Origin of the sequence: Cohnella faecalis, assembly GCF_003570905.1 — a bacterium.
Lineage (GTDB): Bacteria > Bacillota > Bacilli > Paenibacillales > Paenibacillaceae > Cohnella > Cohnella faecalis.
In genome coordinates this window covers 1-55008 of record NZ_QXJM01000016.1, presented here as the reverse complement: position 1 = coordinate 55008, position 55008 = coordinate 1, and the positions used below count along the sequence as shown (strand labels likewise).

At 54.3% G+C, this 55008-nt stretch carries 62 protein-coding genes, 9 tRNA genes, 4 rRNA genes and 2 pseudogenes (1 of these 77 only partly in view); 4 read left to right on the top strand and 73 right to left on the bottom strand.

What is annotated here, in order from left to right:
- The 10 genes in view from D3H35_RS31925 to D3H35_RS02525 are tightly spaced (at most 34 nt apart) and all read right to left on the bottom strand, a layout consistent with a single transcriptional unit that may run on beyond the window.
- A protein-coding gene (locus D3H35_RS31925) for an acyl-CoA dehydrogenase family protein (protein ID WP_233567714.1) crosses the window boundary here: on the bottom strand, nucleotides 1-392 show its 5' portion. Its footprint begins 250 nt before the window's first position; only the first 392 of its 642 coding nucleotides appear in the window; the start codon lies at nucleotides 390-392; its stop codon lies off the left edge, out of view.
- The gene (locus D3H35_RS02565; protein ID WP_119147635.1) at nucleotides 326-787 is read right to left on the bottom strand and encodes an acyl-CoA dehydrogenase family protein; all 462 of its coding nucleotides are present in this window, start codon (nucleotides 785-787) and stop codon (nucleotides 326-328) included. Before D3H35_RS02565 ends, D3H35_RS31925 begins: the two co-directional genes overlap by 67 nt.
- A gap of 2 nt (nucleotides 788-789) precedes the next feature.
- Nucleotides 790-2208 carry an LLM class flavin-dependent oxidoreductase gene (locus D3H35_RS02560; protein WP_119147634.1) on the bottom strand — a complete coding sequence of 473 codons (1419 nt, stop codon included), beginning with the start codon at nucleotides 2206-2208 and terminating at the stop codon, nucleotides 790-792.
- Nucleotides 2209-2230: 22 nt separating this feature from the next.
- Nucleotides 2231-3319 (bottom strand): ABC transporter ATP-binding protein, encoded by a 1089-nt coding sequence (locus D3H35_RS02555; RefSeq protein WP_119147633.1) that lies wholly within the window; start codon nucleotides 3317-3319, stop codon nucleotides 2231-2233.
- The gene (locus D3H35_RS02550) at nucleotides 3303-4328 is read right to left on the bottom strand and encodes an ABC transporter ATP-binding protein (RefSeq protein WP_378125568.1); all 1026 of its coding nucleotides are present in this window, start codon (nucleotides 4326-4328) and stop codon (nucleotides 3303-3305) included. The genes D3H35_RS02555 and D3H35_RS02550 overlap by 17 nt, the downstream gene beginning before the upstream one ends.
- 3 nt (nucleotides 4329-4331) lie before the next feature.
- A complete protein-coding gene (locus D3H35_RS02545) occupies nucleotides 4332-5252 on the bottom strand; it encodes an ABC transporter permease (RefSeq protein ID WP_119147632.1) in 921 nt (306 codons plus the stop codon).
- A gap of 24 nt (nucleotides 5253-5276) precedes the next feature.
- The gene (locus tag D3H35_RS02540) at nucleotides 5277-6224 is read right to left on the bottom strand and encodes an ABC transporter permease (RefSeq protein ID WP_119147631.1); all 948 of its coding nucleotides are present in this window, start codon (nucleotides 6222-6224) and stop codon (nucleotides 5277-5279) included.
- Between the two features lie 34 nt (nucleotides 6225-6258).
- Nucleotides 6259-7881 carry an ABC transporter substrate-binding protein gene (locus tag D3H35_RS02535; RefSeq protein WP_158593907.1) on the bottom strand — a complete coding sequence of 541 codons (1623 nt, stop codon included), beginning with the start codon at nucleotides 7879-7881 and terminating at the stop codon, nucleotides 6259-6261.
- 34 nt (nucleotides 7882-7915) lie between these two features.
- Entirely contained in the window at nucleotides 7916-9106 is a 1191-nt protein-coding gene (locus D3H35_RS02530) for an amidohydrolase (protein WP_119147629.1), read from the bottom strand.
- Nucleotides 9103-9774: a carboxymuconolactone decarboxylase family protein gene (locus tag D3H35_RS02525; RefSeq protein WP_119147628.1), complete on the bottom strand. Its 672-nt coding sequence runs from the start codon at nucleotides 9772-9774 to the stop codon at nucleotides 9103-9105. The genes D3H35_RS02530 and D3H35_RS02525 overlap by 4 nt, the downstream gene beginning before the upstream one ends.
- Before the next feature lie 149 nt (nucleotides 9775-9923).
- On the opposite strand from D3H35_RS02525, the gene D3H35_RS02520 reads away from it, so the two are divergent.
- Nucleotides 9924-10856 (top strand): LysR family transcriptional regulator, encoded by a 933-nt coding sequence (locus D3H35_RS02520; RefSeq protein ID WP_119147627.1) that lies wholly within the window; start codon nucleotides 9924-9926, stop codon nucleotides 10854-10856.
- Nucleotides 10857-11008: 152 nt separating this feature from the next.
- On the opposite strand, the gene D3H35_RS02515 is transcribed toward D3H35_RS02520, so the two are convergent.
- From D3H35_RS02515 to D3H35_RS02445, 15 genes are all read right to left on the bottom strand, one after another.
- Nucleotides 11009-11091, bottom strand: a tRNA-Leu gene (locus D3H35_RS02515).
- A gap of 18 nt (nucleotides 11092-11109) precedes the next feature.
- Nucleotides 11110-11185, bottom strand: a tRNA-Lys gene (locus D3H35_RS02510).
- Between the two features lie 7 nt (nucleotides 11186-11192).
- Nucleotides 11193-11267 (bottom strand) — tRNA-Gln (locus D3H35_RS02505).
- Nucleotides 11268-11289: 22 nt separating this feature from the next.
- Nucleotides 11290-11365 (bottom strand) — tRNA-Val (locus tag D3H35_RS02500).
- Nucleotides 11366-11373: 8 nt separating this feature from the next.
- Nucleotides 11374-11448: transfer RNA gene (locus D3H35_RS02495), tRNA-Glu, on the bottom strand.
- 15 nt (nucleotides 11449-11463) lie between these two features.
- Nucleotides 11464-11539 (bottom strand) — tRNA-Thr (locus D3H35_RS02490).
- A gap of 1 nt (nucleotide 11540) precedes the next feature.
- A tRNA-Asn gene (locus D3H35_RS02485) sits at nucleotides 11541-11616 on the bottom strand.
- 55 nt (nucleotides 11617-11671) lie between these two features.
- Nucleotides 11672-11788: ribosomal RNA gene (rrf, locus tag D3H35_RS02480) — 5S ribosomal RNA — on the bottom strand.
- An 88-nt stretch (nucleotides 11789-11876) separates the two neighbouring features.
- A 23S ribosomal RNA gene (locus D3H35_RS02475) occupies nucleotides 11877-14804 on the bottom strand.
- Nucleotides 14805-14968: 164 nt separating this feature from the next.
- Nucleotides 14969-15044: transfer RNA gene (locus D3H35_RS02470), tRNA-Ala, on the bottom strand.
- Between the two features lie 16 nt (nucleotides 15045-15060).
- Nucleotides 15061-15137: transfer RNA gene (locus D3H35_RS02465), tRNA-Ile, on the bottom strand.
- A 64-nt stretch (nucleotides 15138-15201) separates the two neighbouring features.
- Nucleotides 15202-15318, bottom strand: a 5S ribosomal RNA gene (gene rrf, locus D3H35_RS02460).
- Nucleotides 15319-15459: 141 nt separating this feature from the next.
- A 16S ribosomal RNA gene (locus D3H35_RS02455) occupies nucleotides 15460-17013 on the bottom strand.
- Together the 16S, 23S and 5S rRNA genes with 9 tRNA genes alongside form the textbook arrangement of a ribosomal RNA operon.
- A gap of 345 nt (nucleotides 17014-17358) precedes the next feature.
- Nucleotides 17359-17580, bottom strand: a complete 222-nt coding sequence (locus tag D3H35_RS02450; protein WP_119147626.1) for a hypothetical protein — start codon at nucleotides 17578-17580, stop codon at nucleotides 17359-17361.
- A gap of 167 nt (nucleotides 17581-17747) precedes the next feature.
- Nucleotides 17748-18356 carry a stage II sporulation protein M gene (locus tag D3H35_RS02445; protein ID WP_158593906.1) on the bottom strand — a complete coding sequence of 203 codons (609 nt, stop codon included), beginning with the start codon at nucleotides 18354-18356 and terminating at the stop codon, nucleotides 17748-17750.
- 111 nt (nucleotides 18357-18467) lie between these two features.
- Here D3H35_RS02445 and pdaB point away from each other — a divergent pair, with 111 nt between their 5' ends.
- Complete coding sequence (pdaB, locus tag D3H35_RS02440) at nucleotides 18468-19259, top strand: polysaccharide deacetylase family sporulation protein PdaB (protein ID WP_119147624.1); 792 nt, start codon at nucleotides 18468-18470, stop codon at nucleotides 19257-19259.
- Here pdaB and D3H35_RS02435 read toward each other — a convergent pair whose 3' ends face one another.
- The gene (locus D3H35_RS02435; RefSeq protein ID WP_119147623.1) at nucleotides 19260-19871 is read right to left on the bottom strand and encodes a KinB-signaling pathway activation protein; all 612 of its coding nucleotides are present in this window, start codon (nucleotides 19869-19871) and stop codon (nucleotides 19260-19262) included.
- Between the two features lie 136 nt (nucleotides 19872-20007).
- Between D3H35_RS02435 and gerD the strand changes: the two genes are divergently transcribed.
- The gene (gene gerD, locus D3H35_RS02430; RefSeq protein ID WP_119147622.1) at nucleotides 20008-20676 is read left to right on the top strand and encodes a spore germination lipoprotein GerD; all 669 of its coding nucleotides are present in this window, start codon (nucleotides 20008-20010) and stop codon (nucleotides 20674-20676) included.
- A 51-nt stretch (nucleotides 20677-20727) separates the two neighbouring features.
- Here the strand turns inward: gerD and D3H35_RS02425 are convergent, their stop codons facing one another.
- The 38 genes from D3H35_RS02425 to rpsJ all read right to left on the bottom strand — a co-directional run bounded on the left by D3H35_RS02425 (nucleotide 20728) and on the right by rpsJ (nucleotide 42186).
- A complete protein-coding gene (locus D3H35_RS02425) occupies nucleotides 20728-21858 on the bottom strand; it encodes a P-loop NTPase (RefSeq protein WP_119147621.1) in 1131 nt (376 codons plus the stop codon).
- A 62-nt stretch (nucleotides 21859-21920) separates the two neighbouring features.
- On the bottom strand, nucleotides 21921-22679 hold the full coding sequence (gene cwlD / locus D3H35_RS02420) for an N-acetylmuramoyl-L-alanine amidase CwlD (protein WP_119147727.1): 759 nt from the start codon (nucleotides 22677-22679) through the stop codon (nucleotides 21921-21923).
- A 100-nt stretch (nucleotides 22680-22779) separates the two neighbouring features.
- Nucleotides 22780-23958, bottom strand: a complete 1179-nt coding sequence (gene sat, locus D3H35_RS02415) for a sulfate adenylyltransferase (protein WP_119147620.1) — start codon at nucleotides 23956-23958, stop codon at nucleotides 22780-22782.
- 42 nt (nucleotides 23959-24000) lie between these two features.
- On the bottom strand, nucleotides 24001-24693 hold the full coding sequence (locus tag D3H35_RS02410; RefSeq protein ID WP_119147619.1) for a phosphoadenylyl-sulfate reductase: 693 nt from the start codon (nucleotides 24691-24693) through the stop codon (nucleotides 24001-24003).
- Between the two features lie 218 nt (nucleotides 24694-24911).
- Nucleotides 24912-25304: a 30S ribosomal protein S9 gene (rpsI, locus tag D3H35_RS02405; RefSeq protein WP_119147618.1), complete on the bottom strand. Its 393-nt coding sequence runs from the start codon at nucleotides 25302-25304 to the stop codon at nucleotides 24912-24914.
- A gap of 20 nt (nucleotides 25305-25324) precedes the next feature.
- Nucleotides 25325-25762, bottom strand: a complete 438-nt coding sequence (rplM, locus tag D3H35_RS02400; RefSeq protein ID WP_119147617.1) for a 50S ribosomal protein L13 — start codon at nucleotides 25760-25762, stop codon at nucleotides 25325-25327.
- Nucleotides 25763-26009: 247 nt separating this feature from the next.
- A complete protein-coding gene (gene truA / locus D3H35_RS02395; RefSeq protein ID WP_119147616.1) occupies nucleotides 26010-26837 on the bottom strand; it encodes a tRNA pseudouridine(38-40) synthase TruA in 828 nt (275 codons plus the stop codon).
- A gap of 88 nt (nucleotides 26838-26925) precedes the next feature.
- The gene (gene rplQ / locus D3H35_RS02390) at nucleotides 26926-27291 is read right to left on the bottom strand and encodes a 50S ribosomal protein L17 (RefSeq protein WP_119147615.1); all 366 of its coding nucleotides are present in this window, start codon (nucleotides 27289-27291) and stop codon (nucleotides 26926-26928) included.
- A 21-nt stretch (nucleotides 27292-27312) separates the two neighbouring features.
- Complete coding sequence (locus D3H35_RS02385; RefSeq protein WP_119147726.1) at nucleotides 27313-28257, bottom strand: DNA-directed RNA polymerase subunit alpha; 945 nt, start codon at nucleotides 28255-28257, stop codon at nucleotides 27313-27315.
- A gap of 170 nt (nucleotides 28258-28427) precedes the next feature.
- Nucleotides 28428-28826 (bottom strand): 30S ribosomal protein S11, encoded by a 399-nt coding sequence (gene rpsK, locus D3H35_RS02380; protein WP_119147614.1) that lies wholly within the window; start codon nucleotides 28824-28826, stop codon nucleotides 28428-28430.
- An 18-nt stretch (nucleotides 28827-28844) separates the two neighbouring features.
- Entirely contained in the window at nucleotides 28845-29213 is a 369-nt protein-coding gene (gene rpsM, locus D3H35_RS02375) for a 30S ribosomal protein S13 (RefSeq protein WP_119147613.1), read from the bottom strand.
- Between the two features lie 18 nt (nucleotides 29214-29231).
- Nucleotides 29232-29345 carry a 50S ribosomal protein L36 gene (rpmJ, locus tag D3H35_RS02370; RefSeq protein ID WP_003333770.1) on the bottom strand — a complete coding sequence of 38 codons (114 nt, stop codon included), beginning with the start codon at nucleotides 29343-29345 and terminating at the stop codon, nucleotides 29232-29234.
- A gap of 39 nt (nucleotides 29346-29384) precedes the next feature.
- On the bottom strand, nucleotides 29385-29600 hold the full coding sequence (infA, locus tag D3H35_RS02365; protein WP_035121186.1) for a translation initiation factor IF-1: 216 nt from the start codon (nucleotides 29598-29600) through the stop codon (nucleotides 29385-29387).
- Between the two features lie 2 nt (nucleotides 29601-29602).
- A complete protein-coding gene (locus D3H35_RS02360) occupies nucleotides 29603-29833 on the bottom strand; it encodes a KOW domain-containing RNA-binding protein (protein ID WP_325049988.1) in 231 nt (76 codons plus the stop codon).
- A gap of 83 nt (nucleotides 29834-29916) precedes the next feature.
- On the bottom strand, nucleotides 29917-30672 hold the full coding sequence (gene map / locus D3H35_RS02355) for a type I methionyl aminopeptidase (RefSeq protein ID WP_119147612.1): 756 nt from the start codon (nucleotides 30670-30672) through the stop codon (nucleotides 29917-29919).
- A 6-nt stretch (nucleotides 30673-30678) separates the two neighbouring features.
- Nucleotides 30679-31323 carry an adenylate kinase gene (locus D3H35_RS02350; protein WP_119147611.1) on the bottom strand — a complete coding sequence of 215 codons (645 nt, stop codon included), beginning with the start codon at nucleotides 31321-31323 and terminating at the stop codon, nucleotides 30679-30681.
- 22 nt (nucleotides 31324-31345) lie between these two features.
- Complete coding sequence (gene secY / locus D3H35_RS02345) at nucleotides 31346-32644, bottom strand: preprotein translocase subunit SecY (protein WP_119147610.1); 1299 nt, start codon at nucleotides 32642-32644, stop codon at nucleotides 31346-31348.
- A complete protein-coding gene (gene rplO / locus D3H35_RS02340) occupies nucleotides 32644-33087 on the bottom strand; it encodes a 50S ribosomal protein L15 (RefSeq protein WP_119147609.1) in 444 nt (147 codons plus the stop codon). Before rplO ends, secY begins: the two co-directional genes overlap by 1 nt.
- 77 nt (nucleotides 33088-33164) lie before the next feature.
- Nucleotides 33165-33344 (bottom strand): 50S ribosomal protein L30, encoded by a 180-nt coding sequence (gene rpmD, locus D3H35_RS02335; protein WP_119147608.1) that lies wholly within the window; start codon nucleotides 33342-33344, stop codon nucleotides 33165-33167.
- 13 nt (nucleotides 33345-33357) lie between these two features.
- The gene (gene rpsE, locus D3H35_RS02330) at nucleotides 33358-33855 is read right to left on the bottom strand and encodes a 30S ribosomal protein S5 (RefSeq protein WP_119147607.1); all 498 of its coding nucleotides are present in this window, start codon (nucleotides 33853-33855) and stop codon (nucleotides 33358-33360) included.
- 29 nt (nucleotides 33856-33884) lie between these two features.
- Nucleotides 33885-34253, bottom strand: a complete 369-nt coding sequence (gene rplR / locus D3H35_RS02325; protein WP_119147606.1) for a 50S ribosomal protein L18 — start codon at nucleotides 34251-34253, stop codon at nucleotides 33885-33887.
- 99 nt (nucleotides 34254-34352) lie between these two features.
- A complete protein-coding gene (gene rplF / locus D3H35_RS02320) occupies nucleotides 34353-34895 on the bottom strand; it encodes a 50S ribosomal protein L6 (protein WP_119147605.1) in 543 nt (180 codons plus the stop codon).
- 30 nt (nucleotides 34896-34925) lie between these two features.
- On the bottom strand, nucleotides 34926-35324 hold the full coding sequence (rpsH, locus tag D3H35_RS02315) for a 30S ribosomal protein S8 (protein ID WP_119147604.1): 399 nt from the start codon (nucleotides 35322-35324) through the stop codon (nucleotides 34926-34928).
- Nucleotides 35325-35354: 30 nt separating this feature from the next.
- Entirely contained in the window at nucleotides 35355-35540 is a 186-nt protein-coding gene (locus tag D3H35_RS02310) for a type Z 30S ribosomal protein S14 (RefSeq protein WP_119147603.1), read from the bottom strand.
- A 38-nt stretch (nucleotides 35541-35578) separates the two neighbouring features.
- Nucleotides 35579-36121, bottom strand: a complete 543-nt coding sequence (gene rplE / locus D3H35_RS02305; protein ID WP_119147602.1) for a 50S ribosomal protein L5 — start codon at nucleotides 36119-36121, stop codon at nucleotides 35579-35581.
- Between the two features lie 36 nt (nucleotides 36122-36157).
- A complete protein-coding gene (gene rplX, locus D3H35_RS02300) occupies nucleotides 36158-36511 on the bottom strand; it encodes a 50S ribosomal protein L24 (protein ID WP_119147601.1) in 354 nt (117 codons plus the stop codon).
- Between the two features lie 37 nt (nucleotides 36512-36548).
- The gene (rplN, locus tag D3H35_RS02295) at nucleotides 36549-36917 is read right to left on the bottom strand and encodes a 50S ribosomal protein L14 (protein WP_119147600.1); all 369 of its coding nucleotides are present in this window, start codon (nucleotides 36915-36917) and stop codon (nucleotides 36549-36551) included.
- A gap of 80 nt (nucleotides 36918-36997) precedes the next feature.
- Nucleotides 36998-37264 carry a 30S ribosomal protein S17 gene (gene rpsQ / locus D3H35_RS02290; protein WP_119147599.1) on the bottom strand — a complete coding sequence of 89 codons (267 nt, stop codon included), beginning with the start codon at nucleotides 37262-37264 and terminating at the stop codon, nucleotides 36998-37000.
- Nucleotides 37265-37306: 42 nt separating this feature from the next.
- Nucleotides 37307-37504: a 50S ribosomal protein L29 gene (gene rpmC / locus D3H35_RS02285; RefSeq protein ID WP_119147598.1), complete on the bottom strand. Its 198-nt coding sequence runs from the start codon at nucleotides 37502-37504 to the stop codon at nucleotides 37307-37309.
- The gene (rplP, locus tag D3H35_RS02280) at nucleotides 37491-37928 is read right to left on the bottom strand and encodes a 50S ribosomal protein L16 (protein WP_119147597.1); all 438 of its coding nucleotides are present in this window, start codon (nucleotides 37926-37928) and stop codon (nucleotides 37491-37493) included. Before rplP ends, rpmC begins: the two co-directional genes overlap by 14 nt.
- A 2-nt stretch (nucleotides 37929-37930) precedes the next feature.
- Nucleotides 37931-38593 carry a 30S ribosomal protein S3 gene (rpsC, locus tag D3H35_RS02275; RefSeq protein ID WP_119147596.1) on the bottom strand — a complete coding sequence of 221 codons (663 nt, stop codon included), beginning with the start codon at nucleotides 38591-38593 and terminating at the stop codon, nucleotides 37931-37933.
- Nucleotides 38594-38606: 13 nt separating this feature from the next.
- Entirely contained in the window at nucleotides 38607-38945 is a 339-nt protein-coding gene (gene rplV / locus D3H35_RS02270) for a 50S ribosomal protein L22 (protein ID WP_119147595.1), read from the bottom strand.
- A 102-nt stretch (nucleotides 38946-39047) separates the two neighbouring features.
- The gene (gene rpsS, locus D3H35_RS02265) at nucleotides 39048-39329 is read right to left on the bottom strand and encodes a 30S ribosomal protein S19 (RefSeq protein WP_119147594.1); all 282 of its coding nucleotides are present in this window, start codon (nucleotides 39327-39329) and stop codon (nucleotides 39048-39050) included.
- 63 nt (nucleotides 39330-39392) lie between these two features.
- Nucleotides 39393-40223: a 50S ribosomal protein L2 gene (gene rplB / locus D3H35_RS02260; protein ID WP_119147593.1), complete on the bottom strand. Its 831-nt coding sequence runs from the start codon at nucleotides 40221-40223 to the stop codon at nucleotides 39393-39395.
- 29 nt (nucleotides 40224-40252) lie between these two features.
- Nucleotides 40253-40546, bottom strand: a complete 294-nt coding sequence (gene rplW, locus D3H35_RS02255; RefSeq protein WP_119147592.1) for a 50S ribosomal protein L23 — start codon at nucleotides 40544-40546, stop codon at nucleotides 40253-40255.
- A complete protein-coding gene (rplD, locus tag D3H35_RS02250) occupies nucleotides 40546-41169 on the bottom strand; it encodes a 50S ribosomal protein L4 (RefSeq protein WP_119147591.1) in 624 nt (207 codons plus the stop codon). Before rplD ends, rplW begins: the two co-directional genes overlap by 1 nt.
- A gap of 30 nt (nucleotides 41170-41199) precedes the next feature.
- On the bottom strand, nucleotides 41200-41826 hold the full coding sequence (gene rplC, locus D3H35_RS02245) for a 50S ribosomal protein L3 (RefSeq protein WP_119147590.1): 627 nt from the start codon (nucleotides 41824-41826) through the stop codon (nucleotides 41200-41202).
- A gap of 51 nt (nucleotides 41827-41877) precedes the next feature.
- Nucleotides 41878-42186 (bottom strand): 30S ribosomal protein S10, encoded by a 309-nt coding sequence (gene rpsJ, locus D3H35_RS02240; RefSeq protein WP_116065558.1) that lies wholly within the window; start codon nucleotides 42184-42186, stop codon nucleotides 41878-41880.
- Nucleotides 42187-42269: 83 nt separating this feature from the next.
- Here rpsJ and D3H35_RS30235 point away from each other — a divergent pair, with 83 nt between their 5' ends.
- Nucleotides 42270-42518 (top strand): hypothetical protein, encoded by a 249-nt coding sequence (locus D3H35_RS30235; RefSeq protein WP_147355713.1) that lies wholly within the window; start codon nucleotides 42270-42272, stop codon nucleotides 42516-42518.
- Between the two features lie 503 nt (nucleotides 42519-43021).
- Here D3H35_RS30235 and tuf read toward each other — a convergent pair.
- From tuf to rpoB, 9 genes and pseudogenes are all read right to left on the bottom strand, one after another.
- Nucleotides 43022-44212: an elongation factor Tu gene (tuf, locus tag D3H35_RS02235; protein WP_119147589.1), complete on the bottom strand. Its 1191-nt coding sequence runs from the start codon at nucleotides 44210-44212 to the stop codon at nucleotides 43022-43024.
- A gap of 108 nt (nucleotides 44213-44320) precedes the next feature.
- A complete protein-coding gene (gene fusA / locus D3H35_RS02230) occupies nucleotides 44321-46396 on the bottom strand; it encodes an elongation factor G (protein WP_119147588.1) in 2076 nt (691 codons plus the stop codon).
- Nucleotides 46397-46413: 17 nt separating this feature from the next.
- Nucleotides 46414-46884, bottom strand: coding sequence for a 30S ribosomal protein S7 (rpsG, locus tag D3H35_RS02225; RefSeq protein ID WP_119147587.1), 471 nt, complete (start codon nucleotides 46882-46884; stop codon nucleotides 46414-46416).
- Nucleotides 46885-46941: 57 nt separating this feature from the next.
- On the bottom strand, nucleotides 46942-47364 hold the full coding sequence (rpsL, locus tag D3H35_RS02220) for a 30S ribosomal protein S12 (RefSeq protein ID WP_119147586.1): 423 nt from the start codon (nucleotides 47362-47364) through the stop codon (nucleotides 46942-46944).
- A 166-nt stretch (nucleotides 47365-47530) separates the two neighbouring features.
- Complete coding sequence (locus D3H35_RS02215) at nucleotides 47531-47785, bottom strand: ribosomal L7Ae/L30e/S12e/Gadd45 family protein (RefSeq protein WP_119147585.1); 255 nt, start codon at nucleotides 47783-47785, stop codon at nucleotides 47531-47533.
- A gap of 153 nt (nucleotides 47786-47938) precedes the next feature.
- On the bottom strand, nucleotides 47939-48388 hold the full coding sequence (locus tag D3H35_RS02210; RefSeq protein ID WP_147355712.1) for a hypothetical protein: 450 nt from the start codon (nucleotides 48386-48388) through the stop codon (nucleotides 47939-47941).
- A 250-nt stretch (nucleotides 48389-48638) separates the two neighbouring features.
- Entirely contained in the window at nucleotides 48639-49532 is an 894-nt protein-coding gene (locus tag D3H35_RS02200; RefSeq protein WP_119147582.1) for an ATP-binding cassette domain-containing protein, read from the bottom strand.
- A 133-nt stretch (nucleotides 49533-49665) separates the two neighbouring features.
- A pseudogene (gene rpoC / locus D3H35_RS33390) lies at nucleotides 49666-53289 on the bottom strand (DNA-directed RNA polymerase subunit beta').
- A gap of 123 nt (nucleotides 53290-53412) precedes the next feature.
- Nucleotides 53413-55008: pseudogene (gene rpoB / locus D3H35_RS02190) on the bottom strand (DNA-directed RNA polymerase subunit beta); the annotation flags it as partial.

The following is a 55008-nucleotide window of genomic DNA, read 5'->3' as shown; positions in this document are numbered from 1 at the left end:
GCGGCGAAGTGAATATTGAACTGCGCAGCGAAAAACTCGCCGTGCGCCGCAAAGGCGCCCGGACGACCGATCAACTGCCTGTCCGGTATGAACACTTGACGGGCGGTAACGGTGCCGCTGCCGGTGCCTCGCTGGCCGATGCCGTCCCAATCGCCGTGCACCGTAATGCCCGGCGCATCCAACGCAACGACCGGCATCGCCATCGGAGCTTGCGGATTATCCGCTTCCTCCGTCGGAACGGAATGCCAGAATGCCCATTTCGCGCCCGGGGAGCCTGTCGCAAACCGTTTGTCGCCGTCCAGCAAATAGCCGCCATCCTGCCGCTTCAGCGTGCTGCGCAGTCGGGGGCCCGGGCCGTCGGGCCGATTCTCGCTGCCGAAGCTGCCGAACATCGCGCCTTCCCGTACCTCCGTGAAGAAAAAGTCTGTCTGAGCCTCGTCCCAAGCGCGTGAATATACTGAACGCCCGAATTGTGGAGCGCCAGCACCTGCGACGCCGAAGAGCACCAGGAGGCGATCTCCATCAGCACGAGCGGCAGCGCCAGCACGTCTCCGCGAAAGCCCGCGCCGAACCCGCCGGCTGCCTGCGGCACGGCCAGCGCGGTCAGCCCCGATCGCTTCAACGCCTCGATCGCCTCGCGCGGATAATCTCCGTCCCGGTCAACGCGCTTCGCCGCCGGGCCGATAACGCTGCGGCCCAGCTCGCGGACTTGCAGCAGCAAGCCGTGCTGCCATTCGGTCAGCTCCAGCCGCTCGACCTGCCGCCGCTGCTCCTCTGTCAGCAGCATCCTTAACGGCTCCCTTCGCCGATCGGAAGCGGCGCAGCGTCATCTTCCGCAGCTGGATTCAACCGCGCCGCGTTGCGGAAAGCCGCCGCAGGATGGCTGGCCGGCAAACGCGCCGAGCCCGGCCCGAACAGCTTCTCGCGGAAAGTGCCCGGCGCGTAATCCTTCTTGAACAGGCCGCGTTCCTGAAGAATAGGAACGACGAGATCGATGAAATCCGAGTACGTGCCCGGGAGCACATAAGGCTCCAGATTGAAGCCGTCCACATCGGTTTCTTCAACCCATGCTTGAATCTGATCCGCTACCTCCTCCGGAGCCCCTACGACCGTCAAGCCGCGAAAGCCCTTCTTCAGGAAGTCGTCGATTACCTCGCGCACTTTTTTCTTGGTGGGGCTGTACTTCGTGAACCGGTCCGTATGCGTCTGCCCCATCTCCGTGTGCACGTTCTCGAAATAGGAGTCGGGATCCAGCTTCGTCAGGTCGATGCCCGTCACGCTTGAATAAGAGGCGAGCGCAGACTCTCTGCTCTGATGGCTCAAGTAAGACTCGTACTTCCGCTGCGCTTCCTCACGCGTCGGCGCCGTCACGACCGACAAGCCCGTGAACACCTTCACCGACGCCGGATCGCGGCCTATTTCCTTCGCTCTTCTGCGAATGTCGGCAACCTGCTCGCGCAAAATCGCCGTCGTCGGCGCCTTCAGGAATACGCCCTCGGCATGATTCGCCGCGAAGATGCGCCCCCGCTCCGAGCTGCCCGCCTGGAAAATAACCGGAGTGCGCTGCGGAGACGGAGACGGCGAATGATAACCTTGCAGCTTAAAATATTTGCCTTCATGCACGACCAGGTGCACCTTCGCGGGATCGGTGAAAATCCGCTTCTCCCGGTCGATCACCACAGCGTCGTCCTCCCAGCAGCCTTCCAACAGCTTATAGCTCGCTTCGAGGAAGTCGTCCGCCATATCGTAACGCTCGTCATGCGGCAGAAAATCCGTTCTTCCGAACAGATCGGCCGCCGTCGGATTGCTCGTCGTCACGACGTTCCAGCCGATTCGCCCCTTCGTCAGATGATCCAGCGTCGAGAAACGGCGGGAATTGGCGACCGGCGTCTCGTAGGTCGTCGACGTCGTCATCGTGAACGCCAAGTGCTCCGTAACCATCGCCAGAGCGGGAATGAGCAGCATCGGATCGTTGCCCGGCGCTCCTCCGGCTTCGCGGAAGGCGAGCTCCTTATTTTTCTTCGGGTAGCTGTACGTATCGGCAAAAAACATGAAGTCGAACTTGCCCCGCTCCAGCAGCCGCGCGATTTCTACCCAATAGTCGATGCTGTTGAAATGAATCCGGTTCTGCTCCGGATGCGTCCAGATGCCGGGCGTCAAATGATTGACGGCGTTAACCTCGAATACGCCCAAATGAATTTGCTTCATCTCGTTGCACTCCCTTTGTTGTTTATTCCGCTATCGTCGCGCCCGCAGGCTCCTCGAACGCCGAGCCGGACAAGTCGCGCGCATACCGCCCGTCAAGTACCGAATCGGACTCGCCAGCCGCCGCCGCAAGCGCCTCCGCATGGTGGCAAGCCGCCGTATGATTGTGCGCCAAGCTTCTTAGCGGCGGCTCTTCCTTCCGGCATATTTCCGTCGCATATGGACACCGGGTATGGAACGCGCAGCCGGAAGGAATGTCCAGCGGCGACGGCAGCTCGCCCGTCAGCTTCACCCGCTCCTTCGCCTTTCCCGGAGACGGCGTCGGGACGGCCGACAGCAGCACCTTCGTATACGGATGACGGGGCGACGCGAACAGCGCGTCCGTCTCCGCTTCCTCGACCAGCTTGCCGAGGTACATGACCCCGATGCGGTCGGAAATATAGCGCACGACGCTAATATCGTGAGCGATAAACAGATAAGTCAAATTCAGCTCGCGCTGCAGTCGCTTCATCAGATTAATGATTTGCGATTGAATAATAACGTCAAGCGCGGACACCGGCTCGTCGCATACGACAATTTGCGGATTGAGGATAAGTGCGCGCGCAAGCCCGATCCGTTGGCGCTGGCCGCCGGAAAGCTCGTGCGGATACCGTCCGCCGTGCTCCGGCCGCAGACCGATCCGCTCCAGCATGTCGGACACCCGGCGTTCCCGCTCCTCGCGGGAGCGGACGCCGTGGATAATGAGCGCTTCTTCGAGCGTCTTGCCGATTTTGCGCCGAGGGTTGAGCGAGGTGTACGGATCCTGAAAAACCATCTGCAGCTGCTTGCGGACTCCGCGCATCTGCTTGACAGACAGCTGGAGCAAATCCCGGCCCCGGTAGACGACTTCGCCGTCCGTCGCTTCCTGCAGCCTCAGAATCGTCTTGCCGAGCGTGCTTTTGCCGCAGCCCGATTCGCCGACCAGTCCGTAGGTCTCCCCTTCATATAGTTGAAAGGAGACGCCGTTGACCGCTTTGACAACCGGAGCGTTGCGGCTGAACGCCGAGCCGCCGCGATAATGCTTCGTAAGGTTGCGCACTTCCAGCAGCGGCTTGCTCTTAGGCGCAGTCGTCATCCCGAGCACCTCCTTCCATCAATGATTCGGCGTGCCAGCAGCGGGCGGAATGCCCTTCGCCGACCTGCACGACGGGCGGCTGCTCGGGTCCCGTGCAGCGCTCGTCCGCATATGGACAGCGAGGGGCAAACCGGCAGCCGGGCGGAATATGGTACAGCGTCGGAACGCTGCCGTCAATAGCCGGAAGCTCTTGGCTGCGGTCGCTGTCCAACGTCGGAACGGCTCTCATCAGACTTTTCGTGTAAGGGTGCCGAGGCCGGGCGAACAGCTCGTGCACCGGCGCCTCCTCGACAATCTGACCCAAATACATAACCAACACGCGGGAGCACACTTCGGCCACAACGCCGAGATCGTGCGTAATGAGCAAGACGCTCATGCCGTAGCTGCGATTAAGCTCGCCGAGCAAGTCGAGAATTTGCGCCTGGATCGTGACATCCAGCGCCGTGGTCGGCTCGTCCGCTATGAGCAGCGCCGGGCGGCAAGCAAGAGCGATCGCGATCATGATCCGCTGTCTCATTCCGCCTGACAGCTGGTGCGGATATTCGCCCATGCGCCGCTCGGGGGCTGGAATGCCGGTCAGCCGGAGCAGCTCGATCGCCCGTTCCCGCGCGGCGCGGCGCGATACGCGTTCGTGCAGCGTGATCGCCTCCGTCAGCTGCTTGCCGATAGTGAACACCGGGTTGAGCGAGCTCATCGGGTCCTGGAAAATCATCGAGATTTCGTTGCCGCGAATCGATCTCATGCGCGAAGGCGGTAATTGCAGCAAATTTTCGCCGCGATAATTAACCTCGCCCTCGTATCGAACCCGTCGCTTCTCGTCCAATAGCCGCATAATCGATTGCGAGGTGACGCTTTTCCCGCAGCCCGACTCCCCTACGATGCCTATAAACTCGCCCTCCCGCACATGGAAGGAAACGCCGTCGACCGCGGCGACGCTGCCCTTCTCCGTCCGAAACCACGTTTTTAACTTTTGCACGTCCAGCAGATGATTATCGCCAGCCATCGTCATGCCTCACTTCCTCCCCGATTTGCCGCCGGCGGAATCGGCATGCGGATCGAGATAATCGCGCAGCCCGTCGCCGAGCAGGTTAAAGACGAGCGCTACTGTAAACAGCGCCGCCCCGGGAAAAACAGTCATCCACCAAGAATTGAAAATATACATTTTGCCGTCCAGCAATAAGTTGCCTAGACTCGGTGTCGGCGAAGGAATGCCCGCGCCCAGAAAGCTGAGCGCCGCTTCCACGATAATGACCTCGACGAAGATGAACGTCGTCTGCACGATCAGCACCGACATCGTATTGGGGGCAATGTGCCGCCATAATATGCGGGTTCCGGAGGCGCCAAGCGCGTGCATCGCCTCCACATACGTCTGCTCGCGGATGACAAGCACGCCGGAACGGACGACGCGGGCAACATTCGGCGTAATGACAGCCGTCAGACACAGCATCAGATTGCCGATGCTCGGTCCGAGCATCGACATGATCGCCAGCGCCAGCAAAATGCTCGGAAAAGCGATCAAGCCGTCGGAGATGCGCATGAACAGCTGATCCAGCACGCGGTAAAAGCCTGCATACAAACCGATCAGCAGACCGAGCAGACCGGACAGGATCGCCACGCCCAAGCCGACGAGAACGGAAATTTGCAGTCCGTAAACCGTTCGGCTGAAGATGTCTCTCCCGAAGTTGTCGGTGCCGAAGAGATGGGCCGGACCGGGCTTCTGAAATCGGCTCGCCACGTCAAGCCCGTAAGGATCGTGCGTAGCGAACAACCCCGGAAGCAGTGCGACAATGCCGATGATCGCCACTGCGATGCCGCTAAACAGCAGCTCCTTATTCGAGGCCAGCTTGCGGAGCGGCGTTTTTCGGTCCGCCGCCTCGTTCGACACCGGCTTTCGTTTCGCGGTTTCGAACCGCGCCGACTTTTCAGCGGCCATTGTGCCCTTCCTCCCTTCTTCTCTTTACCGATTCAGTCTGACGCGGGGATCGATGACCGCATAGAGCAGATCGACGAGCAAATTAAGCAGCACCGTCAACGTTGCGACGAACAACACAACGCCTTGAATGACGGCATAATCTCTTCGCTGCACCGAATTGACAAGCAGCTGTCCCAGTCCCGGAATGTTGAAGATCGACTCGACCACGGCCGCTCCGGCGATCAGCGCGCCGAACGACTGGCCGATGACCGTCACGATCGGCATCAACGCGTTGCGCAAGCCGTGCCAGTAGACGATGCGGCTCTCGCGAACGCCCTTCGCTCTCGCGGTTCGGATGTAGCTCTCGCCCAGCACCTCCAGCATCGCAGAGCGCGTAATGCGCGACAGCAGAGCGGAATGAATGATGCCAAGCGCTACCGACGGCATAATGAGATGCTTCAAATATAAACCGAAGCCCGCGCTGACCGGCTTGTAGCCCGATACCGGCAGCCACTTCAGCTGAACGGCAAACAGCAGCATCATGAACAAGCCGAGCAGGAAGCTGGGAACCGTCATCCCGAGCAGCGTAAAGCCTCGAACCGTCCGATCGGCGGCTGTTCCCGGCCGCGATGCGGCGAATAGCCCGAGAGGGATCGCAATGACAATCGCAATCCCCTGCGCCAGCACGGCGATGGACAAAGTGGGAGACAGCCGCTCGATAATCGCATCCCATACCGGCTGCTTCAACGCGTACGACTGGCCGAGGTCGCCTTGCAGCAATTGGACGATCCATAGCCCGTACTGCTCGACGACCGAACGATGAAGGCCCATGTCCGACCGCAGCGCCTCCAGCATTTCCGGGGTCGCCGTATCTCCGAGCAGCGCCAGAGCGGGATCGCCGGGTATGAGATAGATAATCGAGAAGACAACCACCGACAGGATGAACAGCACGATGAGCAGATAGAAGCACCGTTTTCCTACAAAGGCCAGCATGGTTCATCCCTCCCCCCACAAGCGCCTCTATCGCTTATTTCTTCAATACCTTCGTATTCCATAGAATCGGTCCTTCAAAAAACTGGTAGCCGACGACATTGTTGCGATTCGCGTAATAAGTGCCGGTATCTCCGATTTTCACAGCGCCAAGGTAGTTCCAATGGTAGGCGTGCAGCGCGTCGGATGCCGCTTTCTTCGCTTCCGGCGTCAGCGCCGTCGTCGTATTGCGGATCAGCTGCTGCAATTGCTCGTCTTCGGGCCATCCGTACGACTTGCCAAGGAACAATACCTGCGACGGGCTCGCCTGATTGGAGAACGAGCCGACGTAGATATCCCATGCGGCCGGATCGCCGCGACGGGCGATCATCGTCGTGAAGTCGTATGTGTCGATTTTTGCCTTGATGCCGATCTTCTGCAGTTGATCCACGACAAGAACGGTTGCGTTATAGAAAGCTCCCGCGGAATCGCGAGTCGTCAGGAAGACGAGCTCTTCTCCGTTATAGCCAGCCTCCTTCAACAATTGCTTCGCCAGCTCAGGGTTTTTCTGGTTATACTTTTCAGATCCGGCTTTACTGTACCATTCCGCGTTGTCCGGCGTTACCAAGCTCGAATTGAGGCGGTACAGCTCCGGATCGGACGTATATCCCTCCAGCACCTGCTCGGCGTCCAGCGCGGCGGCGATCGCTTCGCGGAACTTCAAATTCGACGGGAACGGCGCCTTCTTGTTGAACACGATGTTGAGCTCTCCCGCAAACACCTTGTTCAGCTTCACGTCGGACAAGCTCTGCACTTGCGGCAAGTTGTCGACGGACACGCTGGCGAAATCGTAATCCCCGGCAAGGAATGCGTTAAACGCCGTCGAGCCGTCGGGAATCAGGTCGAAGTAAATATCCTTAACCAGCGCTTCCTTCTTGCCGATTACACCGTCCTGCGGTCCTTCGGGAGAGACGTAATCGTCGAAACGGGTCAGGTGGACATATTGATCCTGCTTGTACTCCACATATTTGTAAGGGCCGGTGCCGATAATTTCCGTCAAGCCGTCCGGTCCGGCCGACTCGATCGCTTCCTTCGTCGTTATCGCGGAAAACTGCAAGTAGCTCGCAAGCTGCAGCGGCACGTCGTTGCTCGGCTGAGCGAGCGTAATCGCCACTGTATACTCGTCCACCGCCTTGAAGAGGGAATCGCCGAACGAAGTTTGGACGCGTGCCGTCTTTTCTTTCCAGCGGTTGAGCGAAGCGACGACGTCCTCGGCCTTCAATTCCTTGCCGTTGTGGAACTTGACGCCTTTGCGGAGCGGGAACGTATACGTCTTGCCGTCTTCGCTCACTTGAATTTCCGTGGCGAGAACCGGCTTCGGCTCGTATTTGGTATTGAACGCCACCAGTTGCTCATAGATATGGCGGTCTATGTTCGCTACGCCGCCCGTCGGCACCAGATGCGGATCGAGCGAGGCAAACGTAAGTGTCAGCGGGTAACGCAGCGTGTCCACCGTCTTCTCTCCGCCGTCCGTATTCGAAGCGGACGGCGCTCCCGAAGACGCGGCAGGCGACGAAGCAGCGTTATTGCCGTTGTTCGAGCTGCATCCGCTGACGATCACCGCAAAAGCCAGCATCGCAGTCAGAAGGTAACCGAACGATTTTTTTGAATTTCTGTTCATATGAATCTCCCTCTCCATAGGTTATAGGTTGGATTTACGGCTCCCATTCGAGCAGCCGTTCTGCGACTTGGAGGAACAACTCCGTGCCGATCGGCAGAGCGTCCTCGTCGAAATCGAACTTCGGATGATGATGCGGATGAATGATGCCTCGGCTCGGATTGCCCGCGCCGATCATAACGAACGTGCCCGGCACCTTCCGCTGATAGGCCGAGAAGTCCTCGGCTCCCATCCCCGGCGGCAGTATCGACACCTGCCCGGCGCCTGCGACCTCGCCGGCAACTTCCTCGATAATGCGCGTCAGCTTGTCGTCGTTCACGACCGGATCGTAGCCGAACAGGTAATCGATCTCGTAGGAAGCTCCGTGTGCCGACGTTATTCCTGCGACTAGCCGCTCGATCTGCCGCGAAACTTCCCGGCGCAGGTTGTCGTCGAAGCAGCGTACAGTGCCGCGCAGCAAGGCCGTGTCGGGAATGACGTTATTCGATGCGCCCGCGGTGAACTGCGTAACCGACACGACCAGCCGTTCCAGTGGATCGGTATTGCGTGAGACGATATGCTGCAAATTCGTCACGACCTGCGCGCCTATAGCGATAGAATCGACAGATCGGTGCGGCGAGCCGGCATGGCCTCCGCTGCCCTTAATAACAATGGAGAAATTGTCCGGCGAAGCAGCCGTCGCCCCGTATCCGAGCCCGATCTGCCCGAGCGGCAGCAGCGAGGACAAGTGCTCGCCGAGTATCCAGTCCACGCCGTCGACCGCTCCGGCCTCCACCAGCTCGCGCGCGCCACCAGGCGGCAATTCCTCCGCATGCTGGAATATAAAGCGAATTTCGCCGTGCAGCTTGTCCTTTCTTGCTGCAAGCAGCTTCGCCGCCGCCAGCAGCATCGAGGTGTGTCCGTCATGTCCGCAAGCATGCATGACGCCCGGCGCTTGCGATACGAATTCGTGTCCGTTCTCCTCTTGAATCGGCAATGCGTCCATATCGGCGCGCAACGCCAGCGTCTTGCCCGGATACGCCCCGATCAACCGGGCGATGACGCTTGTCGGCGTCAGCCGCTTAATCTCAAGCCCGCCGAAGCCGCGCAGCCGCTCCTCGACGAAATCCGCCGTGTTGTGTTCCTGGAAGGAAAGCTCGGGATGCCGATGAAGGTGTCTCCTCCAGGCAACTAGCTGCTCCTTCAGATCATCCGTTCCGCCGCGGAGCCGTGCATTAGCCGTCGTCATAGGCTCACCCGCTCGTAAGCATGCAGCGCGTTCACTCGATGCCCCACAACGGCGCCGGCATTGAGCACGGCGGCTACCAGCAGCGCCTCGGCGATTTCCTGCAGCGTAACGCCGGCTGCTTTGGCCTGCGCGGTGAAGATTTCGATGCTGTATGCTCCTCCGGTAACGAATGCGGCCCCTACAGCGATCAGAAGCTTTTCCTTCTCGGTCAGCTTGCCGGGTTTGAGCGCCTGATCTACATAACGTTCGAAGGATGTCGCTCCATGCGGGTTAAGCTCGGCCAATTTTTCCACGCGAGCCAGATTGCCCAGCGGATACAAATCGCTTCCCTCCGGGTGCCCGCCTTCGTAAGCAGCCAGCAGGTTTACCCCGTGATAGTAGGAAGCGTGCGCATTGACTGCGGCAGCCACCGCAATCACTTCGGCCAGCTCGCTGAGCGATGCTTGCTCCGCCTTCGCCTTGCCCGTGTGCGCTTCTATACAATAAGGGCAGCCGGTAATGTGCGTGATTCCGACCGCGATTAATTCCTTTACTCTGACGGTCAACGCGCCCTCGGCCAGCGCTTGCTTGTTAAATTCTCCGAATGCAGTGAACGCCTCCGGGGCTAGACCGAACAGCTTGGAAGAAAAACTAGGCGCGCGGCGCACGTACAAACTTTCCTGTGACATGAAAACATCCTCCTATTTAATTCTTAGTATTCCGCTTGGTTTATTATTTCTATGTCTGTTATAATAGACGATAGGTTCGATTATGTATAATTGAAAAAAATAAAGAAGCAGTTTATAAAAATTAAACTAAGTAAGGAGAGCGGACAACAGTGGAAATTAGACTCATCAAGACGTTCCTTACGATCGTAAAGCTCGGAAGCTTCCATGAAGCGGCGAAGGCGCTGCAGTATTCGCAGCCGACGATTACTGTGCAGGTGAAGAAGCTGGAGGATGAATTGGGCATTAAGCTGTTCGAGCGGGGCAAGACGACGGAATTGACTAGCGCGGGGAGGTTTTTTCTCCAGAAAGCGGAGAAGCTGCTGAACCAATACGACGAATTTGAAAATGAGCTGCGCGATTACAGAGACGGAGATGCGGGCATTATCCGGATCGGCATCTCTGAGCCTTCCGCAAGCAACCGATTCCCTGCGATCTTGTCGTCTTTTGCGCTAAAGAGACCGAAAGTCCAAATTAAAGTTTCCATCGGCTCCAACAAAGGGCTGGTCGATATGCTGCTGAACGAAGAGATTGACCTCGCGTTCTGCAATCGCCCCGAACCGCATATCGAGCTTTCGTTCGAGCATCTGCTGACAGAGACGTTCGGCCTGCTGCTGCCCGCCGATCATCCGCTGGCCGATCTGGACAAGCTCCATATTTTGGATCTGAAGGATGAGAAATTTATTATGACGCCCGGCACTTGCCCGTTCCGTATACGCGTCGAGGAAGCAATCGCCGAAAAAATCGGCATGCTGCGCCAAAGCAGCATCGAGATTACCGGCATTAACTCGCTCAAATATTTCGTGCAGGCGAAGCTCGGCATCGCGCTCGCCCCGCTCGTCTCCATCTCGCCGCCCATTACCGGGACGGTCGTCAAAGCCGTCTCCGACATGATAGCAGGCCCCGATCTGGGCATTTTAACGAAGAAGGAAGCCAAAGGGCGAAGCCTCGTCTTGACTTATCTGACGGATGAAATCAGGCGCGTAAGCGGCGAAGTCGATCTGGAATCGACGCCTCCGTTATTGTTGGTCGCAAATCCTTACTAGTTCTCGAATGCTGCATTCGTTTTAAAAAAATAAAAACCCTTCCTAAGAAGAGTTTAATGATAAGTATAGTGCAGGCCACACGGCCGCATAACAAAGATAATAAAAAAGCTTTCATGTCAGTAATGACCATGAAAGCTTTTGTCTGTTGAAGTTGGTGCGCGTAGAGGGACTTGAACCCCCACGGTCGCCCGCCAGATCCTAAGTCTGGTGCGTCTGCCAATTCCGCCATACGCGCACGTAAGAAAAATGAAGGTGGTGAGCCATGAAGGACTCGAACCTTCGACACCCTGATTAAAAGTCAGGTGCTCTACCAACTGAGCTAATGGCTCTAAAAAATGGCTGGGGATCTAGGGATCGAACCTAGGAATGACGGAGTCAAAGTCCGTTGCCTTACCGCTTGGCTAATCCCCAACGATTAGCGCGGATTAATAAATGGTGGAGGCTGAGGGGATCGAACCCCCGACCCTCTGCTTGTAAGGCAGATGCTCTCCCGGCTGAGCTAAGCCTCCATATGGGTTGGTGACCCGTGGGGGAATCGAACCCCCGTTACCTCCGTGAAAGGGAGGTGTCTTAACCTCTTGACCAACGGGCCGTGTGAATAGAAAAGTGGAGCTCTCAACCGGGATCGAACCGGTGACCTCATCCTTACCATGGATGCACTCTACCTACTGAGCTATGAGAGCGTGGCTCCCCGAACAGGACTCGAACCTGTGACAACTCGATTAACAGTCGAGTGCTCTACCAGCTGAGCTATCAGGGAATGTCTGAGGCCTTATGAATAAGGCGACTAAATCATTATAAAACAAAGCTTCCCGGCCTGGCAACGTCCTACTCTCCCAGGACCCTGCGGTCCAAGTACCATTGGCGCTGGAGGGCTTAACGGTCGTGTTCGGGATGGGTACGCGTGGAACCCCTCCGCAATCATCACCAGACCGGTAATGCGCTTGTTTCAGAGCTTGCGCCCTGAAAACCGGATGCGAAAACGAAATGAGCGAGAAAACATCTCTTACCTGTGTTTGTTAGGATAAGCCCTCGACCGATTAGTACTCGTCAGCTGCACACGTTGCCGCGCTTCCACCCCGAGCCTATCAACCTGGTGTTCTTCCAGGGGTCTTACATACTGGGAAATCTCATCTTGAGGCGGGCTTCGCGCTTAGATGCTTTCAGCGCTTATCCCTCCCGCGCTTGGCTACCCAGCGATGCTCCTGGCGGAACAACTGGTACACCAGCGGCGCGTCCATCCCGGTCCTCTCGTACTAAGGACAGCCCCTCTCAAATTTCCTACGCCCGCGACAGATAGGGACCGAACTGTCTCACGACGTTCTGAACCCAGCTCGCGTACCGCTTTAATGGGCGAACAGCCCAACCCTTGGGACCTACTTCAGCCCCAGGATGCGATGAGCCGACATCGAGGTGCCAAACCTCCCCGTCGATGTGGACTCTTGGGGGAGATAAGCCTGTTATCCCCAGGGTAGCTTTTATCCGTTGAGCGATGGCCCTTCCATTCGGTACCACCGGATCACTAAGCCCGACTTTCGTCCCTGCTCGACTTGTAGGTCTCGCAGTCAAGCTCCCTTATGCCTTTGCACTCTTCGCGCGATTTCCAACCGCGCTGAGGGAACCTTGGGGCGCCTCCGTTACTCTTTAGGAGGCGACCGCCCCAGTCAAACTGGCCGCCTGACACGGTCCCTCCACCCGATAAGGGTGGCAGGTTAGAACTCCGATACGATCAGGGTGGTATCCCAACGGCGCCTCCACCTAAGCTGGCGCTCAGGCTTCCAAGGCTCCCACCTATCCTGTACAGACCGTACCAAAGTTCAATATCAAGCTCCAGTAAAGCTCCATGGGGTCTTTCCGTCACGTCGCGGGTAACCTGCATCTTCACAGGTACTAAAATTTCACCGGATCTCTCGTTGAGACAGCGCCCAAGATCGTTACGCCATTCGTGCGGGTCAGAATTTACCTGACAAGGAATTTCGCTACCTTAGGACCGTTATAGTTACGGCCGCCGTTTACTGGGGCTTCGGTTCACAGCTTCGGGTTGCCCCTAACCGCTCCCCTTAACCTTCCAGCACCGGGCAGGCGTCAGCCCGTATACTTCGCCTTACGGCTTCGCACAGACCTGTGTTTTTGCTAAACAGTCGCTTGGGCCTCTTCACTGCGGCCCCCTCGTGCTATTCACACTACCGGGGCACCCCTTCTCCCGAAGTTACGGGGTCATTTTGCCGAGTTCCTTAACGAGAGTTCTTCCGCGCGCCTTAGACTATTCATCTCACCCACCTGTGTCGGTTTACGGTACGGGCACCTTCATCTGGCTAGAGGCTTTTCTTGGCAGCGTGAGCACGGGACCTTCGGTACTGCAATTTTCCCTCCCCATCACAGTTTGAGGTTACGTAGCACGGATTTGCCTATGCTACCCTCTTGCTGCTTGGACGAGCTCTTCCATCCGCTCGCGTCCTTGCCCTCCTGCGTCCCCCATCGCTCGTAACGATTTACGGTGGTACAGGAATTTCAACCTGTTGTCCTTCGACTACGCCTTTCGGCCTCGCCTTAGGTCCCGACTTACCCTGGGCGGACGAACCTTCCCCAGGAACCCTTAGGTTTTCGGCGGATCAGATTCTCACTGATCTTTTCGTTACTCATACCGGCATTCTCACTTCTATGCAGTCCACCAGTCCTTACGGTCTGACTTCAATCCGCATACAACGCTCCCCTACCCAAGTACATTGCTGTACATGCCATAGCTTCGGTGGTGTGTTTAGCCCCGTTACATTTTCGGCGCAGAGTCACTCGACCAGTGAGCTATTACGCACTCTTTAAATGGTGGCTGCTTCTAAGCCAACATCCTGGTTGTCTTCGCAACTCCACATCCTTTCCCACTTAACACACACTTGGGGACCTTAGCTGATGATCTGGGCTCTTTCCCTCTTGACGACGGATCTTAGCACTCGCCGTCTGACTCCCGAGTATACATACATGGCATTCGGAGTTTGACTGGACTTGGTAACCCTTGGCGGGCCCCGCACCCAATCAGTGCTCTACCTCCATGATGCTTAACCTCGAGGCTAGCCCTAAAGCTATTTCGGGGAGAACCAGCTATCTCCGAGTTCGATTGGAATTTCTCCCCTACCCCCACGTCATCCCAGAGCTTTTCAACGCTCACGAGTTCGGGCCTCCAGTGCGTGTTACCGCACCTTCACCCTGCACAGGGGTAGATCACACGGTTTCGGGTCTACGACCACGTACTTATTCGCCCTATTCAGACTTGGTTTCCCTTCGGCTCCGCCTCTTCAGCTTAACCTTGCACGTGAACGTAACTCGCCGGTTCATTCTACAAAAGGCACGCCATCACCCCTAGATCGGGCTCTGACTTCTTGTAAGCGCACGGTTTCAGGTTCTTTTTCACTCCGCTCCCGCGGTGCTTTTCACCTTTCCCTCACGGTACTGGTTCACTATCGGTCGCCAGGGAGTATTTAGCCTTGGCAGATGGTCCTGCCGGATTCCCACGGGGTTTCTCGTGTCCCGCGGTACTCGGGATCCGTCTCGGAGGGAGCAGACTTTCGACTACAGGGTTGTTACCTTCTACGACGGGACTTTCCAGTCCTCTTCGTCTACCCTGCTCCTTTGTAACTCCATGTGAGACGTCCCACAACCCCTGAGAGCAAGCTCTCAGGTTTGGGCTAATCCGCTTTCGCTCGCCGCTACTGACGGAATCACTCTTGTTTTCTTCTCCTCCGGGTACTTAGATGTTTCAGTTCCCCGGGTGTGCCTCCAATGACCTATGTATTCAGTCAAGGGTAACTGCGCATTACCGCAGCTGGGTTTCCCCATTCGGAAATCCCCGGATCAAAGCCCACTTACGGCTCCCCGAGGCATATCGCTGTTCGTCGCGTCCTTCTTCGGCTCCTGGCGCCTAGGCATCCTCCGTGCGCCCTTATTAGCTTAACCTGTTGCAACTGCTAGCGTTAGCCAAAGGCTAATGCTCCGTTGTCAACTTCTTGATTCACAACTTCCGTTGCAAACCAACAGCAAGTAAGGCGAATGATGTCTTTCGCGCATTTCGTTTTCGCTATCCGGTTTTCAAGGTACAAACCAATCCGTAAAAGTGGATCTGGTGGAGACTAGCGGGATCGAACCGCTGACCCCCTGCGTGCAAGGCAGGTGCTCTCCCAGCTGAGCTAAGTCCCCATGGGAAGTATGAAGATGGTTGGCCTTAGTGGACTCGAACCACCGACCTCACCCTTATCAGGGGTGCGCTCTAACCAGCTGAGCTAAAGGCCAATATGGCAGCCAGCATAACCGGCTAGGCATTTTCCAATCGCCAAAAAAGCGAAAACAAAAGCCTGCCTGGCAACGTCCTACTCTCCCAGGACCCTGCGGTCCAAGTACCATTGGCGCTGGAGGGCTTAACGGTCGTGTTCGGGATGGGTACGCGTGGAACCCCTCCGCAATCATCACCAGACAGGTTGCGCATGTCGCCAAACAATGCGCGGTATTTCTTTCGAGAAGGACTCGCCCCCTCAAAACTGAACTCGAGCGCAATACGGATTGCCACCTCGCTGACGCGAGCTGTGGACTTTGTTAGCCCTTGCGGGCTCCTTAGAAAGGAGGTGATCCAGCCGCACCTTCCGATACGGCTACCTTGTTACGACTTCACCCCAATCATCTACCCCACCTTCGGCGGCTGGCTCCCTTGCGGGTTACCCCACCGACTTCGGGTGTTGTAAACTCTCGTGGTGTGACGGGCGGTGTGTACAAGACCCGGGAACGTATTCACCGCGGCATGCTGATCCGCGATTACTAGCAATTCCGACTTCATGCAGGCGAGTTGCAGCCTACAATCCGAACTGAGACCGGCTTTGCTGGGATTGGCTCCGGATCGCTCCTTCGCAGCCCGTTGTACCGGCCATTGTAGTACGTGTGTAGCCCAGGTCATAAGGGGCATGATGATTTGACGTCATCCCCGCCTTCCTCCGGTTTGTCACCGGCAGTCAACCTAGAGTGCCCACCTTAACGTGCTGGCAACTAAGTTCAAGGGTTGCGCTCGTTGCGGGACTTAACCCAACATCTCACGACACGAGCTGACGACAACCATGCACCACCTGTCTCCTCTGTCCCGAAGGAAAGGTACATCTCTGTACCGGTCAGAGGGATGTCAAGACCTGGTAAGGTTCTTCGCGTTGCTTCGAATTAAACCACATACTCCACTGCTTGTGCGGGTCCCCGTCAATTCCTTTGAGTTTCAGTCTTGCGACCGTACTCCCCAGGCGGAGTGCTTAATGTGTTAACTTCGGCACCGAGGGGTGGACCCCCCCAACACCTAGCACTCATCGTTTACGGCGTGGACTACCAGGGTATCTAATCCTGTTTGCTCCCCACGCTTTCGCGCCTCAGCGTCAGTTACAGTCCAGAGAGCCGCCTTCGCCACTGGTGTTCCTCCACATCTCTACGCATTTCACCGCTACACGTGGAATTCCGCTCTCCTCTTCTGCACTCAAGTCTCCCAGTTTCCAGTGCATCACGGGGTTGAGCCCCGCACTTAGACACCAGACTTAAAAGACCGCCTGCGCGCGCTTTACGCCCAATAATTCCGGACAACGCTTGCCCCCTACGTATTACCGCGGCTGCTGGCACGTAGTTAGCCGGGGCTTTCTTCTCAGGTACCGTCATCGAATGTGCAGTTAACACACCCTTATTCTTCCCTGGCAACAGAGCTTTACGACCCGAAAGCCTTCCTCACTCACGCGGCGTTGCTCCATCAGGCTTGCGCCCATTGTGGAAGATTCCCTACTGCTGCCTCCCGTAGGAGTCTGGGCCGTGTCTCAGTCCCAGTGTGGCCGTTCACCCTCTCAGGTCGGCTACGCATCGTCGCCTTGGTGAGCCGTTACCCCACCAACTAGCTAATGCGCCGCAGGCCCATCCCTAAACCACAGATTGCTCCGTGTTTCCCAAGCCCGTCATGCGACAGGCTTGCGTATCCGGTCTTAGCATTCGTTTCCGAATGTTATCCCAGTCTTAGGGGCAGGTTGCCTACGTGTTACTCACCCGTCCGCCGCTAACCTTATCGGGAGCAAGCTCCCTCAAAGATCCGCTCGACTTGCATGTATTAGGCACGCCGCCAGCGTTCGTCCTGAGCCAGGATCAAACTCTCCATTAAAGTGTTACACTTTATTGAAGAACCTCGATGGCTCTTTCAAAGCTGGTCTTACTTTTTGGTCCTTCCGACTCGGCCTAAGCCTTGTCTTCAGGGATCCGTATTACGCTCGATGTTCAGTTTTCAAGGAGCAATCGCTTGGCATCTCAGCCTCGCTTTTTGTTGCCGGCCGCCGTAACAGCGACTTGATTAATATATCACATCTTGCTAGGCGATTGCAACAGGTATTTTTTTTCATTTCTTGCCGACCTGTTCGTTCGCTTCGTTCGACGGCGTCCTCGGTAAGAGGCGCGAGTAATAATCTATCATATCGAGCAAGCATGCGTCAACCCTCTATCGACATTTTTTTTATCGCTGCGAACGAAGCCCCAGCGCATACCGGGACAGCTCCCGTGGCGCCGCGAACCGAGCATACATGCGAAATATCACTTTATAGCGTTTCGATATCGCTTCCTTCACCGGTCCGTCCAGCCGTCGATCGCTCATATCCAGCAGCATCTCGTCCATCTCTTTGCGCAGCAAGTAATCGAGTTCTTTGCATTCTTTGTCTGTTAGCATCATTCCGAGCATCGACTATAACGGCCTCCTGTCATCCTTTGCGAATAAACCGCCCGAACGAGATGATTGGATCCCGCTTCGGCGCGTTTTACTGTTATTCACCAAATCCTCCCTTTTTATGATCCGCTTTCTTCCTTTCTCCGAAACAAAAAAGGAGCCCTAAGGCTCCTGACCGCTCATTATTTCATTAACCAAAAAGTAAAAGTGCTCTCAATCAACGCGGCCGCAATAAGCGTGCCTGTTACGAAGACCAGAGCAGGCACCGACCCGGCGGCGGTATTAACAAAAGGCTGCCACGGCCGTTCCTTTCCGATCGCGCTTCTGCCGATCCCTCTCGCGAAAGTCAAGCCGAACCGTATCCCGAAAGCGCAAGCCAAAAAAATCGCAGGCAGCTCCAAAATTCCATGTGGAAGTATTCCCTTCACGATAATAAGGAACATGTTATACCCGCGTTCGGATTGATCGACGAGCAGGTAGCCCATAATCATCCCGTTTGCCACAAGCATAATGACAGGCAGTATACCGCCGAATATGCCCACACACATGACAATGATCGCTTTTATAACATTGTTGAAAGCAATTAACAAAAAGAGCGCGAGCCGGGGATTATCAGATTTTGCCGCCGTTTCGGCAATGACAGAAATGCCGTTCAATTGCGCTTCCAGCCATCCGCTGGCCGCATTAGGCGATCCGCCGGCCACCGTTCCCGCAAAAAACAAAATAATGGAGAAAATAAAATACGGCCGAATTTCCTTCCATGATCGAAGAAGCGCCACGCGAGAAAACATCCCAATCTCTCCTGTTCCATTCATGAATAACTGCCTCGGTCAAGCATACATTGGTTAGTAGCCAAGCCTTGGGCGCGTCCCACATGACCGGAAAGGAGCCTTTCGATACCCATGAACTTTTTTATCGTATGGAATGCACGTCACATTCGCAGGCTGTTTTTTTTAACCGCAGCCGTCTTGCTGTCAGCCGGAATTATCTGGGTGGAAAAAGAAAACATCAGCGTATTCGCTCCTCATCCGCCTGCCGCTGTATACAGCGTGCCGACGGAACGAAAAGTCGTTGCCATTACGTTCGACATCAGCTGGGGTGAAAAACGAGCAGACCCGATTTTGGACATTCTGAAAAACAAAGGCGTGCAAAATGTAACCTTCTTCCTCTCGTCTCCATGGAGCAAGACGCATCCCGATATTGTCAAAAGAATCGCCGATTCCGGCTATGAAATCGGCAGTCACGGCCATAAGCACGTCAATTACAGCCAGCTTGGCGACGACGAAATTCGCAATCAGATCTCGACGGCCCACGGCGTGCTCACGGAAATGACGGGCAAAGGCCCCAATCTAATCCGGATGCCGAACGGAGACTTCGACAAACGGGTGCTGCGGATCGCCGAAGGTCTCAATTACAAAGTCATTCAATGGGATACCGACTCGCTCGATTGGAAAAATCCCGGCGTAGACAATATTGTCCAACGAGTCGTCACGCGAGCTCACCCGGGCGATATCATCCTTCTGCACGCCAGCGACTCCTGCAAGCAAACGCATGAAGCGCTTCCGATCATTATCGACCAATTGCGGGCCAAAGGCTACGAATTCGTAACGGTATCGCAGCTGCTCGGTCAAGCGGAGACGAAGGGAAACACGGTGCAGGACCGTACGACATGGAACGAGCTCCCTACGACTTGATCAATTGGCTTGCAGGGTCCGCTCCTTCTCGGCGGGTGTTCCCAGCAACCGGTGCAGCTGCATGATTTGGTAAGTGTTGCATATGAACAACGGAAGAAGCATGTAGACCAGCGAAGAGAGACTTCCCGACTTGAAGCCCGGATTCGCCTCGAGCACCGTGATCGTGACCATGAAGAAAAACGAGGGAATCCAGGCTCCGCGGGAAGTTTCCCTCACTTTAAACCATCCCACGATCGCGGCCAGCGCGACGAGTACGAGCGGCAGCAACCAGAAGGTCGCTTGCGGAAAATTCGTGTCGTACAAATTGATCATGATCTCGACAAGTACAAAGACCGTTACGAATCCTTGGAACGTTACCCATAAATAAGGCCGTTTGAAAATGCTTCGAGCTATGTAGTTCAGCGTCAAATACGCGAAAAAGCCCATATGCGCGAAAGCTCCTAGAGCCAAACCGCTCAATGCCATCATGACAATGTTAAACAACCAGCCATCCGCCTCAATATTGCGGAATTCCGGATCCATGAGCACCATAATGACGCCAGCCACGGTCGTCACCAAGCCTCCGGTCAAAATCGTCAAACCGAATAACCTCATCCATTTTCGCAAATTCAAGTCTTGACGCCTCCTCTGTCATTTCCTCTCCATTTTACCAACGATACAGCCAAAAAGCCATGAATCGCCCCCTTATATTCCGCCCTGTCGCGTCGCATACTACATCCATCATCCCCATAGAAGGGAGAAGGTCGGTATGCGTCGTTATCGGTTGCCTGCGCTCGGCGCCGTCATCGGGTTAACCTTCACGCTTGTGTCCTGCGGTCCCGAATCGTCAGGAAGCGGCGACAATCAGATGAGCTACAAAGAAGTCAAATCCATGGTTATCGATATTCTCGGCTCTCAGGAAGCTCAGCAAGCGCTCGAAAAAGCGCAATCCGCGCAGTACGGAGAAAGCACGCTGCATATGAAAGGTCTGACCGTCCAAGATCAAGAACAGGTCCGAATCGCCGTCAAAGACATTCTAACGTCGCCCGATTACAGCAAGGTGCTCGAGACTATTATGAAAAATCCGAAATTCGCCGGCGAATTCGCCAAAGCGGTCAGCAGCGACAACAAGCAGATCCATAAGGATTTGATGAAGGATCCGACTTACCAAAGCGAGCTCGTCTCAACGTTCAAGACCCCGGAAATGCAACGCATCCTGTTCGACGCGATGAAATCGACCGAATACCGCAAGCAGATTCAAGCTTCCGTATCCGAGTCGATCCAGAACCCTCTGTTCAAGCTTGAGATTATGAAGCTGCTGCAAACCGTTGTGAAAGAAGAATTAACTCCAACCGCGAAGGAATCGGGTAAAAAAGAAGGCGGGCAAGAAGGCGAAGGCGGAAAATCCAACGATAGCGGCGGAAGCAGCGGCGGTTGAGCCGCAATGTACAAACGAAAGCGGAACCCGCAAAGGTTCCGCTTTCGTTCGTTATTTCCCGCACTTGCGGATAACTGCATCCGCCAGCGCCAAATATTCGCGTCCCGTCTGCGAGTCCGCTTTGTAGACGGATGGAGAGTAGTCTGGCTCGGAAGGATGATTGTTCGGCGCTCCTAGCGCGAACTGCGCGAGCAGATCCGTGTTCAGCGTCTCCGCCAGCTTCCCTCCGCCTCCGCGGCCGAAGACGTAATCCTTCTCGCCGTCTTTGTTCTCGTAATACGACATATTCTCCACGACGCCCAGTATTTCATGCTCCGTGCGAATAGCCATCGAGCCTGCTCTGGCCGCTACGAATGCAGCTGTCGCATGCGGGGTAGTGACGATGATTTCCTTGCTTTGCGGAATCATCTGATGAACGTCCAGCGCGACGTCTCCCGTTCCCGGCGGCAAATCCAGCAGCAAATAATCCAGCTCGCCCCACTCGATCTCCGCGAAGAAGTTGCGAAGCATCTTGCCTAGCATGGGACCGCGCCATACGACCGGGCTGTTGCCTTCTACGAAGAAGCCCATCGACATGACCTTGACGCCGTATCGCTCGATGGGGATGATCTTCTCCCCCGCCTGCTCGGGACGTTCTTCGATGCCCATCATGTCCGGAACGCTAAAGCCGTAAATATCCGCATCGATCAAGCCTACCCTCTTGCCGCGCCGCGCGAGCGCTACGGCGAGATTGACGGTGACCGTCGACTTGCCGACGCCGCCCTTGCCGCTGGCGATTGCAATGAACTCGACTCCGCTCTCCTTGCTAAGCAGCGTCCCGCGCTCCAAGCCCGCCCCATGCCCCTTAATCGGCGCTGCCTTCTCAGCAGGCTCAGAGGGCTGTACAGTCGGCTCAGCAGCCGTCTCGAGCTTGATTGCCGCTTCCGAGCGTTCATGCTCGGTCATAATGCGGTATCGGATATGAGGTGTACCGGAAGATTCGATTCGGGCCAGCGAGTCGGTTACTTCCTTCTCTATGGCGGATCGAGCCGCTTCGCTATCCGGATGAATAACGATAGTCAAAGATACGGAACCATCCCTCACGACGATATCGCGGACTAGACCGAGTTCGGTTAACGGTCGGCGAAGCGTTGGCTCCGATATCGTCTGCAAGCTTTCCAACACGATTTCTCTAGTCAGCATCTGATTGACCTCCACTGTAGCCTTTGCCAATATCCTGTCCATCCGTATTATAGCACAGCTCGTTACTTTGCCCTTTCTCCGCTGCCGGAGTTAAACCTCAGAATGCCTCGGTAGATGGAAGCCGCCACCTTCCTCTGGTACTCTTCGTCGGCAAGCAGCCTTGACTCTTCCGGATGGGACAAAAATCCGACCTCCACTAGAGCGGTCGGCATCTCCAGCGTCTTCAGCAAGTAAACCGTCTTGTCGGCTTGCTTCGCTACCCGGTCGGTGTTGCCGAGCGCTTCCCGAATTTCCGCTTGAATATCGGCGGCAAGACGTTTGCTCTCCGGGTTCCTTGGATGGTAGAACGTCTGGGCTCCCGACCATTTTGGCGATGGAATACTGTTCATATGTACGCTTATTGTCAAATCCGCTCTTTGTTCTTGCACTTTTTCCGCCCGCTCGATCAAATCCTCGGTTTTGCGCCTTGAATGGCCCTTCGTGTCCGGCAAAGCCAGATCGTGATCGCCTTCGCGCGTGAGCAGCACGAGAGCGCCAGCTTGCTGCAAGTAGTCCCTCAGATGAAGAACGATGGCCATGTTGATGTCCTTTTCGATAATTCCGTCCTTGCTTACCGCGCCTCCGTCCGCCCCGCCGTGACCGGCATCGAGCGCGATGACGATGCCCGACATCGGATGCGTCCAGTGCGTCCAAGTTCGGGCTGTAGGAATTTCCGTGAAAAAGACGACCGTCGTCAACAGCATCAATCCAGCGGCCACGGTCAGACGGATCCAACCCCGCCGGGTCATCCATACCACGAACCGCCGATGTACGCTCAGCATGCCGATTCGCTTTCTCGCTCTTTGTCCAAACAATAAAATCCACCCCGTCCCAGGGAAAGTTCCCTACATCATATGGGACAAGGTGGACATTTATGCCAGCTTATATAGCGTACGTCTTGCTTGCTTCAGCCATGCCATCGATCAGAATTTCAGCAACTTCCGGACGAGAAAATTCCGGCGGCGGGCAAGTTCCTTCGCGCAGAAGCGCGCGAACCTTCGTACCCGACAATGTCAGGTGATGCTCCTTGCCATGCGGGCAAGTTTTGCTCGAAGCCATATTGCCGCATTTCGTGCAGAAGAAGCTGTGTTCAAAGTACAATGGCGTGATGCCGAGCTCTTCAACCGGGAAGGAACGAAGCAGATCCTGCGCCTCGTAGGTGCCGTAGTAATCGCCTACGCCCGCATGGTCTCGGCCCACGATAAAGTGGGTACAGCCGTAATTTTTGCGAACCATCGCATGGAAGATCGCTTCACGAGGCCCTGCATAGCGCATCGCTGCCGGGAACACTCCGAGGAATACTCTGTCTTCCGGATAATAGTTCTTAAGCAGAGCGACGTAGCTTTTCATTCGTACGTTGGCAGGAACATCGTCCGATTTCGTCTCGCCGACGAGCGGATTCAAGAAGAGAGCGTCTACGATCTCCATAGCGGCCTTCTGAATATACTCGTGAGCCCGGTGAACCGGATTGCGGGTCTGGAAGCCAACGACCGTTCTCCAGCCTTTCTCGGCGAAGATTTGGCGGGTTTGCTCCGGCGTAAAATAGTACTCGTTGAACTTCTCCGGTACGGGACGGTTCAGCACGCGGATCGAGCCGCCTACGTAAGTATCCGGACGATCGAACAGCTTCACGACGCCTGGATGCTCTATATCGTTGGTTTTGAACACTTGCACCGCTTCGTGCTTCTTGTCGACCTTATAGATGCTGTCGATATCGATCGTGCCGTACACGATTCCGTCTTTTTCACCGACCAGCGCGGCGCGCTGACCGACAGACAGCTGCGAGGCCTGATCGGAAGTGATCGCCAGCGTAATCGGAATGCTCCATACGAGACCGTTCGAAAGACGCATGTCGTTCACGACCGAATCGTAATCCTGCTTGTTCATGAAGCCGGTCAACGGGCTGAAAGCGCCTACGCCGATCAGATCCAGATCCGATATCGTCCACGCATTAACGGGAATGGCTGTCAGTGCCGCAGCTTCGGACAGAAGCTTCTCTCGTTCCGCGCCTTCGGCAACTCGGTTAATCAATGTTCCGCCATGCGGCAAAATTGCGCTCATTATTTGAGTAGCTCCTTTAAACTTTGCTGGTGTGTGAAATCTTTATTTGTGCAATCCGCACTCGGTTTTTTCGTTGCCCGACCAACGTCCCGCGCGAGGATCCTCGCCAGGCATAACCTGGCGCGTGCAATGCTCGCAGCCAATGCTCGGATAGTAATTGTCGTGCAGCGGGTTGTAGATGATATTGTTCTCGCGGATATACTCCCATACGCGCTCGGATGTCCAGTCTGCGATAGGGTTGAATTTAACCAAACCAAACTTCGTATCGTATTCGACTTTCTTCGCGTTAGCGCGGGTCGGCGCTTGATCGCGGCGAATACCGGTGATCCATGCCTCGTACTGCGACAGAATACGCGTAAGCGGCTCGACTTTGCGGATGTTGCAGCAGCCGTTAGGATCGCTTTTCCACATCTCTTCGCCATGCTCGGCCGCTTGCTCCTCCGGAGTAATCTTCGGCTTCACTTGCACGAACTCCAGCCCGTAATGAGCGACCATACGGTCACGGGTTTCGTACGTTTCTTTGAAGTGGAAGTCCGTATCCAGATAGAAGATGTCCGTCTTCGGACTGATCTTCTGCAGCATGTCTACCAAAACCACGTCTTCGGCTCCGAAGCTGCATGCAAATGTAATGTTCGGGAATGTTTGAACCGCCCACTCGATAATCGTCTCGGGAGACGCGTTCTCGAATTCCTCAGCCTTCTGCCGAATGATTGCTTCTTTCTCCAACAAGTTCATCGTAAGACCCTCCAGTTATCCAGTTGAATCTGCGAAAACCAAGTAAGCTCGTAAGAAATTAGTACTATTATACGCTTTACAGGTAGGTTGTTCAATCGTTGTTCCGAAGTTTTACCGGACATTCGCCCCATAAAAGACTGCCAAATCCAGTGTATTCCCCGAAAAAGAAAATGCCTCCTCCGCCAGCGATTGCGGCGAAGAAGACATGTTCGGCGAGATTAACGTTTCGAGAATTGAGGCGCGCGACGAGCCGCTTTGAGACCGTATTTCTTACGCTCTTTCATACGCGGATCGCGAGTCAGGAAGCCTGCGCGTTTCAACGACGGACGCAATTCAGGGTCCGCTTTGAGCAATGCGCGGGAAATTCCGTGACGGATTGCGCCGGCTTGACCGGACATTCCGCCGCCGTGCGTCAATACGAGGATGTCGTATTTGCTGCCCGTCTCAGTCAAGACAAGCGGTTGCTTGACGATTAGTTTCAGCGTATCAAGGCCGAAATATTCGTCGATTTCACGTTGGTTGATAACGATGCGGCCTTCACCCGGCACGAGACGAACTCGTGCGACGGAGTGCTTGCGGCGGCCCGTTCCGATATATTGAACTTGTGCCATTCGTAAGTCCTCCCTTATTCTTATCCGCGAAGTTCGTAAACTTCAGGTTGTTGGGCTTGATGAGGATGCTCTGCTCCGGCGTACACTTTCAACTTCGTTTTGAGTTGGTGGCCGAGCTTGTTCTTCGGCAACATGCCGTGTACGGCGAACTCGATCAGACGCTCAGGGAACTTGTTCAGCAAGTCGCCTGCTGTCGTCGTTTTCAGACCGCCCGGATAGTGGGAGTGCGTGTAGTATTTCTTTTGTTGAAGCTTTTTGCCGGTCAGGACGATCTTCTCGGCGTTGATTACAACGACGAAATCTCCCGTGTCGACGTGTGGAGTGAACTCCGCTTTGTGTTTGCCGCGGATCAACGATGCCGCTTCGCTTGCCAGACGTCCGAGCGTTTTGCCTTCGGCGTCGATCACATACCATTTGCGTTCGACTTCGTTCGCTTTGGCCATGTAAGTAGTGCGCATGAAACATCCTCCTTCAAAATTTATGCCGTTTAAGCTATTGTTCGCAATTGTATATGTTCCGTCATTACTTATCTTCTTGCGGGCGTCTCTATTTTAAGTAGAATCCGTATGTCGCACGTCCCGAGACAAGAGTGCGTTTGGAAGCATACGAAAGCGGTGTGACATTTCTTCACTGGGGCCGTGGGAAGCCGTGAAGAAGGCACAAAAATTATTGTACAGCAAATCGCCTCTTTAAGCAAGCGATATTTTAGGCTTCATCGGGCGTTTCAGGCTTGTCTCCGAAGACTTCGCCATAATCGAGCGCCCATAAGGACAGTGCGTGAGGCGCTGCCGTCGGAGCCGCCTGCGACCGGTCTTTGGCGACCAGAATTCTCGCCATATCGGACGGGCTCAGCTTGCCTTCGCCAATCAGAATAACGGTAGCCGCGATTATGCGAACCATGTTGTACAAGAACCCGTTACCCTTCACGTACAAATGAATTCGTCCCCGTTGCTTGCCCGGATAACGCCATGCATCGGTATCCTCGAATGGGAGGAGCGTCTCGACCTCCAGCCTGCACTCATAGATCGTCCTCACATGGGAAGATTTCGTCGACTTCGGAGAAGCGAAGGACGAGAAATCATGCTCTCCGATCAAATGTTCAAGCCCTTTGGCCATCGCGGCGAAATCAAGCGGCGTTGGATGGTGCAGCTCGTACTTTCTCCGGAATACGTCGGCAAAGCGGCTGCAAAGGATCGAATATCGATACGTCTTGGATTTAGGATCATGACGAGCATGGAACTCTTGAGGCGCCTCGTAAACGGATTGAACGACGATATCGCCCGGCAGACGAGCATTGATCGCAAGCGCGAAGCGTTCGACCGGTATGCCGCAGTCGGTACGGAAATTAATGACCTGACCTTTGGCATGAACGCCGGCGTCCGTTCTGCCCGAGCCATTGACGCGAATGTGCTGTCCCGTCAGAACGAACAAAGCCTTTTCCAGCTCGCCTTGAATTGTAAGGCACCCCGGCTGGCTCTGAAAGCCGCTGTAATTCGTACCGTCATAGCTGACGATCATAGCAATGTTCCGCATGCTGACCCTCCGTTACGTCTATCCCGGAGCCCACAAAAAAAGGATGATCCGAATGCTCGATTCGGTCCATCCTTCTTTGCTCCGTATCTTACGCGCGGTCAACCAGTTCCAGGTATACCATTGGAGCGGAGTCGCCACGACGGGGTCCCAGCTTCAAGATGCGGGTATAGCCGCCTGGACGTTCCGCATAGCGCGGCGCCAACTCGGAGAACAGTTTTTGGATGGCGTCCTGATTGCCGTCGATCGTCTCCCGACGCACGAATGCCGCCACCTGACGACGAGCGTGCAGGTCGCCGCGTTTGGCGAGGGTGATCAGTTTTTCGGCGATAGAGCGAACTTCCTTCGCTTTCGCTTGGGTCGTTTGGATACGCTCGTAAAGGAAAAGGTCGGTTACCAAGTCACGGAAAAGAGCTTTCCGCGAGCTGGAATCGCGACTAAGTTTCTGATAAGCCATCTGTATTCCCTCCTTTGCTGCTTATTCTTCGAGGCGCAAGCCCAATCCGAGCTCTTCGAGCTTCTCTTGAACTTCCTCCAAGGACTTGCGGCCCAAATTGCGAACCTTCATCATGTCCTCTTCGGTTTTCGTGATCAGCTCTTGAACCGTATTGATGCCGGCGCGTTTCAAGCAATTGTAGGAGCGGACGGAAAGATCGAGCTCTTCGATAGTCATCTCAAGCACTTTCTCTTTCTTGTCCTCTTCCTTCTCTTTCATTGTTTCGGTATCTTTGGCTTCGTCCGTAAGACCGACGAACAGCGACAAGTGATCCGTCAAGATCTTAGCGCCCAAGCTGACCGCTTCTTCCGGTCGAATACTTCCGTCAGTCCAAACTTCGAGCGTGAGCTTGTCGTAGTTGGTCACTTGGCCTACACGGGTGTTTTCGACTTGATAGTTGACGCGGGTAATAGGCGTGTAGATCGAATCGATCGGAATAACGCCGATCGGCTGATCTTCCTTCTTGTTGCGATCCGCCGGGACGTAGCCGCGACCTTGTCTGGCAAAGATGCGCATATGGAGACGCGCGCCTGAAGCCAGAGTTGCAATGTGCAGATCCGGATTCAAAATCTCCACATCGCTGTCGGCTCTAATATCGCCGGCCGTCACGATGCCTTCGCCTTCTGCGTCGATCTCCAAAACTTTCTCCTCATCGGAGTGAATCTTGAGCGACAAACGCTTCAGGTTGAGGATAATTTCGGTTACATCCTCAATGACGCCCGGGATCGTGGAGAACTCATGAAGAACTCCGTCAATCTGTACCGATATGACGGCTGCGCCCGGCAAGGACGACAGAAGAATACGGCGAAGGGAGTTACCCAACGTCATCCCGTAGCCGCGTTCCAGCGGCTCGACGACGAACTTACCGTATTTTTTGTCTTCATGAATATCCACTGACTCGATTTTCGGCTTTTCGATCACAATCACAACCATAACCCTCCTTCAAAACGTCGCTGACGTTGCCGTTTGTTTACCGTGCCGCTATCGTTCAACCTCATCGTGAGGAGAATCATTCAGGGGGTAAACCATGTAGTATGCCTAACCAATACAACCATTATTCACAAGTTGTTCTTGTTTGATACCACATTGCGGCGCGATTATACGCGACGGCGTTTCGGAGGACGGCAGCCGTTGTGCGGGATCGGCGTTACGTCTTTGATCATGCTGACTTCAAGGCCTGCAGCTTGCAACGAACGAATCGCCGCTTCGCGTCCAGCGCCCGGGCCTTTAACCATGACTTCGACTACGCGCATGCCGTGCTCCATTGCTGCGCGAGCTGCAGTCTCAGCTGCCATTTGCGCTGCGAACGGAGTGCTTTTACGCGAGCCTTTGAAACCAAGGTTTCCGGAGCTCGCCCAAGAAATCGCGTTGCCGTGAGGATCAGTGATCGTCACGATCGTGTTGTTGAACGTCGAACGGATGTGTGCTACGCCCGTATCGATATTCTTCCGGTCACGACGCTTTGTGCGGACGACTTTCTTCCCTTTTTGTGCCATGCAGGTTATCCTCCTTTCTTACTTCTTCTTATTAGCTACCGTACGACGCGGACCTTTGCGCGTGCGGGCGTTTGTCTTCGTGCGTTGACCGCGAACCGGGAGTCCACGGCGATGACGTACACCGCGATAGCAGCCGATTTCAACGAGACGTTTGATGTTCAAAGCGATTTCGCGGCGAAGATCGCCTTCTACTTTGAGCGATTTGTCGATTGCTTCGCGCAGACGAGCCAGCTCGTCTTCCGTCAGGTCGCGAACGCGCGTGTTCGGGTTAACTTCTGTCGAAGCGATCAGCTTCTGGGAAGTCGTTTTGCCGATGCCGTAGATGTACGTCAGGGCGATTTCCACGCGCTTGTCGCGGGGAAGGTCAACACCAGCTATACGTGCCATGCGTTAGAGCACCTCCTCTTAGCCTTGTTTTTGTTTGTGTTTCGGATTTTCGCAAATAACCATCACATTGCCTTTGCGGCGAATGACTTTGCATTTTTCGCAAATCGGCTTGACCGAAGGTCTAACCTTCATGTTAATTACCTCCTTGTGGTTCGGTAGACCGGACGAACTTTATTTGCGGTAGGTGATACGGCCCCGCGTCAGATCATATGGCGAAAGTTGAATAACCACTTTATCCCCCGTCAAAATCCGGATGAAATGCATCCGAAGCTTGCCGGATACGTGCGCCAGAATCTGGTGTCCGTTCTCGAGTTCCACTTTGAACATCGCATTCGGCAGCGGTTCGATAACCGTTCCTTCTACCTCGATGACGTCCTCTTTGGCCACCGTCATTCTCCTTTCTCTTCAGCATGCGCTTCGAGTCGTCGCTCGGCAGCTTCGATCGCATACCGGAGCTTCGCGTTGGTCACGCGGCCGGTATCCTGAAGACTGCTTGCCACTTCGTCGCTTCGAAATCCGAGCGGTTCGAGATGCAGCACGTTTTTACGTTTGGGCCGATCGAATCGGCGATGATCGCCGTCGGCCACGAGCGCGGATCGCTCGTCTACCAGGGCGATCACAACGGAAAGCTGCCCTTCATCTCTGCCGCGCCGACTCCTTACGAGATCCCGGGCTCAAGCTTCGCATTAACCGTCATTGCTTTTCACCTGACCTCAGCACGAGTAAGTATTTCATACCCGTCCTCGGTTACGGCAACCGTATGCTCGAAATGCGCGCACAGCGATCCGTCCACCGTGACGACCGTCCATTTGTCCGCGAGAGTTTTCACTTTCCGATCTCCGACGATAACCATCGGTTCGATCGCCAGCGTCATTCCCGCTTTAAGCCTTGGGCCGCGGTCGGGAACGCCGTAGTTCGGAATTTGCGGTTCCTCGTGCAAGTTAGAGCCGATGCCGTGACCGACATATTCTCTGACGACGGAGAAGCCCGCCTCTTCGATGACTTTTTGGATGCCGTGCGATACGGTGAACAGCCGGACGTCGGGGCGGACAAGCTCGAGGCCCGCATATAGCGATGCTTCGGTCACGTCCAAAAGACGCTGCGCTTCTTCCGATATCGTCCCGACACCGTAGGTCCAGGCCGAATCGCCATGATAACCTTTGTACTGCGCGCCGATGTCGATGCTGATGATGTCGCCTTCCATGAGCTTCCGCGGTCCAGGGAACCCGTGAACGAGCTCCTCGTTCGTGGAAGCGCATATGCTGGCCGGAAAACCGTTATAGCCTTTGAAGGAAGGAACGGCGCCCTGACTCCGGATGTACGCTTCCGCAATCCGGTCCAGTTCCGCGGTAGTGACGCCCGGTACGACCGCCTCTTTCATAAGACGGTGCGTCTCGGCGACTATCCGGCCGGCTTCCCGCATCAAGTTCAGTTCCGTTTCGGACTTGCATACGATCATGGCCGATTACCCTCTCAGAAGGGAACCGATCTCGGCTGTAACCGCATCGATGTCCTTCTCCCCGTCCACTTCGCGGAGCAGTCCTTTGTCGCCGTAGTATGCCAGAAGCGGCGCCGTCTTGGACGAATATTCGTCAAGCCGGGTGCCGACTTTCTCTTCCGTATCGTCCGAGCGCTGGTAAAGCTCTCCTCCGCACTTGTCGCATACGCCGTCTTGCTTCGGCGGATTGAACATGACGTGATAAGTGGAACCGCACGATTTGCAAATCCGTCGTCCCGTCAGGCGAGCGAGCAAGAAGCTGCGGTCTACCTTCAAGTTAATGACGTGATCGATCTTGCGGCCCATGTCGGCCAACATTTCATCCAGCGCCTCGGCTTGAGCGAGCGTTCGCGGAAAACCGTCGAGCAAGAACCCCTTGGAACAGTCGGGCTCCGCAAGCCGATCGCGTACGATGCCATTCGTCACTTCGTCCGGAACGAGAAGGCCTTGGTCAACGAACTCCTTCGCCTTCACTCCGAGCGGAGTGCCTTGCTTCATCGCGAGACGAAACGCATCGCCAGTGGAGATGTGCGGAACGCCGAATGTATCGACGATCCGCTCGGCTTGCGTTCCTTTGCCGGCGCCAGGAGGCCCCATAAACAAAATGTTCATTGCGTAATCCTCCCGTGCGGTCTTACTTGTTGATGAAACCTTTGTAGTGACGTTTGATCAGTTGGCTCTCGATCTGCTTCATCGTCTCCAGCGCAACGCCGATTACGATGAGGAGCGAGGTGCCTCCCAATTGAACGGTTTGAGGCAATCCGGCAATTTTCCCGAAGAATACCGGCAGAACCGATATTAGAGCGAGGAAGATAGCGCCGGACAGCGTAATTCGGGTGATCAGCTTCATCAGATAACCCTGTGTCGGCTTGCCGGGACGAATGCCCGGAATATAACCGCCGTTCTTCTTCATGTTATCCGCCATTTGCTGCGGATTGAATTGAACGAATGTGTAGAAGAAAGTGAATCCGACGATCAGCAGCACGTACAGCACCATGCCGAGCGGCTGGGTGTAGTACATGTTCTTGATGACCCAATCCGCCCAAGCTTGAGTGGACCAGAAGTTTGCAATCGTGACCGGAAACATTAACAGCGACGATGCGAAGATGACCGGAATAACGCCCGCACCATTTACCTTGAGAGGGATATGGGTCGATTGGCCGCCGTACATTTTCTGTCCGACTACCCTTTTAGCGTATTGTACCGGTATCTTGCGAACACCTTGCTGAACAAAAATGACCGCAGCGATGATCAGAATGATCACAACCAGAATGGCCACTACTTTAAGAACGTTAAAGAAGATTTGGTCGGCGTCGATGAACTCCGTTGCGTAAATCTCACGCGCGTGAGTTGGAAACGAAGCCACGATACCCGCGAAGATAAGAACGGAAATTCCGTTCCCGATCCCCTTCTCGTTGATCTGCTCGCCAAGCCACATCAGGAAAGACGTACCGGCGGTCAGAACGATGGCGATCATCGTGTAGGTCGCAAACGTTGGGTCGATTACCATCTCTTGGTTGTATAGCCGGTTGAAACCGATCGCCGTTGCGAAGGCTTGGATGAGCCCCAGGATGACCGTCCCGTAACGGGTTACCTGCGCCAGCTTGCGCTTGCCATTTTCGCCTTCTTTTTGCCACTCGGTGAATTTCGGAATGACGTCCATCGACAGCAACTGCACAATGATCGATGCCGTGATGTACGGCATGATACCTAGCGCGAAGATGGAGAATTTGAACAATGCGCCGCCGGAGAACGTGTTGAGCAAGCCGAACAGGTCACTGCCCTGTTGATTAGCCGCTTCAAGCGCGTCCTTGTTAATGTTCGGAACGGGTATAAATGCGCCGATCCGATACACCAGCAGGATGAAAAGGGTAAACAGGATCCTCTTGCGAAGGTCCTCGACTTTCCAAATGTTTGTGACGGTCCTGAACATTAGATCACCTCGGTTTTACCGCCGGCGGCCTGGATTTTTTCTACAGCGGATTGCGAAAACTTGTGTGCTTTAACCGTAAGTTGCACGTTCAGTTCGCCGTTGCCCAGGATTTTGATGCCGTCTTTAGGGTTCTTGAGGATCCCTTCGGAAAGCAGCAATTCCGGAGTTACTTCCGTGCCAGCTGAAAATCCGTTCAATTGATTCAGGTTAACAATCGCAAAAACCGTAGCGAAACGGTCGTTGTTGAAACCGCGCTTCGGAACGCGGCGGTACAGAGGGTTTTGGCCGCCCTCGAATCCGGGACGTACGCCGCCACCGGAACGGGCGTTTTGCCCTTTGTGACCGCGACCGGATGTTTTGCCGAGACCGCTGCCGGCACCGCGGCCGACACGCTTGCTGCTGAACTTGGAGCCTTCAGCAGGAGAGAGCTCATGCAATTTCATCGTACGTCGCACCTCCTTGAGTGTTGTACCCCTTTAGCGTCATGCGCTTTTCACGCATGACCGCATAAAGAGTCGGTTTATACTTCTTTAACTTCGATCAGGTGGCTAACATGGTTAACCATGCCGCGGATGGCCGCATTGTCTTCTTTAACAACAGTTTGGTTCAATTTGCTCAAACCGAGCGATTGCACGGTTTGACGTTGAACTCCCGGACGACCGATTAGGCTGCGGACGAGGGTGATTTGCAATTTTGCCATTCTATACCCCTCCTTAACCTAGCAGCTCTTGCACGGTTTTACCGCGGAGCTTAGCTACGTCTTCAGCGCGTTTCAATCGGGAAAGACCTTCCAACGTCGCATTAACCATGTTAATCGAGTTGGAGGAACCCAGCGATTTCGTCAAAATATCGCCGACTCCAGCAAGTTCGAGCACCGCGCGGACAGGACCGCCCGCGATAACGCCGGTACCTTCGGATGCCGGTTTCAACAGCACTTTGCCGGCGCCGAAGTGACCCGTAACGGCGTGCGGAATCGTCGTGCCGACCAGCGGAACGTATACGAGATTTTTCTTAGCGTCATCGACGCCTTTGCGAATCGCGTCAGGAACTTCGCCGGCTTTGCCGATTCCGGCGCCGACCCATCCCTTGCCATCGCCAACGACGACGAGCGCGCTGAAGCTGAAGCGACGTCCGCCTTTGACGACTTTCGCGACGCGATTGATTTGGACCATTTTTTCCGTCAGTTCCAACGTATTCGGATCTACACGCAAGTCGTTAACCTCCTTGTACTAAAAATGTTCTAGAACTGCAGACCGGCTTCGCGAGCCGCGTCAGCAAGAGCTTGGATCCGTCCGTGGTACAAGTAGCCGCCGCGATCGAACACGACGTTCTCGTACCCTTTGTCTTTAGCGCGCTTAGCGATAAGCTCTCCGACTTTACGAGCCGCTTCGACGCTGCCGCCGTTGCCGACTTGACCAGCCAGTTCTTTATCAACCGTAGATGCGCTGGCAAGCGTTACGCCTTGAATGTCATCGATCAGCTGCACGTAGATGTGCTTCGAGGAACGGAATACGTTGAGGCGCGGACGCTGCGTCGTTCCGCTAATTTTCTTGCGAACGCGAAGGTGGCGCTTCAGACGGGCTTTATTCTTGTCGCCTTTGGTAATCATTCCGAGATTCACTCCTTTCTAACTGTTGCAACCGTTACAAGCAACGGTAGTTGCGGACGGTTGTCAGGCTGCCTCATGCGGCTTCACGCCGCCTGGCGATTACTTCTTCTTGCCGGCTTTACCCTCTTTGCGGATAATGCGTTCGCCTTCGTATTTGATCCCTTTGCCTTTGTAAGGCTCAGGCTCGCGTACTGCGCGGACTTTTGCTGCCGTTGCGCCGACCAATTCCTTGTCGATGCCGCGGATCGTGATTCTGTTTTGAGCCGGCACTTCGAATTCGATGCCGGCTTGCGGTACGAATTCAACCGGGTGGGAGTAACCAACGTTCAGTACCAGCTTGTCGCCGGACTTGCTTGCGCGGTACCCTACGCCGACTAGCTCAAGGTTGCGAGCAAAACCGTCGGTTACGCCGCTTACCATATTAGCTACTACGCTGCGGGTCGTTCCGTGCAGCGAGCGGTGAAGTTTGTTCTCGGAAGGACGTTCGACGGTAATAACATCCGCCTCAACCGTTACCTTCATATCTTTGTGCAATTCACGGGACAAGGTGCCCTTCGGGCCTTTGACCGTGATGACGTTGTTGTCCAGGTTCACGTTCACGCCGTTAGGCACCTGGATCGGTTTACGTCCGATACGGGACATGGGTACACCTCCTATCTTGTGCGGGTTCTATTACCAAACGTAAGCGAGCACTTCGCCGCCGTTTTTGCCTTGGCGCGCTTCTTTATCAGTTACGACGCCTTTGGAAGTCGAGATGATCGCGATGCCGAGGCCACCCAGCACGCGCGGAACTTCGTTAGCTTTCGTGTACACGCGCAGGCCGGGCTTGCTGATGCGTTTGAGCCCCGTAATAACGCGCTCGTTGTTCGGGCCGTATTTCAAGAAAATACGAATCAGCCCTTGTTTGTTGTCTTCTACATATTCGGCGTCGCGGATAAAGCCTTCGCGCTTCAGGATTTCGGCAATTTGCTTCTTCACTGTGGACGCAGGCAGTTCCACCGCCTCGTGACGCACCAGATTCGCGTTGCGAATGCGCGTCAGCATATCTGCAATCGGATCAGACATAACCATGGGGTAAACCTCCTTCCCGTACTAGGCTGATTACCAGCTCGCTTTTTTGACGCCAGGAATCTGGCCTTTGTATGCCAATTCGCGGAAACAAATCCGGCAAATTTTGAACTTCTGAAAAACGGAATGCGGACGGCCGCAACGTTCGCAGCGCGTGTATGCGCGGACTTTGAATTTAGGCTCGCGCTGTTGCTTGATTTTCATTGACGTTTTTGCCACTTGCTACTACACCTCCCAATGGGTTTGGCGGGCTCTCGTCACTTCGTGAACGGCATGCCCAATTGGGTGAGCAGCTCGCGCGCTTCTTCGTCGGATTGCGCCGTCGTTACGATGACGATGTCCATCCCGCGGACTTTATCGATTTGATCGTATTCGATCTCAGGGAAAATCAGTTGTTCTTTCAATCCAAGCGTGTAGTTGCCGCGTCCGTCGAACGATTTCGAGGACACGCCGCGGAAGTCGCGAACGCGAGGCAAGGAAATGTTGAACAGCTTGTCGAGGAAGTAATACATCCGGTCGCCGCGCAGCGTTACTTTCACGCCGATTGGCAAATTCTCACGCAAGCGGAAACCTGCGATCGATTTCTTAGCACGGGTAATGACCGGCTTTTGACCAGCGATCTTTTGCATGTCCACAACTGCCGCATCCAACACCTTGGAGTTTTGAACCGCTTCGCCGACACCCATGTTGATGACGATTTTTTCTACTTTCGGCACTTGCATAACCGATTTGTAGCTAAACTTCTGCATCAGAGCAGGAGTGATTTCGTTATTGAAACGTTCTTTCAATCTTGCTGCCATGTGTCACAGTGACCTCCTTTCCGTCAAAACTTGGTATTAGTCGATCTCTTGGCCGGAACGTTTTGCTACCCGGACTTTTGTGCCGTTGTCTAGCACTTTGTATCCGATACGCGTTGGTTTGCCGCTTTTCGGGTCGATGTGCATAACGTTGGAAACGTGAATCGGAGCTTCCCGCTCGATGATGCCGCCTTGCGGGTTAGCCGGATTCGGACGAGTATGGCGCTTCACCATATTGACGCCTTCGACCAATACGCGATTTTCGCGCGGGTATGCGGCGATGATGCGTCCTTTTTTACCTTTGTCTTTACCCGTGATAACAAGAACGTTGTCGTCTTTTTTCACGTGCAGTTTATTGTTGTGCGATTCGAGCACTTTTTTAACGCGTGGCATGGGTCCACCTCCTGCCTGTTAGGTCCACGGCCGGTTATTAAAGAACTTCCGGCGCCAGGGAAATAATTTTCATGAAATCGCGTTCGCGGAGCTCACGTGCTACCGGTCCAAAGATCCGGGTGCCGCGCGGGCTTTTGTCTTCTTTTACGATTACGGCCGCATTCTCGTCGAATGCGATATAGGATCCGTCTTTACGGCGTGTAGAAAACTTCGTACGTACGATAACGCATTTTACTACGTCGCCTTTCTTGACAACGCCGCCTGGTGTTGCTTGTTTGACGGAAGCAACGATCAGATCGCCGATGTGACCGACGCGGCGTCCAGTACCACCAAGTACACGGATGCACATCAGTTCTTTCGCTCCGGAGTTGTCGGCAACTGCCAGACGCGTAAACGGTTGAATCATCGCAAGTTCCTCCTTTCAGTTATGCTGACGACCGACACGCGACGAACGCACTGAGTAACGGTCGCAGCGGCCAGTTCTCTTTACACGATGACTGCTTTTTCGGTAATTTCGACCAGACGCCACGTTTTGTCTTTCGACAATGGGCGGGTCTCCATGATTCTCACGGTATCGCCGATTTTAGCGTCGTTGTTCTCATCATGAGCCTTGAACTTTTTCGTGTATTTGATGCGTTTATGATACAGGCTGTGTTTTTTGTACGTTTCGACAGCCACCACGATCGTTTTGTCCATTTTGTCGCTCACGACTTTACCGATTTGCACTTTACGGTTGTTGTTGCGTTCGCTCAAAGGTAATCCTCCTTCCAAAACAGGGTTCAGTCCGCCTTGGTATTAACCGATGCCGAGTTCACGCTCGCGCAAAATGGTTTTGGCCCGGGCGATTTCTTTCCGCAGTTCGCCGATACGATGCGGGTTGTCCAGCTGGCCAGTAGCCAGTTGGAAACGGAGGTTGAACAGTTCTTCCTTAAAGCCGGAAACCTTCTGTTCGAGCTCAGCCGATGTGAGATTACGGAATTCACTGGCCTTCATTCGCTTCACCACCCAGTTCTTCACGTTTCACAAACTTCGTCTTAATAGGCAGCTTGTGCGCAGCAAGACGCATTGCTTCGCGTGCGATCTCCTCGGGTACTCCTGCCAGTTCGAACAAGATTTTGCCCGGTTTGACAACAGCTACCCATTTCTCAACGTTACCTTTACCGCTACCCATCCGAACCTCAAGAGGCTTTTGGGTAATCGGTTTAGAAGGGAAAATTTTGATCCATACTTTACCGCCACGTTTGATGTAACGTGTCATGGCGATACGAGCGGCTTCGATTTGACGGTTCGTCACCCACGAAGGCTCTTGTGCTTGAAGGCCGTATTCGCCGAAGTGCACTTCCGTGCCGCCTTTGGCCATGCCTTTCATTTTACCGCGGTGTTGCTTGCGGTGTTTGACGCGTTTGGGGATCAACATGATCAGTTGCCTCCTTCCTCAGCTGCTCTTTTCTTCGCCGGAAGGATTTCGCCGCGGTAAATCCATACTTTTACGCCGATGCGGCCGTAAGTCGTATGTGCTTCAGCCGTACCGTAATCGATGTCGGCGCGCAACGTATGCAGCGGAACCGTTCCTTCGCTGTATCCTTCTTGACGAGCGATCTCCGCTCCGCCCAGACGTCCGCTAACGGATGTTTTGATTCCTTTTGCGCCGGCGCGTTGCGACCGTTGGATCGCTTGCTTCATAGCGCGACGGAACGAAGTGCGGCGCTCAAGCTGTTGCGCGATGCTCTCGGCAACCAGAATGGCGTCAAGTTCCGGGTTTTTGATTTCGGAGATGTTGATGTGGACTTTCTTGCCGCCAGTCAGTTTTGCCAACTGATTGCGAAGCACTTCCACTTCAGCGCCGCCTTTACCAATAACGATACCTGGTTTAGCGGTGTGGATAGTAACGTTGACGCGGTTTGCCGCACGTTCGATTTCGAACTTGGATACAGCAGCGTCTTTAAGCTTATTTTTGAGGAATTCGCGGATTTTGACGTCTTCCATAAGAAGAGTGCCAAAGTCTTTGTCGGCATACCATTTGGATTCCCAATCACGGATGATGCCGATGCGAAGACCGACCGGATTTACTTTTTGACCCACACGTTGTCCCTCCTTATTTTTCGGATACGACCAGTGTAATATGGCTGGATCGTTTGAAGATGCTGAACGCGCGACCTTGGGAGCGCGGCTGGAACCGTTTCATCGTCGGGCCTTCGTTAACGAAAGCTTCGGTGATGACCAGCTTGTTCACGTCTAATTGGTAATTGTGATCAGCGTTGGCAACCGCGGAGTTCAAAAGCTTCTCCAGAACAGGAGATGCGGAACGCGGTGTATGGCGCAAGATCGCGATCGCTTCGCCCACTTTCTTGCCGCGGATCAGATCCACAACCAGACGGACTTTGCGAGCCGGAATGCGAATGTTATTCACATGGACTTTCGCTTGCTGAGACATCGGTGTACCTCCTTCCGTACTTTACGTACGCCTTATCGCAATGATTGACCCGCGACGCCGCAGGCGCGCTACATCAATCATTCCAGCGACGTAAGGGGTTAATTAGCGTTTGCCTGTCTTTTTATCGTCGTCACTGTGGCCTTTGTACGTACGCGTCGGCGCGAATTCACCGAGCTTGTGGCCAACCATGTCTTCCGTAACGTAAACCGGCACATGTTTGCGACCGTCATAAACGGCGAAAGTGTGGCCTACGAATTGCGGGAAAATCGTCGAACGACGGGACCAGGTTTTGATCACGGTTTTCTTGCTCGAAGCGGTTAGTTCATCCACTTTTTTCAGCAGATAACCATCCACGAAAGGTCCTTTTTTCAAGCTGCGACCCATGGAATGTTCCTCCCTTCAACACGGCTAGAGGGTAAATCGTCTGCATCGTGCAGCAAAGTACGATTACTTGCTGCGACGACGAACGATGTATTTGCTCGATGCTTTTTTCTTCTTGCGGGTTTTGTAACCGAGGGTTGGTTTGCCCCACGGAGACATTGGAGATTTGCGACCGATCGGAGCGCGGCCTTCGCCACCGCCGTGCGGGTGATCTACCGGGTTCATGACGACGCCGCGAACGACTGGGCGTTTGCCGAGCCAACGGTTGCGTCCTGCTTTACCGATGTTGATCAACTCGTGGTCTTGGTTGCCGACGGTACCGATCGTAGCGCGGCATTGTCTCAGAATGCGGCGAATTTCGCCGGATGCGAGACGAATAGTCACGTATTGACCTTCTTTACCGAGCAGCTGAGCTTCCGTACCGGCTGCGCGTACCAATTGGCCGCCTTTGCCTGGCTTCAGCTCGATGTTGTGGATAACGGAACCGACTGGAATGTTTTCCAACGGAAGTGCGTTGCCCACTTTGATGTCGGCCGTAGGACCGGACATGATTTCATCGCCGACTTTAAGGCCTTTCGGAGCGATGATGTACGTTTTTGCGCCGTCTGCATAGTTGAGCAGAGCGATGTAAGACGTACGGTTCGGATCGTACTCGATTGTAGCGACGCGGGCCGGAATTCCGTCCTTCGTGCGTTTGAAGTCGATGATCCGGTATTTGCGTTTGTGACCGCCGCCATGATGGCGAACCGTCAATTTACCTTGGTGGTTCCGTCCAGCACGTTTCGAAAGCGGCGCGAGCAAGGATTTCTCCGGAGTCGACGTCGTAATTTCTTCGAACGTGGACATCGTCATCTGACGACGGCTGGGCGTTGTCGGGTTAAACTTTTTGACTGGCACTTGGATTCCCTCCTTACTTCAAGAATTCGTTATACCGATGCTTCGAAGAACTCAAGCGGTTTGCTATCTGCACTCAACGTTACGATAGCTTTTTTCCATTCCGACGTGTAACCGCTGTGGCGGCCGTAACGCTTCGGCTTGGCAGGCACGCGCAACGTGTTAACGTTGACGACCTTCACTTTAAAGATCTGTTCGATCGCTTGTTTGATTGCCGTTTTGTTGGCTTTGAGCTCAACTTCGAACACGTATTTGCGTTGATCGATGAATTCGCTCGTGCGTTCGGTAATTACCGGGCGCTTGATAAGATCGCGAGGGTCTTTCATTACGCGAACACCTCCTCGACTTTAGCAACTGCGTCCTTCGTGATGATCAATTGATCGTGAACCATCACGTCGAGCACGCTGATTCCGTCTGCGGCGACAAATTTGACGCCCGGGATGTTGCGTGCGGACAAAGCTACATTGTTGTCAAAATCGGCGGTTACGACCAGCGCTTTGCGCGCGACTTTGAGGTTACCCAAGATTTTAGCGAATTCTTTCGTCTTTGGAGCAGCGAAGTTCAGTTGATCAAGAACGATGATCGTTCCCGCTTGCACTTTGCTGGACAAAGCCGACTTGATCGCCAGACGGCGTACTTTACGCGGCAATTTGAAGCCATAGCTGCGCGGAGTAGGTCCGAAAACGATACCGCCGCCTTTCCATTGCGGCGAACGGATCGAGCCTTGACGGGCACGGCCTGTTCCTTTTTGCTTCCACGGTTTACGGCCGCCTCCGCGTACTTCGGAACGACCTTTCGTTTTGTGCGTGCCCTGGCGAACTGCAGCTTGCTGGAGCACGACTGCGCTGTGCAGGACGTGGGTATTCGGCTGAATTCCGAATACGCCTTCCGCCAAATCGATATCTCCGACTTGACCGCCGTCCACGTTATATACAGCAACTTTCGGCATGAGTGGTCCTCCTTTCTTGTGCGATAAAGATTATTTCTTCACCGATGCTCTGATTTTAAGGTAGCTGTTGCGGGCGCCCGGTACGGATCCTTTGATCAACAGTACATTGCGCTCAAGGTCGACTCTAACGACTTCAAGGTTTTGAACCGTTACTGTCTCGGAACCAAGACGACCGTGCATTTTTTTACCTTTTGGTACGCGGTTGGCGTCGCGAATCGTTGCGAGCGAACCGTTACCGCGGTGGTATTTGGAACCGTGCGCCATCGGTCCGCGGGACATGCCCCAACGTTTGATTGCGCCTGCCGTTCCTTTACCTCTGGAAATACCCGTTACGTCAACAAATTCACCTTCTGCAAAAAGATCGACTTTCAGCTCTTGGCCGACTTCGACTTCCGCCAGGTTGACTCCGCGAATTTCACGGATGAAGCGCTTGGGTGTCGTGCCTGCTTTCTTGGCATGACCCGTTTCCGGTTTGTTCGCCAGTTTCTCGCGCTTGTCGGCGAAACCGAGTTGAATTGCTTCGTAGCCGTCGTTTGCTTCGTCTTTCTTCTGAAGCACTACGCTCGGGGTTGCTTCAATAACTGTCACCGGCACGACGCTTCCGTCTGCGGCAAAGATTTGAGTCATTCCGAGTTTACGTCCCAAGATTCCTTTCATGTTGACACCTCTTTTCTTTTCCTTATGAGAATGCTTCTACCGCTAAATCAATTAGAGCTTGATTTCGATGTCAACGCCGGACGGCAGGTCAAGGCGCATGAGCGCGTCTACCGTTTGCGGCGTAGGATTGACGATGTCAATCAAACGCTTGTGCGTGCGCATTTCGAATTGCTCACGCGAATCCTTATACTTGTGCACCGCGCGCAAGATCGTAATGATCTGCTTTTCGGTCGGCAGCGGGATCGGCCCGGAGACACCTGCACCAGTACGTTTCGCTGTTTCTACGATTTTCTCTGCGGATTGATCCAGCACGCGGTGATCGTAGGCTTTCAAGCGGATACGAATTTTTTGCTTTGCCATATGATTCCCTCCTTCATTCGTCCAATTTTGGAATCGGACATACTCCGCGAGAATAACCCGACAGTCACCATAGCATCCACTCTATGGCAAAGGGGCCGGGTGTGTCGGCAACCTCTCGCATCATCGCACAGTCACAGACCAACATTCACTATTATAGCGATCTGCCCAAACGAATGCAACCTTTTTTTATTCCTGTACCAGCCTCTACGCCCGACTCCAACGCGCAGCTTATTTATATAGAAGAAACTCGTCAGAACGGACCAAAAATCGCCCTGCTGTTTTCGCTGCATTCCGACGACTTCGGCTCATTCGGTCCATTTCTTGGATTATAAAAGTCAGCACCTCTTTCGCCTTTGCTGTCTGACCGGCAGTTGATTAACTGTAATAGATACAGCTATCAATCCGGTTGAGCCAGGCCGTTGGGATTGGACTGTAAAAGGGGCAGTTATTTTTTGTCATTTTCGAGCTTAACGCTAAAAATGCCTTAGTTAACTGCACCTCCTGCAGATAATATTGTTAGAATAACTTTCTATCATCAAAATAAAGGTATGTTCTACAGTTGAATATCAGTCTAGACGAGTATCGTCGGTCATTCGGCGTTGAGTTTGGCTTGAATATCCGCCCAGTCGAGTATCGGCGGTCATTCGGCATTGGATTTGGCTTGAATATCGGTCCAGACGAGTATCGTCGGTCATTCGACGTTAGTCTGGCTTAGCTCGGTTTGGTCTGGCTTGGTTTGGCTACACGCCCGGCTTTGGTCAGGTATGCGTCTTGAACAAAAAAAGACCGTACGCGAAATGATTCGCGTACGGTCTTCGTCGCATGAAATGCGAACTTATTTTTGGATGGAAGCTACAGCGCCAGCGCCTACCGTACGACCGCCTTCACGGATGGAGAAGCGAGTTCCTTCTTCAACAGCGATTGGAGCGATCAGTTTAACGGTAACGGTGATGTTGTCGCCTGGCATAACCATCTCAGTGCCTTCTGGCAGATCGATGATGCCCGTAACGTCAGTCGTCCGGAAGTAGAACTGCGGACGGTAACCCGTGAAGAAAGGCTTGTGACGGCCACCCTCGGATTGGGTCAGAACGTAGATTTGAGCCGTGAATTCCGTGTGAGGCTTAACCGAACCCGGTTTTGCCAGAACTTGTCCACGCTCGATGTCTTTACGGTCAACGCCGCGAAGCAATGCGCCGATGTTGTCGCCGGCTTGAGCGGAGTCAAGCAATTTACGGAACATTTCAACGCCCGTAACGACGGATTTGCGGCTTTCTTCAACCAGACCGATGATTTCGATCTCGTCGCCGATTTTGATCGTTCCACGCTCTACGCGGCCAGTAGCAACAGTACCGCGACCCGTGATCGTGAAGACGTCCTCGACTGGCATCAAGAAAGGTTTAGCGACATCGCGCTCTGGTTGCGGGATGTACGTGTCGACTTGCTCGAACAGCTCAATGATTTTGTCGGCCCAAGGACCGTCAGGGTTTTGCAGAGCTTCACGAGCAGCGCCGCGGATGATTGGAGTGTCGTCGCCTGGGAACTCATATTCGTTCAACAGGTCGCGTACTTCCATCTCAACCAGTTCAAGCAGCTCTTCGTCTTCAACCATGTCGCATTTGTTCAAGAATACGACGATGTAAGGAACGCCTACTTGTTTGGAGAGCAGGATGTGCTCGCGCGTTTGCGGCATAGGGCCGTCAGCAGCGGATACAACCAGGATCGCTCCGTCCATTTGAGCAGCGCCGGTGATCATGTTTTTAACATAGTCGGCGTGTCCTGGGCAGTCAACGTGTGCGTAGTGACGGTTAGGAGTTTCGTACTCAACGTGAGCGGTGGAAATCGTGATACCGCGCTCGCGCTCTTCCGGAGCTTTGTCGATTTGATCGAATGCTACGGCAGCACCGCCGTATTTTTTCGAAAGAACCGTCGTGATTGCAGCCGTCAGCGTCGTTTTACCGTGGTCGACGTGACCGATCGTACCGATGTTAACGTGTGGTTTGTTACGTTCGAACTTAGCCTTTGCCATGTAACTTTTCTCCTCCTTATAAGTAAAAGGAATTTATAGGGTGGCGGGCGGCGAATCGAGGCTTACGCCGCGACTCCCCTGCCCGTCCGCTTACAAATCGTTGAGCGCTTAAGCGCCTTTGTGTTTGGAAATAATCTCTTCGGAAATCGACTTAGGCACTTCTTCGTAGTGCGAAAGCTCCATCGAGAATACTCCGCGTCCTTGCGTACCGGAACGAAGCGTTGTGGAGTAACCGAACATCTCGGCAAGAGGTACCTTGGCACGAATGATTTGAGCGCCGTGGCGCGTGTCCATGCCTTCGATACGACCGCGACGGGAGTTCAGCATACCCATTACGTCGCCCATGTACTCTTCAGGAACAGTAACTTCGACTTTCATGATCGGCTCGAGAAGAACAGGATTACATTTTTCTTTGGCCGCTTTGAGCGCCATCGAGCCGGCGATTTTGAACGCCATCTCGTTGGAGTCGACATCGTGGTAAGAACCGTCGAATACGATGGCTTTGATGTCCACGAGCGGGAAGCCCGCCAGAACGCCGTTTTTCATCGATTCTTCGATACCCGCTTGAATTGGAGCGATGTATTCGCGAGGAATAGCACCGCCGACGACTTTGTTCTCGAACGAGAAACCTACGCCAGCTTCAACCGGTTGGAACTCAACCCAGCAATGTCCGTATTGTCCGCGTCCGCCGGATTGGCGAACAAACTTGCCTTCGACTTTGGCCGCGGATTTGAACGTTTCGCGATAAGCTACTTGCGGTTTACCGACGTTCGTCTCGACTTTGAATTCGCGGAGCATACGGTCAACGAGGATTTCAAGGTGAAGCTCACCCATACCTGCGATGATCGTTTGTCCCGTTTCTTCGTCCGTATGAGCGCGGAACGTAGGATCTTCCTCGGCGAGCTTCTGAAGAGCGATACCCATTTTGTCTTGGTCGGCTTTCGTTTTCGGCTCGACCGCGAGCTGGATAACCGGCTCAGGGAAGTTCATCGATTCGAGAATAACCGGGTTCTTCTCGTCGCACAGCGTGTCGCCTGTCGTCGTATCCTTCAAGCCTACGGCAGCTGCAATGTCACCAGCGTATACTTCGCTGATTTCTTGGCGGCTGTTCGCATGCATCTGAAGAATACGGCCGATACGCTCACGTTTGCCTTTCGTTGCATTCACAACGTACGATCCGGAGTTCAGAACGCCGGAATATACGCGGAAGAACGTCAGCTTACCGACGTAAGGGTCGGTCATGATTTTGAACGCAAGCGCCGCGAACGGTTGATCGTCTGCGGATTTGCGAACCGTTTCCGTACCGTCGTCCAGCGTACCTTTGATGTCAGGCACGTCAACCGGAGAAGGCAGGAAGCTTACTACAGCGTCCAGCATAGGCTGAACGCCTTTGTTGCGGTAGGACGATCCGCAGACGACTGGGAAGATTTTCACTTCGCAGACGCCTTTGCGCAGAGCCGCTTTCAGCTCGGGAACGGTGATTTCTTCACCTTCCAGATACTTCATCATCAGCTCTTCGTCCAGCTCGGCGACTTTCTCTACAAGCTCCGCACGAAGCTCTTCGACTTGGTCAGCCAAGTTAGCCGGAATTTCCGACTCTACCGGCTCTTTGCCCAGATCGTCTTTGTAGACATAAGCGATCCGTTCGATCAGATCGATCATGCCGACAAATTCATTCTCGGCGCCGATCGGCAATTGAATAGCGACGGCATTGGCGCCGAGACGCTCCTTCATGTCTTTAACGACGTTCAGGAAGTCCGCGCCGATGATGTCCATCTTGTTAACGTACGCGATACGCGGTACGCCGTAACGGTCGGCTTGACGCCATACCGTCTCGGATTGAGGCTCGACGCCTTCTTTGGCGCTAAATACGCCAACGGCGCCGTCCAATACGCGCAGGGAGCGCTCGACCTCTACCGTAAAGTCAACGTGACCCGGAGTGTCGATAATATTGATGCGGTGACCTTTCCACTGGGCGGTCGTCGCGGCAGACGTAATCGTAATACCGCGCTCCTGCTCCTGCTCCATCCAGTCCATCGTCGCTGCACCTTCGTGCACTTCGCCGATTTTGTGAACGCGGCCGGTGTAGAAGAGAATCCGTTCCGTCGTGGTCGTCTTGCCCGCGTCAATATGCGCCATAATACCGATATTACGCGTATTTTGTAAGGAGAACTCTCTTGACATGGTGGATCTCCCTTCGATTACCAGCGGTAGTGAGCGAATGCTTTGTTCGCTTCCGCCATTTTATGCGTATCTTCGCGTTTTTTAACTGCTGCTCCCGTGTTGTTGGAAGCGTCGAGAATCTCGGCAGCCAAACGCTCTTCCATCGTCTTCTCGCCGCGGTTGCGGGAGTAGTTTACGAGCCAGCGCAGTCCAAGGGACGTGCGGCGCTCCGGTTTCACTTCAATCGGAACCTGGTAGTTCGCACCACCTACACGACGGGCTTTAACTTCAAGTACCGGCATGATGTTCTTAATCGCAGCTTCGAAAACTTCCATTGCGTCTTTGCCGGAACGCTCTTGAATGAGGTTGAACGCATCGTACAGCAATTGCTGTGCAACGCCTTTCTTACCGTCGATCATAATGCGGTTGACAAGACGAGTAACGAGTTTGCTATTGTATACCGGATCCGGGAGAACGTCCCGTTTCGGTACGGGTCCTTTGCGAGGCATCTAAGTTCCTCCTTTCTTATTCATGTTGTAGTGCGTCGGACGATTCATCCTTGCGCATTACGATTTTTTGACTTTCGGACGCTTAGCGCCGTATTTGGAACGAGCTTGCTTCCGGTTGTTTACGCCTGCGGTATCCAGAGCGCCGCGAACGATGTGGTAACGTACACCCGGAAGGTCTTTTACCCGGCCTCCGCGAATAAGCACGACACTGTGCTCTTGCAGATTGTGGCCGATCCCCGGAATGTAGGCGGTCACCTCGATACGGTTCGTCAGACGTACCCGCGCGTATTTACGGAGTGCGGAGTTCGGTTTTTTCGGAGTCATCGTGCCTACACGGGTGCAAACCCCGCGTTTTTGAGGCGCGCTTAGATCGGTCTCAATACGTTTGAGGGCATTGAAGCCTTTTTGCAACGCAGGAGATTTCGATTTAACCACCTTCGGTTGACGACCTTTGCGAACGAGTTGATTAATTGTTGGCATTGTTGCCACCCCCTTCCCATGAACGTTAAGCAATAGAACAGAACAGCCGACACCACTTTGCGAAGCCCACAGATCCAGGCGGTTCATTTTGAGAAATGCGAAAGGGTCCGCCCGGCTTCCTCCCGTACGAAAAGTACGATGAAGCGCCAGTCCAAACCCGGCTTGCTTATTCTCTTATGATTGCGGCCATCGCCGCGCCCACTTCAATGCCGCATGCTTTACCCAGGTTTCTCATCGTGTCGACGTAAGTCAACTTCACTCCGAGCTGCTCGCACAATTGAATGACGCGAGCTACCGTACGGGGATCTGCATCTTGCGCTACGAACACCTCGGCGGCATCGCCCTGCTCCACCGTCTTGATCGTCTGCTTGGTGCCAATCTTGACGTTCCCGGCCTGCAATCCGTAGTCGTTCGTTGTCATCCGACATCGACCTCCATACAAGCAGAATGGTGCACGTCAGGCACACACTCAAACATAGTATCATCCCGAATGAACACTGTCAAGAAATCGGATACCGATTTTACGTTATTTATGCCTATCTATTTTTCGGCTTCCGAATTTCGGGGTCCGATCTTAGAACAATCTCCGGTTCATCCTTCTCAAAAAAATGACTGCTCCCAAAAACGCATAGAACAACGGTAAAAATAGCCCCAGCGCTATTTCAGCGCCGTTCGCCGCTTCATATCCGCTTAGCATGGCAATCGTTTTGTAGGCTGGGGGCAGCAGCCATGCCAACCCACGCCAGGCGTGAGGCAACGATCGTTCAATTCCTTGTCCCGCAATCGATAAAGCCATCGTCAAAAGAAGGCCGCCTGTCGACATATACAGCTTTGGAACCCATTTGGATGTAAATAATACGGATATCACAAAACCAAGCAAAGACACCGTCAAATGACCGCTCATTGCGACCATGAATTCCGCAGCGTCCGGCTGTCTATCGAATTTATCCAGAAGCACAGGATAGATCGTCGTCAACACAGCGAGTAAACAAGGCAGGAGCCACCCGACTACTATTTTAGCCAAATAATATTTAACGACGTTGCCGCATGGCTAGACGCGATCATCTGCTGAATCTCGTGCTCTGAATCGATATAGCTAAACCCCAACCAGGCTGAGAAAAGAAACAAGACGGCCGAAGTGAGAGAGTAGCTTTCCATTACCGGGTTCGGTACAATGCCGTAAATGAACACAATGCTCACGATATACAGCAGCAATGGCGGAAAATAACGATACGATCTTATGTAATGTTTCAGCTGATAAACTATTAATGCCCTCATCTTGCACGCTCGGATTTCAAGACCAGGTCGCTCACGGACTCGACGGTCCCCCCGGCGTCCAGAATGGCCTTCAAAATCGGTGTACTGCATACGGCCAATACGGCTGCCGCATAGTAGCTGCTGCCGAGCTGCTCCCAGCTTATGAAGCCCTCCATATCCGCCAGCTCGTTCCATTCGTTCGCAATATCCGCAGGCAATCGGAATTCGATCCGTTTGATTCGCTTTTGCGGGCGTGAAACGCTGTCCTGAATAATGAGGTCGTCCGTAATTATATTTCCATCTCGTAACGTTACGATACGGTCGGCCAACAGCTCGACGAAAGCTTTTTCATGAGAGGTAAGCACGATCGACACGCCTTGAGCCTTCAGATCGAAAAGCACGCCCATTAGCTGCTTCCTCATATCCGCATCCAGACCGGATAAAGGCTCGTCCAACAACAGCACATCCGGCACTTGCAGAATCGCTTGCATAATATTCGTCTTTTGCAGCATGCCTTTGGAGTAATGAATGGTTTCCCGGTCAGCCGCTTCCTCTAGTTGAAATAGCCGCAGCAGCTGCTCAATTCTGGACTCAAGGACGTTCCTTGGAATGCCGCGAATCATCCCCATGCTCATTAAATACTCTCTAGCCGTAAACCGGAGCTTGGGAAACCGATCCGGCGCGTATCCGATAACAAGGTTGCGATCGGTCGGATGGACGACTGTTCGAACGCCGGAAGACAGCGAGCTTAACCCGCTCAGCAGCTTAAGCAGCGAGCTTTTGCCCGAGCCGTTCGGCCCAAGAATAGCTGTCGTTTCCCCTTCCCGTACGGCAAACGATATTTCGGAGAGGATCGACTTTCCGGATACTCTCTTGAAGGCTTCCTTCAGCGAAATCAGCAATTTTTGCATGGTGGAATCTCCCTAAAACGAGCTGATATGGAATTATACCGCCAAAATTGCAAAAGGTTTCATTTCAGCAAAAAAAGCCGTTTCGCCGACAGATTTCTCTGCCGGCGAAACGGCTTTTCACGCAATGAAGCGATTATTCTACCGTAACGGTCTCAAGCTCCGGAGCCAAATCTTCCTCTGGCTCGTCGAACTCGGATACGACGCGAATGTTGCGATAGCGCGCCATTCCCGTACCGGCCGGAATGAGCTTCCCGATAATGACGTTCTCCTTGAGGCCAAGCAAACGGTCGACTTTCCCTTTGATGGCGGCGTCGGTAAGAACGCGCGTCGTCTCTTGGAAGGACGCTGCGGACAGGAAGGAATCCGTCTCAAGCGATGCCTTCGTAATCCCGAGCAAGACCGGGCGAGCGACAGCAGGCTCTTTGCCTGCGAAGATCGCTTCGCGGTTGGCGGTCTCGTATTCGTGGATTTCGGCAAAAGCGCCCGGCAGAAGCGTCGTGTCGCCCGGATCGACGATCCGGATTTTGCGAAGCATCTGCTTGATCATAACCTCGATGTGCTTGTCGTTGATTTCAACGCCCTGGTTCCGGTATACGCGCTGAACTTCCTGAAGGATATAGTTCTGCACGCCGCGGATGCCCTTGATGCGAAGCATCTCTTTCGGGTCGATGGAACCGTCCGTAAGCTCGTCGCCGGCTTCGATATGCTGCCCTTCGGTTACGCGGATACGCGATCCATAGCTGACCGGGTACACCTTCGTCTCGGCTTCGCCTTGCACTTCGATCTCGCGACGGTCTTTCGTTTCGCGAATTTCCTTGATCGTGCCGTCGAGCTCGGAGATGATCGCCTGCCCTTTCGGATTACGGGCTTCGAACAACTCTTGAATACGCGGCAAACCTTGCGTAATATCGTCTCCGGCTACGCCGCCTGTATGGAACGTACGCATCGTGAGCTGCGTTCCCGGCTCGCCGATGGACTGGGCCGCGATAATGCCGACGGCTTCGCCGATTTCGACTCGCTTGCCGGTTGCCAAGTTGCGGCCGTAGCACATTTTGCATACGCCGTGACGGGCGCGGCAGCTGAGAACGGAACGAATTTGAACTTTTTTGACGCCGGCTTTGATCAACGTCTCCGCTTTGATCGTGTCGATCAGATCGTTGCGGTTGACGATGACTTCCTTCGTCTCCGGATGACGTACCGTCTCGTGGGCGTAACGTCCCTCGATACGGTCGAACAAATCCTCGATAACCTCTTTGCCGTCCTCGATGCGGGATACGGTAATCCCTTTGTCGGTACCGCAATCTTCTTCGCGTACGATAACGTCTTGGGCGACGTCGACCAGACGACGGGTCAAGTAACCGGAGTCGGCTGTCCGAAGAGCCGTATCGGCAAGACCTTTACGCGCTCCGTGAGTGGAGATGAAGTACTCGAGTACCGTCAGCCCTTCGCGGAAGTTCGATTTGATCGGCAATTCGATAATTCGTCCGGACGGGTTCGCCATCAGACCCGCATACCGCCCAGCTGGGTGATTTGCGATTTGTTACCCCGTGCTTTGGAGTCGACCATGAGCATGATGGAGTTGTAGCGATCCATCGATTTCATGAGGATTTCGGTAATTTCGTCCTTCGTCCGGCTCCAAATCTCGATAACGCGGTCATACCGCTCTTCATTCGTAATCAGACCACGACGATATTGATTGGCAATGACTTTGACCTTCTCGTCCGACTGTCTGATAATGTCGTGCTTCTCTTGCGGCACGGTGACATCGGACACCGCGATCGTAATGCCAGCGCGCGTCGAATACGTAAACCCAAGCTGCTTGATATTATCGAGAATGACCGACGTTTTGGTCGTGTGATAGATCCGGAAGCATTCGCCGATGATGTTGCCCAGATACTCTTTGCCTACGGCGCCCGGAGTCGGAAGCTCTTCCATGAGCGCATCGATATCCGCGCCCTTGTTGTAGACGAAGTATTTGTCCGGCGTTCCCTTGAGAAGGTTCTCTTTGGTCGCTTCGTTGATGTACGGGAACGAATCCGGGAAAATCTCGTTGAAAATGATCTTGCCGATCGTCGTGATGATCAGACCGCTTTGCTGCTCCGGCGTAAAAGTCTTCTTCTTCAGCTCTTTGACCGGGATGGTCACGCGAGCGTGGAGAGAAATGCCGAGCGGATCGCGTTGGTAAGCGGACACCGCTTCGTGAACCGTCGAGAAGCGAAGACGGAGCCCGGAGCGTTTTTGTTGTCCATCGTCAAGTAGAAGCAACCGAGAACCATATCCTGGGACGGAGTAACGACAGGCTTGCCGTCTTTAGGGTTCAAGATGTTGCCCGACGCGAGCATGAGCAGGCGCGCTTCCGCTTGCGCTTCGGCCGACAACGGCACGTGAACGGCCATTTGGTCGCCGTCGAAGTCGGCATTGTAAGCCGTACAGACGAGCGGGTGAAGCTTAATGGCGCGGCCTTCTACGAGGATAGGCTCGAACGCCTGAATCCCGAGACGGTGAAGCGTTGGCGCACGGTTGAGCAGAACCGGATGTTCTTTGATGACATCCTCGAGGACATCCCAAACTTCCGGACTAACGCGCTCGACTTTACGTTTCGCGCTCTTGATATTATGAGCAAGGCCTTTGAGCACAAGCTCTTTCATAACGAAAGGCTTGAACAGCTCCAGAGCCATTTCCTTCGGCAAACCGCATTGGTACATTTTCAAGCTTGGGCCTACAACGATAACCGAACGACCGGAATAGTCGACGCGCTTACCGAGCAAGTTCTGGCGGAAACGGCCTTGTTTACCTTTCAGCATGTGGCTGAGGGATTTCAAAGGACGGTTGCCCGGTCCGGTTACCGGACGTCCGGGCGGCCGTTGTCGATCAAGGCGTCTACGGCTTCCTGCAGCATCCGCTTCTCGTTCTGAACGATGATGTCCGGAGCGCCCAGATCCAACAGACGTTTCAGACGGTTATTCCGGTTGATAACGCGGCGATACAAATCGTTCAAGTCGGACGTCGCGAAACGGCCGCCATCGAGCTGAACCATCGGACGCAGCTCCGGAGGAATGACCGGCAGCACGTCGAGAATCATCCAATCCGGCAGGTTGCCGGAGTTGCGGAACGATTCGACGACTTCGAGACGTTTGATCGCGCGGTTACGACGTTGGCCTTGCGCGGTGCGAAGCTCTTCTTTCAGCATTTCGAGCTCGCGGTCGAGATCGATATCCTGAAGAAGCTTCTTCACGGCTTCGGCTCCCATTCCAGCGGAGAACGCATAGCCGTATTTCTCGCGATAGCTGCGGTACTCCTTCTCGGAAAGAAGCTGCTTCTTCTCAAGAGGCGTATCGCCTGGATCCGTTACGACGTAGGAGGCGAAATAGATAATTTCCTCGAGAGAACGAGGAGACATATCGAGCGCAAGCCCCATACGGCTAGGGATTCCTTTGAAGTACCAGATATGAGAGACGGGAGCCGCCAATTCGATATGGCCCATGCGCTCGCGGCGAACTTTGGCGCGGGTGACTTCAACGCCGCAGCGATCGCAGACAACGCCTTTGTAACGAACCCGTTTGTATTTTCCGCAATGGCATTCCCAGTCCTTGGTCGGCCCGAAAATTTTCTCGCAGAAAAGGCCTTCCTTCTCCGGCTTAAGCGTACGGTAATTGATCGTTTCCGGCTTTTTAACTTCGCCGCGCGACCATGACCGGATTTTATCCGGGGAAGCGAGACCGATTTTCATAAACTCAAAGTTATTGACGTCTAACAAGGAGCAAGCCCTCCTTCATCGTTGCTAGGTTTGATGACTTCAACGACGGCCCCGAACAGGCTTCCGGCGCCAAACGACGGGAGGGCGCGGCGAACCCTATGTTGCCGCACCCTTCGGTCATTGTTATTCGGAAGCGCCGACTTCGGAACCTTCAAGGTTGAGGTTCAACTTATCGCCTGCGGCATCTTCTTCGTCGTCGATCTCTTTCATTTCGATCTCTGATTCGTCCCCGGATAGGATCTTCACGTCCATGCAAGGCTCTGGAGTTCTTTGATCAATACCTTGAACGACTCCGGAACGCCCGGTTCCGGTACGTTCTCGCCCTTGACGATCGACTCGTACGTTTTTACGCGACCGACAACGTCATCGGACTTGACGGTCAAAATCTCTTGCAGCGTATATGCGGCGCCATAAGCCTCGAGCGCCCATACCTCCATCTCCCGAAGCGTTGGCCGCCGAACTGAGCTTTACCGCCCAACGGCTGCTGCGTAACGAGGGAGTATGGACCGGTCGAACGGGCATGGATTTTATCGTCGACCATGTGAGCCAGCTTAATCATGTACATGACGCCAACCGTCACTTCACGCTCGAACGGTTCGCCCGTCCGGCCGTCGTAAAGCTTCGTCTTGCCGTTACGCTGCATGCCGGCTTCTTCCATCGTATCGAATACGTCGTTCTCGCGAGCGAGCCGTCGAATACCGGAGTGGCTGCACGAATTCCGAGAATTTTGCAGGCCATGCCGAGATGGACTTCAAGCACCTGTCCGATGTTCATCCGGGAAGGAACGCCCAGAGGGTTCAGGACGACTTGAACCGGAGTTCCGTCCGGCAGAAACGGCATATCTTCTTCAGGCAAAATACGGGCGATGACACCTTTGTTACCGTGGCGTCCGGCATTTTATCGCCTTCGGAAATTTTCCGTTTTTGCGCAATATATACGCGTACGAGTTGGTTAACGCCCGGCGGCAATTCGTCGCCGTTCTCGCGAGTAAACACTTTGACGTCGACGACGATCCGTCGGTACGTGAGGCACCCGCAAGGAGGTATCGCGAACTTCGCGCGCTTTCTCGCCGAAGATGGCGTGAAGCAAGCGCTCTTCCGCCGTCAGCTCGGTGACGCCTTTCGGCGTTACTTTACCGACCAGAATGTCGCCGGCTGCGATTTCCGCGCCGACGCGGATAATTCCGCGCTCGTCGAGGTTGCGTAGAGCGTCTTCCCTACGTTCGGAATATCGCGGGTGATTTCTTCCGGTCCAAGCTTCGTATCGCGAGCTTCGGACTCGTATTCTTCAATATGAATCGAGGTGTAGACGTCTTCCCGCACCATTTTCTCGGAGAGCAGGATGGCATCCTCGTAGTTATAACCTTCCCATGTCATAAAGGCTACGACAACGTTGCGGCCAAGAGCCAATTCGCCGGTATCCGTAGACGGACCGTCGGCAAGAATGTCGCCCTTCTTCACGATGTCGCCTTTACGGCAAATCGGACGTTGGTTGATGCACGTGCCTTGGTTGGAACGCATAAACTTTTGAAGCTTATGCTTCACGACGTCGCCTTTGACTTCTTTGCCATCGACGATTTCGATTCTGCGCACCCAGATTTCGTTAGCGGATACGCGCTCAATAATCCGTCATGCTTGGACACAATACATACCCGGAGTCTTTCGCCGACTTGTGCTCCATGCCGGTCCCTACGTACGGAGAATCCGGAATAAGCAACGG

Bases quoted from the DNA above. Each gene is read 5' to 3' on its own strand.
- rpsI (WP_119147618.1), bottom strand. From the start codon at position 25,304: ATGGCACAAGTTCAATATATCGGAACGGGCCGCCGCAAGCACTCCGTC.
- gerD (WP_119147622.1), top strand. From the start codon at position 20,008: ATGCGTCGTTATCGGTTGCCTGCGCTCGGCGCCGTCATCGGGTTAACC.
- rplE (WP_119147602.1), bottom strand. From the start codon at position 36,121: ATGGCAGCAAGATTGAAAGAACGTTTCAATAACGAAATCACTCCTGCT.
- D3H35_RS02565 (WP_119147635.1), bottom strand. From the start codon at position 787: ATGCTGCTGACAGAGGAGCAGCGGCGGCAGGTCGAGCGGCTGGAGCTG.
- rpsJ (WP_116065558.1), bottom strand. From the start codon at position 42,186: ATGGCAAAGCAAAAAATTCGTATCCGCTTGAAAGCCTACGATCACCGC.
- D3H35_RS02550 (WP_378125568.1), bottom strand. From the start codon at position 4,328: ATGACGATGGCTGGCGATAATCATCTGCTGGACGTGCAAAAGTTAAAA.
- D3H35_RS02545 (WP_119147632.1), bottom strand. From the start codon at position 5,252: ATGGCCGCTGAAAAGTCGGCGCGGTTCGAAACCGCGAAACGAAAGCCG.
- rpsG (WP_119147587.1), bottom strand. From the start codon at position 46,884: ATGCCTCGCAAAGGACCCGTACCGAAACGGGACGTTCTCCCGGATCCG.
- tuf (WP_119147589.1), bottom strand. From the start codon at position 44,212: ATGGCAAAGGCTAAGTTCGAACGTAACAAACCACACGTTAACATCGGT.
- rpsH (WP_119147604.1), bottom strand. From the start codon at position 35,324: ATGGTTATGTCTGATCCGATTGCAGATATGCTGACGCGCATTCGCAAC.
- pdaB (WP_119147624.1), top strand. From the start codon at position 18,468: ATGAACTTTTTTATCGTATGGAATGCACGTCACATTCGCAGGCTGTTT.
- rplO (WP_119147609.1), bottom strand. From the start codon at position 33,087: ATGAAATTGCATGAGCTCTCTCCTGCTGAAGGCTCCAAGTTCAGCAGC.
- rpmD (WP_119147608.1), bottom strand. From the start codon at position 33,344: ATGGCAAAATTGCAAATCACCCTCGTCCGCAGCCTAATCGGTCGTCCG.
- D3H35_RS02445 (WP_158593906.1), bottom strand. From the start codon at position 18,356: ATGTTTTCTCGCGTGGCGCTTCTTCGATCATGGAAGGAAATTCGGCCG.
- rplM (WP_119147617.1), bottom strand. From the start codon at position 25,762: ATGCGCACTACTTACATGGCCAAAGCGAACGAAGTCGAACGCAAATGG.
- D3H35_RS02530 (WP_119147629.1), bottom strand. From the start codon at position 9,106: ATGACGACGGCTAATGCACGGCTCCGCGGCGGAACGGATGATCTGAAG.
- rplC (WP_119147590.1), bottom strand. From the start codon at position 41,826: ATGAAAGGAATCTTGGGACGTAAACTCGGAATGACTCAAATCTTTGCC.
- rplN (WP_119147600.1), bottom strand. From the start codon at position 36,917: ATGATTCAACCGTTTACGCGTCTGGCAGTTGCCGACAACTCCGGAGCG.
- D3H35_RS02425 (WP_119147621.1), bottom strand. From the start codon at position 21,858: ATGCTGACTAGAGAAATCGTGTTGGAAAGCTTGCAGACGATATCGGAG.
- D3H35_RS02560 (WP_119147634.1), bottom strand. From the start codon at position 2,208: ATGAAGCAAATTCATTTGGGCGTATTCGAGGTTAACGCCGTCAATCAT.
- rpsL (WP_119147586.1), bottom strand. From the start codon at position 47,364: ATGCCAACAATTAATCAACTCGTTCGCAAAGGTCGTCAACCGAAGGTG.
- D3H35_RS02410 (WP_119147619.1), bottom strand. From the start codon at position 24,693: ATGAACTTGTTGGAGAAAGAAGCAATCATTCGGCAGAAGGCTGAGGAA.
- rpmC (WP_119147598.1), bottom strand. From the start codon at position 37,504: ATGAAGGCCAGTGAATTCCGTAATCTCACATCGGCTGAGCTCGAACAG.
- D3H35_RS02450 (WP_119147626.1), bottom strand. From the start codon at position 17,580: ATGCTCGGAATGATGCTAACAGACAAAGAATGCAAAGAACTCGATTAC.
- rplD (WP_119147591.1), bottom strand. From the start codon at position 41,169: ATGCCGAAAGTTGCTGTATATAACGTGGACGGCGGTCAAGTCGGAGAT.
- rplR (WP_119147606.1), bottom strand. From the start codon at position 34,253: ATGATTACCAAAGGCGACAAGAATAAAGCCCGTCTGAAGCGCCACCTT.
- rplW (WP_119147592.1), bottom strand. From the start codon at position 40,546: ATGAAAGACCCTCGCGATCTTATCAAGCGCCCGGTAATTACCGAACGC.
- cwlD (WP_119147727.1), bottom strand. From the start codon at position 22,679: ATGCTGAGCGTACATCGGCGGTTCGTGGTATGGATGACCCGGCGGGGT.
- rplQ (WP_119147615.1), bottom strand. From the start codon at position 27,291: ATGGCTTATCAGAAACTTAGTCGCGATTCCAGCTCGCGGAAAGCTCTT.
- D3H35_RS02350 (WP_119147611.1), bottom strand. From the start codon at position 31,323: ATGAACATTTTGTTTATGGGGCCTCCTGGCGCCGGCAAAGGAACGCAA.
- map (WP_119147612.1), bottom strand. From the start codon at position 30,672: ATGATCGTATGCAAGTCCGAAACGGAACTGAACTTGATGCGGGAAGCC.
- sat (WP_119147620.1), bottom strand. From the start codon at position 23,958: ATGAGCGCAATTTTGCCGCATGGCGGAACATTGATTAACCGAGTTGCC.
- rplX (WP_119147601.1), bottom strand. From the start codon at position 36,511: ATGCCACGCGTTAAAAAAGTGCTCGAATCGCACAACAATAAACTGCAC.
- D3H35_RS02215 (WP_119147585.1), bottom strand. From the start codon at position 47,785: ATGACAACGAACGACTACGGATTGCAGGCCGGGAACGTCAAGATTGGC.
- secY (WP_119147610.1), bottom strand. From the start codon at position 32,644: ATGTTCAGGACCGTCACAAACATTTGGAAAGTCGAGGACCTTCGCAAG.
- rplF (WP_119147605.1), bottom strand. From the start codon at position 34,895: ATGTCCCGTATCGGACGTAAACCGATCCAGGTGCCTAACGGCGTGAAC.
- D3H35_RS02535 (WP_158593907.1), bottom strand. From the start codon at position 7,881: ATGAACAGAAATTCAAAAAAATCGTTCGGTTACCTTCTGACTGCGATG.
- D3H35_RS30235 (WP_147355713.1), top strand. From the start codon at position 42,270: ATGGCAAAGGGGCCGGGTGTGTCGGCAACCTCTCGCATCATCGCACAG.
- fusA (WP_119147588.1), bottom strand. From the start codon at position 46,396: ATGTCAAGAGAGTTCTCCTTACAAAATACGCGTAATATCGGTATTATG.
- rplP (WP_119147597.1), bottom strand. From the start codon at position 37,928: ATGTTGATCCCCAAACGCGTCAAACACCGCAAGCAACACCGCGGTAAA.
- rpsS (WP_119147594.1), bottom strand. From the start codon at position 39,329: ATGGGTCGCAGCTTGAAAAAAGGACCTTTCGTGGATGGTTATCTGCTG.
- D3H35_RS02540 (WP_119147631.1), bottom strand. From the start codon at position 6,224: ATGCTGGCCTTTGTAGGAAAACGGTGCTTCTATCTGCTCATCGTGCTG.
- rpsK (WP_119147614.1), bottom strand. From the start codon at position 28,826: ATGGCACAAAAAGGGAAGAAAGTCGTCCGCACAAAGCGTCGTGACCGG.
- D3H35_RS02525 (WP_119147628.1), bottom strand. From the start codon at position 9,774: ATGTCACAGGAAAGTTTGTACGTGCGCCGCGCGCCTAGTTTTTCTTCC.
- truA (WP_119147616.1), bottom strand. From the start codon at position 26,837: ATGCGGAACATTGCTATGATCGTCAGCTATGACGGTACGAATTACAGC.
- rpsM (WP_119147613.1), bottom strand. From the start codon at position 29,213: ATGGCACGTATAGCTGGTGTTGACCTTCCCCGCGACAAGCGCGTGGAA.
- rplV (WP_119147595.1), bottom strand. From the start codon at position 38,945: ATGTCTCAGCAAGCGAAAGTCCATGTGAATAACATTCGCATTCCGGCT.
- rpmJ (WP_003333770.1), bottom strand. From the start codon at position 29,345: ATGAAGGTTAGACCTTCGGTCAAGCCGATTTGCGAAAAATGCAAAGTC.
- D3H35_RS02200 (WP_119147582.1), bottom strand. From the start codon at position 49,532: ATGCAAAAATTGCTGATTTCGCTGAAGGAAGCCTTCAAGAGAGTATCC.
- D3H35_RS02555 (WP_119147633.1), bottom strand. From the start codon at position 3,319: ATGACGACTGCGCCTAAGAGCAAGCCGCTGCTGGAAGTGCGCAACCTT.